The organism is Cytobacillus sp. FSL R7-0696, from assembly GCF_038006865.1.
GTDB classification, from domain to species: domain Bacteria; phylum Bacillota; class Bacilli; order Bacillales; family Cytobacillaceae; genus Cytobacillus; species Cytobacillus kochii.
Window position 1 is genome coordinate 1,672,474 of record NZ_JBBOWA010000001.1, and the last position, 57,671, is coordinate 1,730,144.

The following is a 57,671-nucleotide window of genomic DNA, read 5'->3' on the forward strand; positions in this document are numbered from 1 at the left end:
CTGCCTCCCTCATAAGCAAGGGATAAATATTTATATAATTGCTCTGGTTTAGTACCAGTCTTTAATTGTTCTAATTCATAACCGATATTTTGTGTAAGGCTTTGTTTGGCTTGGTCATTTTTTAATTTTTTTAAGCTTTTACCCAATCCTGACTCTAAAGTATGAATAAGCCGCTCAAAATGTTCACCTTCCATTGGTGTTTCCGTAGCTGGCCCAATTAACACACGCTCAACCTTTGACTTTGAGCGCTGATCTTCTAAAGAAAAGAAACGGATAGAATCAACCTCTGTATCGAATAATTCAATTCTAATAGGGTCTGACTCTGTTAACGGATAAATATCAATAATACCACCACGAACACTAAATTCACCTGGAGAGGACACCATCTCCACTCGACTGTAGCCCATTTGAATAAACTGATTTAATTGTTGTTCGGTTAGCTCATCGCCAACTTTTAACGTCAATTGAAGTTTACTCCACAACTCTTTAGGTGGAAGGACCTTCTTTAACCCTGCCATAGGTACAATCATGACACCATCATTTGCTGACATCATATGGTTGAGTGTTTCAATTCTTTGCCCTTTTAATTCTGGGCTAGATATACTTAATTCGGCTGCAATTAACTCATTTGCAGGATACAGGAATACTTGCTCTTCTCCGAGAAGTTGTGTTAAATCATCATATAATTTTTGCGCTTGCAATAAATTGTGGGTTGTCACAAGTAAGGGACGTTTAGACTGTTCATATACTGCCGCCAGAAAAAGCGTTCTAGCTGAACCCGTTAAACCTGCCACCATTTGTTCATTTAACCCTTCATCTATGCCTGATAATACAGACAAGACCTCATCCTGTTGTGAAAATACTTTTTTAAGCCCTAACATGCAGTAATCCTCCTATTACAAAAAGCAACATCTCTCCCTCAACCTGAGAAAGCTACTACTCCCCTATTTGCTCTTCTTTTTAAATACATTTTTAAAGCACTTTAAGCTCCCTAAACCTCGTATAGGTTAGGAAGCCAAATTTTTCTTACTTACATGTTTATACTCACAAAGCATATAAATCATGCGTGTTTTTTCAAACAATGGTTGTTAACTTTATATATTATTCGATTTTTATAAGAAAAGTCCCTCTATTATCGTACTAAACTTTTTTCCTATCTATCGAAAAGAGTATAAAGAAACAGAAAAATGCTTTGGAAAGTACTCCAAAGCTTTAATGAATAAGAAAGTCTTGCTGATAGTAGTCGGGATTACGCTCTAGTGATTCATGGCAATCCTCACAAATCGCCTTCACGTAAACGTTTCCCGAATTATCATACTGGATCATTTCATGTCTTTCTTCTTCATTTAATTTATGAAAGCCTAATTGCTCTGCTTGAACCGTTTGTTTATCAACAGTCCCTAAAGATACCCCGCAATGGCGGCATGAGTAATGAATAGCCAACAATAACACTTCCCTTTATCCATCAATTGTCATTATTATTGACGGTTTGTTGGAAGGATATGCACAAATCATTATATCATGATTGATTATATACATTCATGACTTGAAGGAAAGGTATATTTAACCATTCTTGACACGCATCAGTACATTTATTAATGACGGCTTTCATTTCGTTCATTTCTTCTTCAGTAAACTTACCAAGTACATAATCCGGGACTTTCATTCCTTGAGGCGGTCGATCTATCCCCACTCGGATGCGGTTGAATTCTTGCGTACCGATATGAGCAATCGTTGATTTAATCCCGTTATGTCCACCAGCACTTCCTTTTTGTCGCAAGCGAATCTTTCCAACCGGTAAATCTAAATCATCATAAATAACTACAATATCCTCTATCTCAATTTGAAAATAATCTATCAATGGTCTAATGGATTCACCTGATAAATTCATATATGTAAGTGGTTTTAATAAAAAAACTTTTTCTCCTTTTACAAATCCAGCACCATACAATCCTTTAAACTTTGATTGATCAAGTGGAATGTCCCACTTTTTAGATAATTCATCGATCACATCAAATCCAATATTATGTCTTGTACGATCATAGGGCTTACCTGGATTACCTAACCCTACAAATAGTTTCACTAAGTACTTTCCCCCTTACCTCAAATAAGGACTGACCCGTTGGTGCTCTGGTCAGTCCCCACCTTAGTTTGGTATTATTCTTTTTCGTTTATAACTTCCGGCTCTTCCACAACTTCCTCTTCTTGAGGTTCTTCTTCCACACGAGGAGGGAGGATAGAAAGAATCGTCTCTTCGGCATCATGTTCAATTTCATACGAGGAGGCACCTTTTAAATCTTCAATAGTGACCACATCGTTTATCTCTAATTTAGAAATATCCACATCAATTGATTGCGGGATATTGCCAGGTGTACCGGTAACGGTAATCTCATGTAGCGCTTGTTGCAAGACGCCACCTTCTTTTACACCTGGTGAGTCACCGACCGTATTTACAGTAACTTCTGCTGTAATTTGTGTAGATTTGTCTACAGATAATAAATCAGCATGTACCACTGTATTTTTTAATGGATCGGCTTGGTATTCTGTTAAGACGACATCGACTTTCTTACCATCAATATCGACTGAGAAGACACCATTTCTACCAACTTCTCTAATCGTCTTAATAAAATCAGCCTCATTAAAGAATATTGGCTTACTCTCCATCTTCGTGCCATAAACAATTGCTGGAACATTACCATCTGCACGAATTTTAGTTAAAAATGAGTGACGAAACTCTTTTCTTTCCTTCGCTTCTAAAACAGTCATTCTAACGTCCCCTTTCATAATTTAAGGCTTATTATTTAAAGATTCCCTAATTAACTGAAAGATAAACATCGCTCGACGTTTGTAAGCAAAATGTCCATTTTTAAACTAAACGTAATGATCCGATAGATGGCATGATGTGTCAGAATTGATTAATCGAACAACACACTTACAGATTGCTCTTCGTGGACACGAATAATTGCTTCTCCGATAAGAGATGCCACAGATAGCTCGACGATTTTCCCTGTTTTCTTCTCTTCATCAAGAACAATAGAGTTCGTCACTACTAGCTCCTTAATTTGTGAGTTTTCAATACGGTCAATAGCCGGTCCCGATAGAACAGGGTGCGTACAGCAAGCATACACTTCTGCAGCTCCATTTTCCACAAGTGCATTTGCAGCTAAAGTGATTGTGCCAGCCGTATCGATAATATCATCAATAAGAATAGCTATTTTCCCCTCAATATTACCAACAATATTCATCACTTCTGCCACATTTGGTCTTGGACGGCGCTTATCAATGATGGCAATTGGCGCTTTTAATTGATCTGCCATCTTACGTGCTCTTGTTACACCACCATGGTCTGGAGAAACGACAACAATATCTCCTTCTACCTTGTTCTTAAAGTATTCAGATAGGATTGGTACACCCATTAAGTGATCGATTGGAATATCAAAGAATCCTTGAATTTGTGGAGCGTGTAAGTCGAGCGTAATCACACGTGTTGCGCCCGCTGTTTCTAATAAATTTGCAGCAAGTTTCGCAGTAATCGGCTCACGTGCACGCGCTTTACGGTCTTGGCGAGCATATCCATAATAAGGCATAACAATATTGATTGTTTTAGCAGATGCTCGTTTTAGGGCATCAATCATTATTAATAATTCCATTAAATGCTCATTTACTGGATTACTAGTTGATTGGATTACATACACATCACAGCCACGAATACTTTCTTCGATATTAATTTGGATTTCACCATCGCTAAAGCGCGTAACCGAACATTTACCTAATTCTACACCGATAAATTTAGCAATTTCACTGGCAAGTCCTTTATTTGAATTTAAAGTGAATACTTTTAAATTGGGATCTAAATACTGGTTTGACATGATGCGCCTCCATAAATTTTTATTTCTTTTGATTTAATTGATCTACATAATTCTCTTTGTTTACTTGACGAGCACGTGCAATAGATAAGGCATTGCCTGGTACATCATCAGTAATCGTAGATCCAGCTGCAATATAAGCACCTTCACCAATTGTAACTGGTGCAACCAAGTTTGAGTTACAACCGACAAATACACCGTCTTCTATCTTTGTTAAATATTTATTCTTTCCATCGTAGTTAACTGTTATGGAACCACAGCCTAAATTAACGTCTTTTCCGACCTCAGCATCACCAATATAACTTAAATGTGAAGCTTTACTACCCTTGCCAAACTTCGCTTTCTTTATTTCTACAAAGTTGCCAATTTTAACTTCATCATCAATTTGCGATTGCGGTCGAATATGGGCAAATGGACCAATCTTTACTGCCGCACCAATTTCACTATCATGTGCCACTGATTGCCTTATGACCGTTTCACTGCCAACTTGACAGTTTTCAATCTGAGTAGAAGGGCCAATCTCACAATCCTCACCAATAATGGTATGCCCCATCAACATAGTGCCAGGGTAAATAATTGTATCTGAACCAATTTCGACATCCACACCGATATAAGTATTTAATGGGTCAACAATTGTTACACCATTTCTCATATGATGTTCGTTGATACGTTTCTTTAAATACATCTCTGCTTGTGATAACGCCACCCGATCATTTACTCCTAAGGTTTCCTCGAAGTCAGGTGTTTGATACGCAGTAACGATTTCACCTTGGGCTTTTAAGATTTCAATGACATCAGGTAAATAATATTCACCTTGGGCATTATCATTAGATACTTGTGATAGCGCTTGGAATAAAGCTTTGTTATCAAAACAATAAGTTCCAGTGTTGATTTCTTCTATCAATCTTTCTTCTTCTGACGCATCCTTATGCTCGACAATTTTCTCTACATGACCATCAGTATTCCTCACTACACGACCATAACCTGTCGGTTGACCAGTATGCGCTGTTAAAATAGTTGCTTTCGCAGATTGTTCTTCATGATGTTTAAATAACGCTTCCATTGTTTCTGCTTTGATTAATGGTGTATCTCCACATATAACTAGCGTGACACCTTCTTTATCCTGCAACAAATCTTTCGCTTGAATAACGGCATGGGCCGTACCAAGCTGTTCTTCCTGCAAACGGTACTCACTCGCTTCTCCCAGCTGTGATTGAACTAGATCTGCTCCATGACCAATGACAGTTACAATATCTTTTATATCAAGTGTAGATACTTGATCAAAGACGTGCTGAACCATTGGTTTTCCACAAACAGGGTGTAGCACTTTATATAGCTTAGATTTCATCCGTGTACCCTGACCAGCAGCTAAAATGACCGCATATCGATTAGACATTTAAAGTCCTCCAATTAACCTTTTTATCCATTAAAAAATATATCCTAAATAGCATATGATTTCAAGGAATGAAAGGAAAGTACATATTTTTGTCAATTAGAATGACTTTTTCACACGTCTACACACACCCATCCATTTGAAATAATTTATACACAAAAAAAGAGCCCATACCTAAGATGTATGGACTCCTAACTGCGTGTCTATTTTTCTACGAAGCACCCGCTTCTTCAAATTCTACTTCCTCTAATTCACCTAAACGATGGTACTCTGCTAATACTGCTTCTTGGATTTTACCGCGAGTCCCGGAATTAATCGGATGAGCAATATCTCTAAACTCTCCATCCGGAGTACGTTTACTTGGCATCGCTACAAATAAGCCGTTATTACCATCAATGACACGAATATCATGAACGACAAATTCCTGATCCAAAGTAATAGATGCAATCGCCCTCATGCGGCCATCCGTATTAACGCGGCGTAATCTTACGTCAGTTACTTCCATTCTGTTCACCACCTTTTCCCAGTAGATAAAATCCTTTACTTACAATTCCACATATAATTGCAAACTCCTTCTTAATTAGAAAAAATATTTCGTAATTTTAGGACAAATGGATGATTTCCATTAAAATTCTTCCAAATACCATTCTCCTTTGACTATTTCGATTTCATGAAATTCACTTTTGTCTCATAAAAAATACACCATCCTTTCAGAATGGTGTATCTCCCACACGAGATTTACTTCACAAGTGCGATAACTTCTATTTCAATTTTTGCTTCTTTTGGCAATTTTGCTACCTCTACACAAGAGCGAGCGGGTTGGTGGTTATTGAAATACTCTCCATAAACTTCATTCACAGTTGCAAAATCGTTCATATCTTGGATGAAGACAGTTGTCTTGATGACTGTTTCAAGTGATGCACCTGCTTCTTGTAATACTGCTTGTAAATTTTTAAATACTTGATGTGTTTGAGCCTTCACATCGCCATCTACCATAACACCTTCTGTAGTTAATGGTATTTGTCCCGAGCTATAAAACATATTATTTACAACAATACCTTGAGAATACGGTCCAATAGCCGCTGGAGCTTCATTCGTTTGAACGATCTTCATAACAATCTTCCTCCCTCTCCCTACTTAATTCCTTTTGAAGTAGTTTCCTTCAGTTACATTAATACGTTTTTCTCTTACATCTACATCTGCTAACTGGACGAGAGATACATACTCATCAACTAAACGTTCATCTGCATTTTCTGATTCTACTAAGACTGCAATTCCAGCTAGTGTAGCTTTAAATTCATCCAGCATACTAATCATGCCATTAATTGTGCCGCCGGCCTTCATAAAATCATCAACAATAAGTACTTTCGAACCTTCTTCTAAACTTCTTTTAGAAAGAACCATCGTCTGAATCCTTTTCGCAGACCCTGATACATAGTTAATGCTGACTGTAGATCCCTCTGTCACTCTACTATCTCTTCTGGCAATGACAACAGGCACATTAAGATAATTAGCGACTGCATAGGCAAGCGCAATTCCTTTTGTCGCAACTGTCATGACCATATCAATATTTTTATTAATATAAGCCGATGCAATTAACTTACCGCATTTTTGTACAATCATAGGGTCGCCTAAAATATCAGTCATATAAAGGTAACCGCCCGGCAAGAGACGATCAGGACTTGCAATTAACTCACATAGTTCAGCAATGATCGGTTTCGCTTCTTCATCTCGTACCTTCACCTGATATCTCACGCCACCCGCTGCCCCTGGAACTGTTTCTAATGTGCCTATTCCGCGAAGCTCAAAAGTGTCTTTTATTATCGCTAAATCTTCGCTAATTGATGATTTAGCTGAACCATATCTTTCTGAGAAAAAGGTTAAGGATACCAATTGTCTTGGATGCTCTAAAAGATAATGTGTCATATCAATTAGACGTTCACTCCGACGAAATTTCATGATTGGCCCTCCTTTTAATTAAAAACCGAATATTATAACGATAATATAACATTATCATACGTCTTTAATCAAGTTTATGCTGTTCTCCAAGGAGTCTAACCGCAAAAACTTGGTCACAAAACCCTCTTAGACCATTATAAATACGGTGCATACGAGAATCATGCTGTGCTAAACCAAATACAGTAGGGCCACTACCACTCATTAGCACTGCATCAGCACCAAATCTCTGCATCTGTTCTTTAATTTGGTTAACCTCTGGATGCATTTTTAACGTCACACTTTCAAGGACATTAGACAAATGTGCGCAAACATCGCTATAAGACTGATCTTCAATGGCCTTAATCATTGCTAAGGTTTGCGGATGTTTAAGTCCCTGTTTATTTAAGCGGCGATACACCTCAGCAGTCGAAACACCGATAAAAGGTTTAGCTAAAATCACCCAACATGTTGGTGGAGCTGGTAAAGCTTGAATAAGCTCTCCTCTACCTGTAGCAAGGGCTGTCCCTCCATAAACGCAAAAAGATACATCTGAGCCGATTTCTGCACCGATTTCCGCTAACTCATCAATTGTTAATCCTAATTGCCACAGCTTGTTTAAGCCTCTTAACGCTGCTGCTGCGTCACTGCTTCCCCCAGCTAATCCCGCAGCAACAGGAATCACTTTTTCAATTGCAATACTAACCCCTTGCTTCACATTAAACCTGTTCTTTAGTAAATGTGCTGCCTGATAAGCTAAGTTCCTATGGTCATCTGGAACAAAGCGATTATGTGAAACAATTTTTATCTCATCTTTATCCAATAACGTTAATTCAAGACGATCTGCCAAATCAATGGTTGTCATAATCATTTCTACTTCATGATAACCATCCTCTCGTTTACCGAGGACATCTAATGATAAATTGATTTTAGCAGGAGCCTTTACTAAAAGTTTCAAACTCTCCACCTACTTTACAAATTTCAGGACGACTCCATTTTTTGTCCTATTTTACCACAAAACAAGAAAAGTAAGACGTATGCAATAATATTATTCAATATTAAGATTAATTTTTTGACATTAGCCTGGGAACAGTCAGCATATTCACGATGAAAAATAAGCAATCGCAAAACGAAATAAACTAAATAAGTACTTTTGTCCGAGCGGTCTTAGTTAATGTACAGGCTTTGTATAAAGATTGTAAGAAACAGATTAAAAAGGTGCTCGTCTTGCAAATGAGATTTTGCGTTTCCGGGGAATCATTTTTGAAACCATCAGAGGTATAGATTCCTGAATCGATTTTATCCGCACCCGGACCAACTTCTGAAGTTTGTATTTTTCGAATGGGTTTCTTTTGCCCTAATCTAACTCGATATCACCTAACTCACCTCTTCTTCGTTCATCTTCCAGATTCCTGTCTCTCGTTCGCCTACGCGTTTGAGATTAAATACTTTCATTCCAGAGAGTTTAAACATAAAAAATACTCCTCCATAGGTAGCCAGATATTTGTCTACTTATAGGGGAGCATTAGCCTGTTTTCGTATTTGTTTCTTTTAAAACACAATGAATTATTTTGTCTGATAGGATGCTAAGGCTTTTTCTATTGCTCTTTTCACCATATTGCCAGCATCTTTAGAAGTAATACCGCCCCAACCTTCTTGTTGAACGGTGTCATAAAAGCCTAATTCTTTAGCGAGTTCTTCTTTCATTCCTTCTGACATGATTCGCCTTCTTCTGCTCATCTTGGAATCACTCCTTATTCATTGCTACTCATAGCTTTCCTCAGAAGTAATTCTTTCATGAAGGTAATTACTAGTAGTTGTTTTAACCTTTCTAAAACACAAAAAAGCAGCAAATTGGCTTGCCGCTTTTGTTGATGTTATATAAGGTTAGCTTAAAGCAACTTGTCCTGATGTGTCTTCATAGAAAGTAATTTGAACCGTTTCTGTTAAAACATCCGCATAGCTGTAAGATACGCGTTCAAATGCATTTTCATCTTGATCTAACTCGATGACAAATACAGATGGATACGTTTCAGCTAAAACGCCAGACCGTTCAATTGTCTTTCTGCGTCCGCCATTAGCCTTGAGCATTAGCCTTTTACCAAGATTTGAATCAAGTGCCTTTTTGATATCCAATAATGTTTTTCCCATTCGGTCCACCTCACTATAGAAAGTATACCACTTTACCACAATTAAGTCAAGTAAAATTATTAATTATATCAATAAACAAAAACAGTTGCAACACATTTCGTTCTACTTTTTTTGCTAATTTTCTACATTCCTAACATTCCCCATCTTTTAGGAAATTATGTAAAATTATTGAGAATCTTATTTTTCCACATAAAAAAGAAGCCCAACCGACATTGGCAAGCCCCTCTAACATACCCTTATTTTATCATTTTCCCAATAGGTAAACTCTCTTTTAAAATGACCCAAACGGATCAATAGATTGTTCTTCCTCTTCCTCATAATGGAACGGCATACCCGTCCTAAGCACACCTTTTGTTTCCACCCCACCTAAGCCTCTTTCACCAGATAATGTATTTCTTAACACGTCCCAAACACGAATATGCTCATTATAAGGTGTAAAACTAATCTTACTTACAATATATACCGGATCTAGCGCATGAATATTTACTCTTGATGGAGAACTAGCAAAATTAGCTCCAGCATGAATCAGGGATTCAAAGTGAGATTGACAAGCTCCAGCAAAGATGACAAGTTGATCTAAATGAGGAACCTTCTTCCTGGCTTCTTTCACCGTTTGCACAAAATGCTTAGAATGGCGGTAAGCCTCTATATCTGCTTTACTACCCTTTGCCTTTGTATATGCGTCATGGCCAGTAATAACTAAAATATCCGGTCGATAATAATCTACTAACTCCCCAATAACACGAGGCATATCCTTTTCACTTAAGTGTAGACCTGTAACTGGAATACCGATTTTCTCATATACCGTTAAACATTTCTTTAGATACCCTGGATCACCATCAAGATGTAATACCTTCCCGGGTAATTGAAAATAATTAGCTGCTTTACTATATCCCTCTGTTACTGTATATTCCCTTTTCTCTTGCAATAGATGAACATCTTGACGGAATAATTCAAGAGATTGCTCTTCAAGTGTGCGGAATTCCTGCATAATCCTTCGCTGATCAGACTGACTCATGATGATAAGATCCTCATAAGGAGCATCTGCAATGAGCCTTATATCTTCTCCATATAATACCGCCATCTTTTTCCCATCATGCTCTCTTATGTCAATAACGCGGAACATAATATCACAATGATAGGAAACCCTCCCAACGATATCCATTAATTTTATAGTCACTGTCGTCACTCCATTTTGGGCCATTTCCCTGAGTCTGTTTCTTTAGTTAAATTATGCGCCAATGCTTGGACCTGTGCTTCTCTATAGCGCCTCTTCACCGTACAAGGAAAAATTGCAAATCCCAAAAACCAAATTAAAAACCGGACTAAACACTTTTAATAAAGTCATTAGTCCGGTTCATATGTGCTAATACCTAGTAGATGCTATGAACTGAAGTGAGGTAGTAATGCGTCAGCCAAACGAGCGAATTCTTCTAACCCTAACGTTTCTCCTCTTCTCGTTGGTTCAACCCCAGCTTGATTTAGTGCCTGTAAAATGAACTCTTTTCTTTCTTTCCCCTTCTCTAACTGACTCGTTAAATTATTGAGGATGGTTTTTCTCCTTTGTGCAAAGCTTGCTCTTGTTACTGTAAAGAAGAAGGCTTCATCTTGAACTTTCACTGCTGGTTGATCTAATTTTGTTAAGCGGATAACAGCAGAATCGACATTCGGTTGAGGAATGAAGACAGACTTAGGAACAATCATAACAGTCTCTGCTTTTGTATAATATTGAATTGCAATCGAAAGGGAGCCATAGCTTTTAGAGCCAGGACTCGCAGAGATACGTTCTGCGACCTCCTTTTGCAACATACATACAATACCTCTAATCGGGAGCTGATCCTCTAATAACTTCATAATGATTGGCGTAGTGACATAGTAAGGTAAATTAGCAACAACCATTAAATCATCGATGTTTGCAAATTCTTGTTGTATCGCCGAAACGATATCAGCCTTTAGTACATCTTCATTAATAACTTTTACATTCGGATATGGCTCAAGTGTATCTGCCAATATTGGTAATAGTCGGTGATCGATTTCAAAAGCTAAAACCTTCTCACTTCTCTTAGCTAATTGCTCAGTTAATGCACCAATACCAGGACCAATTTCAATGGCACCAGACTTGGGTGTTAATTCAGCATGATCCACAATTCGATTTAATATATTCGTGTCTATTAAGAAGTTTTGACCTAAACTCTTTTTAAACGAAAAGCCATGCTTCTCTAAAATTGCTTTCGTTCTTATCGGTGTGGCAATATCCTTATTCATAATCAAGCTCCTTGTCCATTTTAGCTACCGCTGCCAAAAAGTCTTTCTTTGTAATTTGAAACATTGTTAAACGTTTATAAAGTTGCTTGCCATTGGCATAACCTATCTTTAAAATCTTGCCTAGCTCTTCACGGCGCTTCTTTGCGTCACTGCCACCAATTAAGCCTGCGTCCATTAGATCAGCCTGCGTCACTTCAGACACAGCCTCCTCTGTCATGACATAGGCATGGGAGAGCGCCTCTCGTATCACCTCAACAGAAGCATGCTCTACACCTACACCTTTACCATGCTTAGCTATAGCAAATTGTTTATCAATAAAGGCGTGCTTGCATTGTGGGACATGCTTTGTAATCGTATGTCTAATTTTCTCACCAGGAAAATCAGGATCTGTTAAAACAATAACACCTCTCGTTTTTTGCGCCAGTTTTATTTTTTCTAATGTCTCAAAATTTATGGCTGAGCCATTTGTTTCAATTGTATCGGCATCTAATGCCTTTCTAATCGCGACAGTATCGTCCTTACCCTCTACCACGATAATCTCTTTTATTTTCATCTTAACACCTATCCGTTCACTAAAAACTTCCAATTTATACTTATTCAGCAAACTTATTTTAAAAATAATGAATTATTTGCAAAAAAAGTGAAACATTTCTGTAATGTTAATCGTCTAAATATATATAATGATAGTACAGCAAGATAGCATGCATTTTATTATATATGAAACATCCTTCGAAAGAAAATGCAAATAACAGAAAAAGAGCAGAGGATGAATTCCCCTGCTTACAAACACCATCTAATTAAGCACACGTATTTTCACTTGCTTACGTCCCCAACGATAAGCATCAGATTTACTGGAGAAAAATACGTCAATCTTATTCCCTTTAATAGCAGATCCCGTATCGGAAGCTACAGCGTAACCATAACCTTCCACATATACTTTTGTCCCTAAAGGAATAACGCTCGGATCTACCGCTATCACTTTTGCTCCTGGATTAGCTTTTAAATCTAATCCCGTCGCTGTGACACCTGAACAACCATTACAACCTGCAGTATAGGCAGTAGAGCTAACATACATTTCTTTGCCACTAGATTCATTAGTCTCGCCGCGAGATGCCACTTTTGTAACTGGTTGAGATACTTTTGTTCCAACAGCAACTATATGATCTTTTGATTCTTTTACTTTTTCTTCACTAAGTAATTTACGAGAGATTTCTTTTCCATTTTCACGAGTAATTTCAAATTCTTTTTTCAAAAGTCCATCTTGACCTTTTTCGAGAACCTTTTCACTACCCTTTTTCAAGCTGTCGTCTTTTTTAGTTACGACCGCATATTCAATTGGTTCTTCCACTACATCGGTGACCTTTTCAACTCTGATGACTTTTATTACGTCATTTTCTTTGACTGTCTCATCCAACTTTGGTTCAACACGATCTAATTTTCCTAGCTTAATATCTTGTTGCGATAAAAAGTCAGCGACCGTAGTCGAAGTTGACCACACTTCTTCGGTTTTATCATTCGCACCTTCTGCTAATTCAATTTTGAACGCGCGATCAATCTTGATGTCCATCTTACCTGTAATTTTATCACCTAATTTAGGCTTTATGACATCATGTTTACTTAATTCAATATTCTCTTCATCTATCAGCTCTTGCACAGTATCAGCTGTTGTCCATATGACCTCGGAATCTTTTTTGTCGGTAATCTTCACCTGCACTGCAGGATTCCAAACCACTTCCATATTGTCCTTAACGGCTTTATCTACCGAGGGGTACACATAGTCTTCTGAGCGTAATCCTATATCCATTTCGTCAAATATCTCTTGAATGGTTTTTGCGTGTGTATTTATTGTTTGTTCCTCACCATCTAATGTTAGAGCAACGGTTTTCTTTGTCATTTCAAAGATTAAAAAACCGCTAGCTGTAATCGTAACGATTAGACTAGCAAAGATAACTGCCCATTTTTTCTTGCTCAAAGACTTGGATAACAGGTTTTTCATGTAATTTATCACGATGAAAATTGCCTCCTTTTCTCTCGGAGTGATTATATAGACTATCTTGCTGACTGTCAACACTCACTATCTGATTTTTTGGAGGGAAAGATAAAACGGAACATCCCCAAGTATTCCTCTTCCCCTTATAAAGAGTTCAAGAAAAGAGCGTTCACCTTATCATCCACACCCCCTAAAAATACTGAATCAATCGAGCATTTCAGAAGTCAGGCAAACTGATATACCTTCTATTCTCCGAAACACTCTTTTTTCCCTCTTTCCATACAAGAAAAAATTTTTTCTGCACGTACGCTCTATTATGCAGAAAAAGCATTTTTTTGCAAAGTGAGAGATATCGACATGGTTATCCTATGAGGACAGATTCCTGTGTAGAACTTTTTGGTATAAGAAAACATTTGGACAAGCTTCTATTATTTTTGACAATATTTGCTGTCAATTTATAGCGAATAATTTTTTTGCGTTTTCAGTTGTAATTGCCGCAACTTCTTCTACTGGAATGTTTTTAATTTCAGCAATTTGTTCACAGACCAACTTCACATAGCTTGGTTCATTACGTTTGCCACGGAATGGGTGCGGAGCTAAATATGGGCAATCTGTTTCAATCAACAATTTTTCTAATGGAATCTCTGCTGCCACTTCCTTTGGTTTTCTTGCATTTTTAAAAGTAACAGGGCCACCTAATGAAATATAAAAATTCATATCAATGCATTCTTTAGCTGTTTCAGGGCTTCCACTAAAACAATGCATAATCCCACCTACTTCAGCAGCATTTTCTTCTTTTAATATTTCTAGGATATCAGCTGTTGCTTCACGGTTATGAATAATAATCGGTAATTTTACTTTTTTCGCCAATTGTATTTGTTGTCTAAACACATCTTTTTGCACATCTTTTGGTGACTTATCCCAATGGTAATCTAATCCCATTTCTCCGATTGCGACTACTTTTGGATGCTTCGATAATTCTTCTATCCAAATTAAATCTCCTTCAGTCATATCAATCGCATCAACCGGATGCCAACCAATGCTCGCATAAAGGAAATCATATTGTTCAATCAGTTCCATTGCTCTTTCAATTGTCGGTCTATCAAAACCAACGACGACCATTTTTTCAACCCCAGCTTCTCTTGCTCGCTTAATCACTTCTGCCAAATCCTCGTCATATTGTTCCGCATTTAAATGAACATGTGTATCAAATAGCATTCTCATTTCTCCTTTTTTATTACTATTTTAGAAAACTAACAACTATGATATTAAATAAACATCTTCCTTCTATATATAGAGTTAACCTTAATAACTTTATTTAGATATATTATATAAAAATAAAAAAACATAGAAATGCATCATCGTCTTTGTAACGGATCACATTTCTATGTTCTTAAAACCTTCTGCTTCCATTAAACGGATATTATTTGACTCTCGCGCCTATTGGTAATGACTCTGCAATTGTAGCTAATGATAATGCGCCATCTTGACTTCCAGCAAGAATCATTCCCTCAGATAATTCTCCACGCAATTTAACAGGTTTAAGATTGGTTACACAAATGACTTTACGGCCAACTAAATCTTCTGGTTTGTAAAACTTTGCGATACCTGAAACAACTTGACGTTTTTCATAACCTAAATCCAATTGTAATTTTAATAACTTATCCGCTTTTTTGACTGGTTCAGCCTCTATGACTTGAGCAACACGTAAATCCACTTTCATGAAGTCATCAATCGTGATTTCCTCACTATCTGGTTTCGCTTGTACTTGCTTCTCTTCTTTTTCTCCTTGAGGTGCACTACCCTGCATTTTTTGCTTAATATACTCAACCTCTTCACTAATTTCAAGACGAGGGAAAATAGGATCACCCTTTTGTACTTTTATACCTTCGCCAATTTTACCAAATGTCTCAATGCTCTCCCAAGAGATGAGCTCTTCTTTGTTTACATTTAACTGTGTAAAGATTTTCTCTGGTGTTCTAGTTAAGAACGGTTGTAATAGAACGGCGATTCTTCTTAACGATTCTGCTAAGTGGTACATCGTCGTTGCTAATTCCTCTTGTGTATTCTCCTCTTTCGCAAGCATCCATGGCTTTGTTTCATCAATATATTTATTCGTACGACTGACCAATTGCCATACAGCAGACAGCGCTACTGAAAACTCCATGTTTTCCATTGCTTCTTCATATTTCCCAACTGTCTCTTCATTCATTTGTACAAGTGCTTGATCAAATTCACCGTTTGAACCACGATAAGTTGGAATGACGCCGTCAAAGTACTTATTAATCATGGCCACTGTCCGATTCAAGAGGTTTCCTAAATCATTGGCTAAATCAAAATTAATACGCTCGATGAAACCTTCAGGTGTAAATACGCCATCAGCGCCAAATGGCACTTCGCGCAATAAGTAATAACGTAACGCATCTAGACCATAACGATCAATTAATGTGACTGGGTCTACTACATTACCTTTAGATTTAGACATTTTTCCATCTTTCATTAATAACCAACCGTGAGCGAATACTTTCTTAGGTAATGGTAAGTCTAGTGCCATTAACATAATTGGCCAGTAAATAGTATGGAAGCGCACAATTTCTTTTCCGACTAAATGAACATCTGCAGGCCAGTACTTCAAATACTTACTATCATTATCTGAGCCATATCCTAGTGCAGTAATATAGTTTGATAAGGCGTCAATCCATACATAAATGACATGCTTAGGATTACCAGGAACTGGAACACCCCAATCGAATGTTGTACGAGATACAGCTAAATCCTCTAACCCAGGTTTAATGAAGTTATTAATCATTTCATTTTTCCTAGATTCTGGTTGAATAAAAGAAGGGTTGTCTTCGTAATATTGTAGTAAACGATCAGCATATTTACTAACTTTAAAGAAATATGACTCCTCTTTCACACGATGAACCGGTCTCCCACAATCTGGACAGTTACCTTCAACTAATTGTGTTTCAGTAAAATACGATTCACAAGGTGTACAATACCAACCTTCATATTCCCCAAGATAAATATCACCTTGCTCTAATAATTGAGCAAAAATCTTCTCAACTACTTCTTTATGTCTTGTTTCTGTTGTACGAATGAAGTCATCATAAGAAATATCCAACTTTTTCCATAAGTCTTGGATACCGCTAACGATTTCATCCACATAACTTTGGGGAGACACGCCTTTTTCTTCCGCTTTTTCTTGAATTTTTTGGCCATGCTCATCAGTACCCGTCAAATACATTACATCATAACCTCTTAGACGCTTATAACGTGCCATCGCATCACCAGCAACGGTCGTATAAGCATGTCCAATATGTAAATTTCCGCTCGGATAGTAAATTGGAGTGGTTAAATAAAAAGTCTTTAATTTTTCCTCCATGTTTATTTCCTCCTCATCTTAAAAAACCCGCCCTTATGACGAGTCTAATCTCTCATATCTGACCATATATTTATTGTTTCTTCTTTGTATAAAAAAAGAATATATATGAGTCATCTTAGCCTCTATCTTCCTCAAAATATACCTAAAAACTTGAATTTGTGCAACATTTCCGAAGGGAGAAGCCATGGTTTTATTACAACCTCCGTGTTTTTTCTAAAGCCTTACTCAAATTAATCCTTCGACAAAAAAATAGACAAATAGGTGAATTTTGTCGAATTATGTCGTTTTGTCGAAACGAGGTATGTACGTCTACTGGAAATTGGGTGAGTTTTTATCCATGACTTTTCCATCATAAACCTTGATAAATCAATAATCCTTCCCATGTTAATAATTTCCACACAAAAATAAAATAAAGTAATTGACGATTATGGCAATGGTTGGTATTATAATATCAACAATGATTTTTGTCGAATAATGACGAAAAAGATAAATAATTAGATAGATGACTGGGAGGAGCAATTAATATGAAATCTACTGGTATTGTTCGTAAAGTTGATGAATTAGGTCGTGTAGTTATTCCAATTGAACTTAGACGTACTCTTGGTATTGCAGAAAAAGACGCATTAGAAATCTATGTGGATGATGAAAAAATCATCTTAAAAAAATATAAGCCAAACATGACTTGCCAAGTAACTGGTGAAGTATCCGATGATAACATCTCACTAGCTGGTGGAAAATTAATCCTTAGCAAAGATGGCGCGGAGCAATTAATTAAAGAAATCCAAAGCAATTTTGAACTAACTAAATAAACAACAAAGAGACTCCTATTTGCGAGTCTCTATTTTTTTACGCTTCATCAATATGATAAATCTTGTATACCTCTCGTTTACTCATATCACGGTCTAGGGCTGTTTGTTTAATGGCATCCTTACTTTTCAAACCTTTTTCTTCTATATAATAAGTAATTTGCTCTTCAATAGATAACCCTTCCCACCACTTACTTTCTTCTACTGGCTCTTTGCAACCCTCAATAATTAAACAAAATTCCCCGCGAATTTCTGATTGGCCTGCCCATTCTACTGCTTCTCTTATCGACCCTCTAATAAACTCTTCATACTTCTTTGTCAGCTCCCTACTCAAAACAATTGAGCGATCGCCTAAGATATCTAACATGAGCTGTAAGCTTTCCTTCAACCTATGAGGAGATTCATATAAAATGATTGTAGAAGATACTTTTGAAAGCGTCTCTAACTCTGCCTTTTTCTGCTTCTTTTGCCGATTTAAAAAGCCATAAAAGAAAAATGGCTGTGTCGGTAGCCCCGAAGCAATCAATGCTGTAAGTGCAGCATTTGCACCAGGTAATGGGACAACAGTAAGCTTCTCTTCAATGGCACTAGTAACCAGCTCATATCCTGGGTCAGAAATGGTTGGCATACCTGCATCACTCACAAGCGCAATTTTCTCTCCATCTTTCAACTTCGCAATTAATTTAAAGCCGCTACTCTCTTTATTATGCTCATGGTAACTAATAATGGGTGTCTCTATCTCAAAGTAGTTGCATAGTTTTTTTGTATTCCTAGTATCCTCCGCAGCAATCCAATCGGCTTCCTTTAATATTCTCAAGCTGCGATAGCTAATATCCTCTAGATTACCTATGGGTGTTGGCACTAAGTAGAGAATGCCTTTTTCATTCTCCATATGGAAACTCTTCTGTTGTTGCATATTACTCACCAACCTTCTTCTCTTTGGGTATTCATCCATTCAATTTTTTTCTGTCTACTCAATCGCTTAAAACGATATTCCATTTTCTGTGCCTCTGACTTACTAGAAAATATTTGATGAAAAATAAGCGTTAGCGGTGCTCTTCCCCTTGTATATTTAGCGCCTTTTCCAGCATTATGCTTTTCTATCCTTTGCATAAGATTATTTGTATACCCCGCATAGAAGGTGCCGTCTTTGCATTCGAGTACGTAAAAGTAATGGGTTTCAGTCTCCATACAACATCAACCTCATTTCCTTTGTATACTCACCCGACGTCTCATAGATATACAATGGCGGCAATATTTTTAAGTCAGGTTTTCCTTTTTTAATGCCTTCCACTAGAAGCACATTCGCTTCTTTCCCTTGCTCAGGATAAACGATTTGTATTCTTTTTGGTTCTATCTCATACTTTCTCATTAATGTCACAAGATCTAACAACCTACCTGGGCGATGAACAAAAGAAACTTTCCCTCCGTGCTTAACTAGTTGACTTGCTGACTGAATTGTATCTTCTAATGTACAGAGAATCTCATGTCGAGCAATCGCATAATGTTCATTTTCATTTTTGTGTTTATTGGTATCGACTGGAAAATAAGGTGGATTGCAAGTCACCACATCATACTTAGCATACCCTAATTGCCGAGCAATGCCTTTAACATCTCCCTTTACCACCTTAACTTGATTCTCTAGTTGATTATATTGAATACTTCTATTCGCCATATCGACAAGACGATCTTGTATTTCCACTCCTGTAATCATTCCTTTTGTTCTTGCACTTAAAAACAAAGGTATCACACCATTACCACTACATAAATCTATGATATTTCCTTTTTGTATCGGTAAGTAAGTGAATCGAGCCAATAAAACAGCATCAACCGAAAATGAAAATACGGAAGGACTTTGAATAATTCTCAATCCCTCTGCTAACAAATGATCTAACCTTTCATCACCCTTTAACATAACCATTTCTCTTCCTCCATTACTAAAAAAGCACACTTCGTATCTATCTATCGGTTGAAGCCTCTAAAGCCAAGGACTTCTTTGCATATCTTTAAAAAAACCTTCCTTGTTTAGAAGGAAGGTATCGATTATTTTTTATTTAAAAATGATAAACAGAACAAGCAATCCCCATCTTTTCTAGGACTACCAAAATGAAGATTACAAATATGGAAACCTTCTTGATATAGTCTAGCAAGGTTGTCATAGCCTTCCCCTATATCAAAGAGTTTTTCTTTCTCTGTTTCTTCCTTCTGCTGCTCATTTTTCTTTTCTCGGTCAGATGTTATCTTTAATCTTCTACGTAAATGTTCATTTTCCAACTTCAATGCATTATTCTCTTCTAATACCTCAGCAAGATGCTGTTTCAACTCACCAAGCTGTATATATAATTGACCGATTTGCGATTCCATATTATCTACAGAGTCAAAGATTTCTTTTTTATCCAAGCATTCCACCTCATTAATCTGTGGATTGAACTGACACGGCATTCTCATTAATTTCGTCTAATGTAAATTCTAGCACTCTTTCCTGTTCCTTTAGGTTAACTTGTAGAATTCTTTCAAGTATATTTAACCCTACTACCCTTCCAGAACCTTCCGGTGTCTTTACCCATTCCCCTACATCTGGGAGCTCTTTTTTAGCTGCTTCATACTCGTCATTTTCATATTTCAAACAGCACATTAAGCGACCACATAGTCCAGATATCTTCGTTGGGTTCAAAGATAAATTTTGATCCTTAGCCATTTTGATCGAAACTGGGTCAAAATCACCTAAAAAAGTGGAACAACAAAGCATTCTGCCACAAGGACCTATGCCACCAAGCATCTTTGCCTCATCACGAACGCCAATTTGACGAAGTTCGATTCTTGTCCGAAAAATGGCCGCTAAATCCTTTACTAGTTCACGGAAATCCACTCTACCATCAGCAGTAAAGTAAAAGATGACCTTATTGCGGTCAAAAGTATATTCAACATCCACCAATTTCATATCTAATTGATGCGTAGTTACTTTCTCTAAACAAACTTGATAAGCTTCTTTAGCCGCTTGTCTATTCTCTTCTACAATCATACGATCCTTTTGATCAGCAATACGTAGAACTTTTTTTAAAGGTAGGACTACATCATGTTCTCCAACCTTTTTAGGAGCAATGACAACTTTACCGTATTCTACTCCTCTTACAGTCTCGACAATGACAAAGTCATCCTTTTGTATTTGAAGATCACCGGGATCAAAATAATATATTTTGCCCGCTTTTTTAAAGCGAACACCTACTACATCATACAAATGAAGATCCCTCCTGCATCTTTAACACTAACTGTTCCATTAACAGCTGCGCATTCATGTTTGCTTGCAGCTTCCTTTTTGCATCTAAAACTGCAGACATTTGCTCTGTTAACTTTCTATTAGATGTATGAAGCGCGTGTTGTTCTAGCCAGCTTAGCTCATGCGTATAGGCGAGCCTATCACTCTTATCAAGCTGTATATATAACAAATCTTTTAATAAAAGAAGTAATAAGTCTAAACCTAAATCCTGATGTTCTTTCTCCTTAAAATGTGGAAACCACTCTTCTTGGAGAGTGACCATCGCTTGTAACGGATTTTTTTTAAGTACTTCGTATAATTTTAACACTATTTTTTGCGCTTGTACAAACCAATCATCATTACTATATGCTAAAGCCCCATCCAAATTATGGGTAATTTGCGCGAGTAATGGTGCATACTTTTCTTTCACACCATAATCTACGAATTGTTGTACTAAAAATTTTGCAGCGATTGGCTGAAATGAGATCGTTTGACACCTTGATAATATGGTAGGTAACATTCGTTGAGATTGTTCAGTCAATAGAATTGCTGTTGTATCCATATGCGGTTCTTCGAGAAATTTCAGCAAACTATTAGCTGCGTTTGTTGTCATTCGATCAGCATGAACGATAATATATACTTTTCTACTGGATTCGACGCCCCGTTTTGAAAACTCTTCTTGTAATGACCGAATCTGCTGCTTCTTTATCGATTGACCATCTGGCTCAACAAGATGTACATCCGGATGGTTAAAGTGATTAATCCTTTTGCAGTTATTACATGTTTCACATGGAACATAGTCATTAATTGGAGCATTGCAAAAAAGACTCTTTGCTAGAAGCATACCCGTATCTTTTTTTCCTGTTCCTTTCAGTCCTTCAAAAAGGTAAGCGTGGGCAAGGCGTTCCTTACTTAAACTATTTTTAAGCATCTTCAACACGACTGGCTGTAATTCTTCTATTTGATCCCATGTTTTTGTCATGCTGATCACTCACTTACGTATATAAATTTATTAATAATCCTTTGATTTCTCCGATTTTACTAAGAATATCAATGGCACTTTTCTCTTGTAAAAGTAGGTCATCGGCTAGTTGAGCAAGCTTTTCATCAATCGTTTCTACAATTTTCAACGACCTACTTTGTCCTAGTTGATTCCAACTATGGGATTGCTTAATATCCAACCCATGCTCAACAGTCTCTTTCACAAAACGCTTAACAAGCATTTTGTATTTTGCTAAATCTTTAAAGCTCCTGGACTTAGCTACCCTCTGTCCAGCTGATTCTATATCACCTAAAAGCATTTGCATTTGTGTCATCTGCATTTTTTGACCACTTTTTTGCACAAGATCGTTAAAACGCACTTGCGATCCAATAGGATGCTTACTGTTGTCTTGCCTTCTATTATCTATATTAAGACGTAAATCTTGATTAATCTTCATTTATGCCTCCAAATAGGTTTAGAAGTGATGGAATTGTTCTACTGGAAGAACAAATACAGTCGCTCCACCTACTTCTACTTCAACAGGGTAAGGAATATATGAATCGGCATTACCACCCATTGGTGAAACCGGCGCAACAAGTTGCTCTCTCGATTGGCAATTATCCTTAATGACCTGTAAGCATTTGTCTACTCGAATATCTTCCGTACCAATTAAAAAGGTTGTGTTACCCGACTTTAAAAATCCCCCTGTACTGGCTAATTTGGTTGCACGAAAATTATGATCTACTAATGCTTTAGATAACTTATTACTATCTTGATCTTGTATGACTGCTAATACGAGCTTCATCATACCACCCTCCTATATCTTTACTTTCTTCTATTATATCAGTTATTCTATGCACAAACAGAGATATACTGACCGAATTTTTCGCCAAGTAGCTTAATCCTTATTTTGAAGTGCTTTTCTAACAATGTCCATCGTTTGCTCAAATACTTTTTCAACAGAGGCATCGGCATTTACAGTTTGAATGCGATTAGAAGATTGCTTCCGAACAATTTCATACCCTTCATATACCTTTTGATGAAACTGTAAATCTTCTAAATCTAAACGATTTACTTCCCTGCCCTTATTTTGATTAATTCTCTGTAACCCTCGTTCTGGTGCGATATCGAAGTACAAAGTCAATTGAGGCATGGCATTTTCAATGGCAAACTGATTGATGGACCAAACTTCCTCAATGCCAATCCCTCTTGCAAATCCTTGATATGCAATAGAGCTATCAACAAATCGATCACATAGTACAATCTTACCCATTTCAAGGGCTGGTAAGACCTTTTCAACTAAATGTTGTCTTCTTGCCGCGGCATAAAGTAACGCCTCTGTTCTTGCATCCATTTTTGTATTCTTCGGATCCAGTATAACAGCCCGGACCTGTTCTGCAATAGCAATTCCACCAGGCTCTCTCGTATGTACTACGTTATATCCTTCTGCTTCTAATTGTTTCTTAACCATTTCTGTAATCGTCGTTTTTCCTGCCCCGTCTGGACCTTCAATTGATATAAAGTAACCTTTAGTCATCCTTGTCCCTCGCTGTCTTATATATTTCTATGTATGATTGTTCTAAGTTTTTCTTGTTTTGAATTCGTGCACCTTTATTTAAATAACCTTGCAAACTAGTGATATGCTCTTTTGTAATTCTTTCACCTTTATATATTAAAGGAATACCAGGCGGGTATGGTGTCACCATTCGTGCGCTAATTTCACCAATCGCACTTGCAAAAGGAACGGTAACAATCATTGCTCCCTCTGGTACCTCTACTAATTCTGAATGCGATGGAATGGGATTCACCTTCACCTCTTTTTCTGCATTGGGAATGTCAGTACTAACTTCTTGCAATGCATCGATAATTTTATTAAAACGATCCTCATCGTCACACCTTAATAATGGAAGTACAAATAAAACATTTAACGGATCAGCTAGCTCTGTATAAATACCTCGTTTCTCTAGCAGCTCTTGTAGTTGATAACCACTCATATGTTTAAACTGTAATGCCAGTTTTAATGGATCATCTGTTGGCATAATAGCTAGTCCAGAAATATAACTTAATTTCTTCTTCAATTCTTTTATCCGTTGGACTAAATGTTTACCATCTTCTTCTGTATATTGACTGACAAAAAATCTAGCCATATCTAATGAAGCCATAATAACATAAGATGGGCTACTGGATTGCAACATACTTAAATATTCCTGTATGCTGTCTTCATCCACCCGATCACCTTGAATATGAAGAAAGGCCCCCATTGTCAAAGCTGGCAATGTTTTATGGGCAGATTGTATAACTACATCTGCTCCTAATTGTAAACTTGAGGGTGGGAAAAATCTTGTACTCGCTATAAAATGAGCACCGTGTGCTTCATCAACTAAAACTAATACTTTTTTTTCACGGCATAGTGCAATAATATCTTCTAATGGATACACTGTACCATAATAACTCGGATATGTAAGAATAACAGCTTTAATGTCTCCATACTTACTTAATGCTTCTTCAATATGAGTATAGGAAACACCTTCACTAATGCCCCATTCCTGGTTAAACTCAGGCAGAATAAAAATGGGTTCAGCTCCAATAAGCCTAAGGCCATTTAAAATAGACTTATGACTATTCCGTTGAACAAGCACACGGTCTCCCCTTTTTAATGTGCCACAAATCATCGCTAAATTACCTACAGTAGAACCATTTATAAGAAAAAAACTTCTTTTAGCCCCGTATAAAGTAGCAAGCAAGGATTGAGCTTCTTTGATTACATCTTCAGCAGAATGAAGATCATCAAGCCCGCTGATTTCTGTCAAATCCAATTGTAAAAGTTGTCGAAAATAATCATCAACCTCATTCAATCCAGAGAGCAGACTACCCCCTTTATGACCAGGTACATGATAATTCTCAGGCTTTCTTTTTATATGCTGTATTAATTTTTCAACTAACGGCATTTGTTTCTGATCCATTGAACGCAAATCCTTTTTATTAGTTTAAATAAATTTACTGTATAGACATACACCTATTGGTGATTACAAACATAAACTGTTAACAACTCACTTATGAGAGTAAAATTCTAAATATTGTATATATTTTATCATCATTGGCTATGATTGAATGTACGGAGGTGACATTGTGAAAACGTTTAATGAAAAAACATGTGTAATCTGTGAACAATCACAATCTACTGGTATCCACTTATATACTTCTTTTATTTGTATACAGTGTGAGGAACAAATCGTGAATACCGAAACAGATGATCCTCATTATAATTATTATGTCCAACAATTAAAAAGAGTCACTACACCTGAAATTTTATCTTAATTTCCCTTTTGCTTCTATACTTATCTTATGATCTTCTCTATTATTTTAACAAATATTAGGGAGTTTTTTTATTTTGGAAAACTATCTACAGTGTAGCTTTCATTATACGGAGCACTATGCATAAATCAACTTCTTCAAGAATCTGTAGCTACAATTGTTGAAAGATAAAGAGATCGTAAAAGTCCGAATTACATTCTTGCTCTTTTCTTTACTCACATGTGATGAACTAACGAAAGTTCATTTAATGACTCTCTAAACAAGCCAACAGTTTTCTGACTAAGATAAGGTTTCCTAATCATTGCTATCATTGCTGATTTTCCAAATCTTTTATATCACTTTGCCTTACTACAAGGAACAATTATCGTCGTGGTATTGATACAAAACACCATAGTCATTTTTTGATTTACTATTAAACCCTCAAACTCAACAATTTAATATTATTATTTTCTCACTGTTATTTTTTAGGAGCATATATTTACTAACTCATATACACACAAAAAAGAGCACATACAAATGATGTGCTCTTTTATCTTGCCCGGCAACGTCCTACTCTCACAAGGGGACAGCCCCTAACTACCATCGGCGCTGAGAAGCTTAACTTCCGTGTTCGGTATGGGAACGGGTGTGACCTTCTCGCTATCGCCACCGGACTATGAAATTGTAAGGGAATCGTTCCCTCAAAACTAGGTAATGTTGAAGAAGATATTTATTGAGTAATCGCCTGTTTGGTTAAGTCCTCGATCGATTAGTATTAGTCAGCTGCATGTGTCGCCACACTTCCACCTCTAACCTATCAACCTGATCATCTTTCAGGGATCTTACTAGCTTGCGCTATGGGAAATCTCATCTCGAGGGGGGCTTCATGCTTAGATGCTTTCAGCACTTATCCCTTCCGCACATAGCTACCCAGCGATGCCTTTGGCAAGACAACTGGTACACCAGCGGTGCGTCCATCCCGGTCCTCTCGTACTAAGGACAGCTCCTCTCAAATTTCCTGCGCCCACGACGGATAGGGACCGAACTGTCTCACGACGTTCTGAACCCAGCTCGCGTACCGCTTTAATGGGCGAACAGCCCAACCCTTGGGACCGACTACAGCCCCAGGATGCGATGAGCCGACATCGAGGTGCCAAACCTCCCCGTCGATGTGGACTCTTGGGGGAGATAAGCCTGTTATCCCCGGGGTAGCTTTTATCCGTTGAGCGATGGCCCTTCCATGCGGAACCACCGGATCACTAAGCCCGACTTTCGTCCCTGCTCGACTTGTAGGTCTCGCAGTCAAGCTCCCTTGTGCCTTTACACTCTACGAATGATTTCCAACCATTCTGAGGGAACCTTTGGGCGCCTCCGTTACTCTTTAGGAGGCGACCGCCCCAGTCAAACTGCCCACCTGACACTGTCTCCCATCCCGATAAGGGATGTGGGTTAGAATTTCAATACAGCCAGGGTAGTATCCCACCGACGCCTCCACCGAAGCTAGCGCTCCGGCTTCTAAGGCTCCTACCTATCCTGTACAAGCTGTACCAAAATTCAATATCAGGCTACAGTAAAGCTCCACGGGGTCTTTCCGTCCTGTCGCGGGTAACCTGCATCTTCACAGGTACTATAATTTCACCGAGTCTCTCGTTGAGACAGTGCCCAGATCGTTACGCCTTTCGTGCGGGTCGGAACTTACCCGACAAGGAATTTCGCTACCTTAGGACCGTTATAGTTACGGCCGCCGTTTACTGGGGCTTCGATTCAAAGCTTCGCGTGAGCTAACCTCTCCTCTTAACCTTCCAGCACCGGGCAGGCGTCAGCCCCTATACTTCGCCTTGCGGCTTCGCAGAGACCTGTGTTTTTGCTAAACAGTCGCCTGGGCCTATTCACTGCGGCTCATCAAGGCTTTAACACCCTAATGAGCACCCCTTCTCCCGAAGTTACGGGGTCATTTTGCCGAGTTCCTTAACGAGAGTTCTCTCGCTCACCTTAGGATTCTCTCCTCGCCTACCTGTGTCGGTTTGCGGTACGGGCACCTTATTCCTCGCTAGAGGCTTTTCTTGGCAGTGTGGAATCAAGAACTTCGGTACTAAATTTCCCTCGCTATCACAGCTCAAGGTATGTGACCATGGGATTTGCCTCATGGTCCCTCTAACTGCTTAGACGCACATCCAATCGTGCGCTTACCCTATCCTCCTGCGTCCCCCCATCACTCAAACAGAATACGGTGGTACAGGAATATCAACCTGTTGTCCATCGCCTACGCTTTTCAGCCTCGGCTTAGGTCCCGACTAACCCTGAGCGGACGAGCCTTCCTCAGGAAACCTTAGGCATTCGGTGGATGGGATTCTCACCCATCTTTCGCTACTCATACCGGCATTCTCACTTCTAAGCGCTCCACCAGTCCTTACGGTCTAGCTTCAACGCCCTTAGAACGCTCTCCTACCACTGAACATCAACGATGTTCAATCCACAGCTTCGGTGATACGTTTAGCCCCGGTACATTTTCGGCGCGGAGTCACTCGACCAGTGAGCTATTACGCACTCTTTAAATGGTGGCTGCTTCTAAGCCAACATCCTGGTTGTCTAAGCAACTCCACATCCTTTTCCACTTAACGTATACTTTGGGACCTTAGCTGGTGGTCTGGGCTGTTTCCCTCTTGACTACGGATCTTATCACTCGCAGTCTGACTCCCATGGATAAATCTTTGGCATTCGGAGTTTGTCTGAATTCGGTAACCCGATGAGGGCCCCTAGTCCAAACAGTGCTCTACCTCCAAGATTCTTACGCATGAGGCTAGCCCTAAAGCTATTTCGGAGAGAACCAGCTATCTCCAAGTTCGATTGGAATTTCTCCGCTACCCACACCTCATCCCCGCACTTTTCAACGTACGTGGGTTCGGGCCTCCATCCAGTGTTACCTGGACTTCACCCTGGACATGGGTAGATCACCTGGTTTCGGGTCTACGACCACATACTCATTCGCCCTATTCAGACTCGCTTTCGCTACGGCTCCGTCTGTCCAACTTAACCTCGCATGTAATCGTAACTCGCCGGTTCATTCTACAAAAGGCACGCTATCACCCATTAACGGGCTCTAACTACTTGTAGGCACACGGTTTCAGGATCTCTTTCACTCCCCTTCCGGGGTGCTTTTCACCTTTCCCTCACGGTACTGGTTCACTATCGGTCACTAGGGAGTATTTAGCCTTGGGAGATGGTCCTCCCTGCTTCCGACGGGATTTCTCGTGTCCCGCCGTACTCAGGATCCACTCTGGAGGGAACGAAGTTTCAACTACAGGGCTTTTACCTCCTATGGCGGGCCTTTCCAGACCTCTTCGTCTATCTCGTTCCTTTGTAACTCCGTATAGAATGTCCTACAACCCCAAGAGGCAAGCCTCTTGGTTTGGGCTAATCCCGTTTCGCTCGCCGCTACTCAGGGAATCGCGTTTGCTTTCTCTTCCTCCGGGTACTTAGATGTTTCAGTTCCCCGGGTCTGCCTTCCATACCCTATGTATTCAGGTATGGATCCTATCCCATAACGGATAGGGGGTTTCCCCATTCGGAAATCTCCGGATCAAAGCTTACTTACAGCTCCCCGAAGCATATCGGTGTTAGTCCCGTCCTTCATCGGCTCCTAGTGCCAAGGCATTCACCGTGCGCCCTTATTAACTTAACCATATGTTTGGGTTGCTTTCGCTTCCCTCACGGTTGTGTTTTTTAAAAAAGTTTAGTATCTCTACTCTATTATATAGAGAGAAAATAACTAAGGTGGCGATTACTCGGTAATCTTCTTCATTACATTATCTAGTTTTCAAAGAACGATTGAATTGAGAGATTATACTCTCAAAACTGAACGAACAGTCTAACATCAAGTAAATTCCGTATATTCCTTAGAAAGGAGGTGATCCAGCCGCACCTTCCGATACGGCTACCTTGTTACGACTTCACCCCAATCATCTGTCCCACCTTAGGCGGCTGGCTCCAAAAGGTTACCCCACCGACTTCGGGTGTTACAAACTCTCGTGGTGTGACGGGCGGTGTGTACAAGGCCCGGGAACGTATTCACCGCGGCATGCTGATCCGCGATTACTAGCGATTCCGGCTTCATGTAGGCGAGTTGCAGCCTACAATCCGAACTGAGAATGGTTTTATGGGATTGGCTAAACCTCGCGGTCTTGCAGCCCTTTGTACCATCCATTGTAGCACGTGTGTAGCCCAGGTCATAAGGGGCATGATGATTTGACGTCATCCCCACCTTCCTCCGGTTTGTCACCGGCAGTCACCTTAGAGTGCCCAACTGAATGCTGGCAACTAAGATCAAGGGTTGCGCTCGTTGCGGGACTTAACCCAACATCTCACGACACGAGCTGACGACAACCATGCACCACCTGTCACTCTGTCCCCCGAAGGGGAAAGTCCTATCTCTAGGATTGTCAGAGGATGTCAAGACCTGGTAAGGTTCTTCGCGTTGCTTCGAATTAAACCACATGCTCCACCGCTTGTGCGGGCCCCCGTCAATTCCTTTGAGTTTCAACCTTGCGGTCGTACTCCCCAGGCGGAGTGCTTAATGCGTTTGCTGCAGCACTAAAGGGCGGAAACCCTCTAACACTTAGCACTCATCGTTTACGGCGTGGACTACCAGGGTATCTAATCCTGTTTGCTCCCCACGCTTTCGCGCCTCAGCGTCAGTTACAGACCAGAAAGTCGCCTTCGCCACTGGTGTTCCTCCAAATCTCTACGCATTTCACCGCTACACTTGGAATTCCACTTTCCTCTTCTGCACTCAAGTTCCCCAGTTTCCAATGACCCTCCACGGTTGAGCCGTGGGCTTTCACATCAGACTTAAGGAACCGCCTGCGCGCGCTTTACGCCCAATAATTCCGGACAACGCTTGCCACCTACGTATTACCGCGGCTGCTGGCACGTAGTTAGCCGTGGCTTTCTGGTTAGGTACCGTCAAGGTACCGGCAGTTACTCCGGTACTTGTTCTTCCCTAACAACAGAGTTTTACGATCCGAAAACCTTCATCACTCACGCGGCGTTGCTCCGTCAGACTTTCGTCCATTGCGGAAGATTCCCTACTGCTGCCTCCCGTAGGAGTCTGGGCCGTGTCTCAGTCCCAGTGTGGCCGATCACCCTCTCAGGTCGGCTACGCATCGTCGCCTTGGTGAGCCGTTACCTCACCAACTAGCTAATGCGCCGCGGGCCCATCTGTAAGTGATAGCAGAACCATCTTTCAATCTAATTATATGTATAAATAGATATTATCCGGTATTAGCCCCGGTTTCCCGGAGTTATCCCAGTCTTACAGGCAGGTTGCCCACGTGTTACTCACCCGTCCGCCGCTAATCTTTGGGAGCAAGCTCCCTCAGATTCGCTCGACTTGCATGTATTAGGCACGCCGCCAGCGTTCGTCCTGAGCCAGGATCAAACTCTCCAATAAAGTGTTTGATTAGCTCATTTGCACCTATGGTGCTTTGTTGCTGATAAATCAGCTTTTTTTAGAATTACGCTTGACGTTTTATGTTCGTTCAGTTTTCAAAGAACAATCTCATTCGCTTCAGAAGCGACTTTATTAATATATCATCCTACGCATTATATGTCAATGCTTTTTTAAAAGTTTTTTTCTTTAAAGTTTTAAAGGATGTTGTGTCGTTGTGACGACTCTTAATATAGTATCAGCATTATATTAATATGTCAACAATATTTTAAAAGAAAAAATCAGTTACTAGAAATACGTAACTGATTACCTATCCCATTATACTTTGACTCTTATATGACATACATTTCGATTGCCACTAGCGCGCATATACCCGGCACACCTAATATCCCACTAATGGCTACAGTAGCTATATTAATAGGCAAATGAATGCCAAATTGATTTCCTACTGTATTTAGTACAAATAATAAGAGTGCACCAATGATTATTTTTATAAGGCCTTGTCCAATCCACTTAATTGGTCGAAAAGAGGCACCCGCTACTAATAGAAAGAGAATGAGAATACCTAACCCTGAGATAATCCAAACTGGCTCCAAATAAAAAACCCCCTCTATTTAAGGAAACTTGTACAACCAATGTATGAACAAGCACCTAAAAAAAGACCTTGAGGAGGTATAAAAATTAATATCGAACACTAACGTTTCTTTTTTTTGCTTCCTTGAACAGATAAAAGTATTTTGCCTCAGCAAGCTTAGCTTCACTAATTGCTTCCGCTGAAGGATCAAAACTTTTTTCAATTAAAGATTTTTGATTCTTCCATTCATCTTTTAATTCTTTTAACTGATCTAATAACTTCTCATCATATTCCTTACGAAGCCATCCTTTTTTACGAAAGAACATCGCATACACCTCTCACTATACTTCTCTTCTTCCCTCTAAAGCTTTTGAAAGTGTTACTTCATCAGCATATTCAAGGTCTCCTCCTACTGGTAATCCGTGAGCTATGCGGCTCGCCTTAATACCAGAAGGTTTAATGAGACGAGAAATATACATTGCTGTTGCCTCGCCCTCAATATTAGGATTGGTTGCCAAGATGACTTCTTGGACGGTTTCATCCTGTAATCGTTTTAACAAATCGGGAATATTAATATCTTCTGGGCCGATCCCATCCATTGGTGAAATAGCACCGTGCAAAACATGGTACAAACCATTAAATTCCTTCATTTTTTCCATGGCAATAACGTCTTTAGGGTCTTGCACAACACATATGACTGATCGATCTCTTCTTTGGTCTTCACATATATAACAAGGATCCTGATCTGTTATATGGCCACACACAGAACAATAAGATAGATTTCTCTTCGCATTCACTAATGCCTTAGCAAAATCTAGTACAGTGTCTTCTTTCATACTTAATACAAAAAAGGCCAACCGAGCGGCTGTTTTCGGTCCGATTCCTGGAAGCTTCATAAAACTATCAATCAGTTTTGATATCGGTTCAGGATAATGCATAGCTGTCTCCCCCTCTTTCATCAAAGACGAGAGCATTTGACCGAGAGACGTTTAACAACAAACTCTTTCTCATATAACTCTTCTCTTTGACTCTTAGTCTGATAGTGAATGCTTTAAAAAACGCCGCTCAGGAAAACCAGCGGCGCTTCTTTTCGTTTATCCGTATTAAAACATCCCAGGCAAGTTCATACCTTTTGTGAATTGCCCCATTGTATTATTTGTTAATTCATCACATTTTTTAATTGCATCATTTGTTGCTGCTAAAACTAAATCTTGAAGCATTTCGATATCTTCAGGATCAACAACTTCCTCTTTAATATTTACTTCTAAAACTTCTTTATGACCAGAAACAATGACAGTTACCATGCCACCGCCAGCTGTTCCTTCAATTCTTTCTTCCCCTAATTCTTCTTGCGCTTGCGCCATTTTCTTTTGCATTTTTTGCATTTGCTTCATCATATTTTGCATATTACCCATACCACGCATAATTTCTTACCTCCTAATATTTATTTAATCTTTAATTTCAATAAGATCTTCCCCAAATAATTTCATTGCCTCAGATACAACAGGATCTTCTTCCTCATTTCCCATATCCTCTGCCGTATCATCTCCATTCGCCTTTTGATACTGAAGAAATGATTGGCGAATGGACTGCCATTGTTCATCTGGTAAACCTAAGACCTGAAACCTCTTTCCGCTTAGTTCAAACAAAGATTGCGTTAGAGTTTCAATAAATTTATGATTCTCCATCGCCATTTGACAATGAATTTCATATTTGAATTTTATAATAAAAACTTGATCAGATGCAGCAACAGGCTCTGCCTCGTTTAATAATGCTGCTTGTGAGCGCATTTGATTGTGTACGAGGCGTTCTAACATTTCACCCCAATGACTTTTAACCATCATTAAGTCCTGTTTTGTTGCCTGCTTCAACACCTCATTTATTCGGCCTACAGGCGCTTGATATCCTTTTTTAGAAACACGCTGTGGCTTTTTTGCTTGAGGTGCTACTGATTCCTCTGATACTTTAACACCTTGCGCTTTTATTTGTGATAACTCTTTTTCTAATTGATCAATCCGTGTAATTAATGGTTGAACATCTTCTGCACTTTGCCCTTTAATTTGTTCTTGCTGACAAAGTTTCACAATTGCTACTTCTAAAAAAATTCTTGGATGATTCGTCCAGCGCATCTCTTGCTGGGTTTTATTTAAGTGTTCGATCAAATGATAAATTTGTTCTTGTGACACCTTTTCTGCTAACTCTATGAATGTTTCTTCTAAAAGAACTCTTTCCATCGATTCTTCAAGATTAGGTGCTGCTTTATATAATAGCATATCTCTATAATAAAGAATAAAATCTTCTACAAATCGTGCAGGATCTTTCCCTTGAAAAAGAAGTTCGCCTAATATTTCTAAGCCGTTAGCTGCATCATGATCAACGATAGCTGTTGCTAACTGATTAAGAAAACCTTGGGAAACAGCACCTGTAACAGCTAGAGCATCATCAACTGTTACACTCTCATCACTAAATGAAATTGCTTGATCCAATAAACTCAAGGCATCACGCATACCACCCTCAGCAGCTCTGGCTATAATTTGTAGTGCTTGGGTATCACAATGAACACCACTTTCATCTATAATCATTTGCATACGATTCACAATCGAAGTCGCAGTAATTCTTTTAAAATCAAAGCGCTGACATCTAGAAATGATTGTTAGTGGAATCTTATGCGGCTCTGTCGTTGCTAATATAAAAATAACATGCTGGGGTGGTTCTTCTAATGTTTTTAAGAGCGCATTGAATGCTCCCATTGACAACATATGCACCTCATCAACAATATAAACTTTATACTTAACCGCACTTGGTGCATATTTCACTTTATCTCTTATATCTCTAATCTCTTCTACACCATTATTAGATGCGGCATCAATCTCAATGACATCAGGTATGGAGCCATCAGTAATCCCTTTGCACGCATCACATTCATTACATGGCTCATTAATTGGTGCTCTTTCACAGTTTACGGCCTTAGCTAAAATTTTCGCCGCACTCGTTTTACCGGTTCCTCTTGGTCCAGTAAAAAGATAAGCATGCGAAATTTTTTCCTGAAGCAGGGCGTTTTGCAATGTTTTTGTTACATGCTCTTGCCCTACTACATCAAGAAATGTTTGTGGGCGCCATACACGATACAATGCTTGATAACTCAATTGGCACGCCCCCTTCTTTTAGTGTCGTATTTATTATAACGTATCTATTTTCTATTTTACAAAAAAGGATAGGAAAAAAACAAAAAACTCATTCTTGAAGAATGAGTTTTATAATTATATGTATATAACTGCCGTGCACCTATCTTCGACTGACGCCCATAAGCGTTACTTTAGCAGTTAGCTCAGCTCAGGCAACCCTGCGGCACATGAGAGAGTCCACTTAATGCTGCTTCCTTCCGGACCTGACATGGTTCATGGGTTCCCATTGCGCAGGACCCAAGCGTCAACACCACTTACTAAAGGCAGACCCTACAGGACATCAGCCTCAGAATAGGAATTCAGTCTCGCTAGAGCGGATTGCGAGTACAGGACACCGCTACCTTCCCACCTAGCACGGCAAAATTGATACCAATATTTAAGTTGCGTCATTTCGACGCATATTCAGTATACTGTTTTTAAATTAAAATTGCAATGCCTAACATTCCTCTTGCTTCTTTTGTTCTTTTAAAAGCTTCTTTTCAGCCTTTTTTCTAGCTCGTAATTGTGAAAAAAACGTGGATAACAGTTCCCCACATGCTTCACCCATTACTCCAGCAACCACCTCACATTGATGATTAAACCTTGAATCATCTAACAAATTCATTAATGTCCCGCAACATCCACCTTTTGGATCAGTCGCTCCGTAAACCACCCGTTTCACTCGTGAAAGAACAATAGAACCCGCGCACATCGGACAAGGCTCGAGTGTAACATAAAGGGTTGTGTCCTCTAATCGCCATGTACCGAGCTTCTCACATGCTTCTTCTATCGCAAGTAATTCTGCATGCGCAGTCGCTTTTTGTGCTGTTTCCCGTAAATTATACCCACGGGCAATTATTTGTCCATCTAATACAATGACAGCACCAATTGGAACCTCATTAATCTCTCTTGCCTTTTCTGCCTCTTTTATCGCTTCTAACATAAATTGTTCATCTATACTCATTTACTTCATTCCTTTAAATACCATAGCGTTTCTTTCAGTGTAATTCTCTTTGCTTTTACAAACAATAAAAAAAAGTAAAAGCCTACCTTTTATCTCAACAGGTAACGTTTGAAATCCTTATATCTTTTCTAATTAAAAGGGGTTGATTTTCATTGAATTTAATAACCGAGAAGCAAACGGCATTAATTATTATTGACATGATTAATGATTTTCAATTTAAACATGGCGAAGTACTGGCTAAAAAAGCTTTAAAAATGACCACAAGCATTAATCTTATTAGAAACCAATTTCACCAACACAAGTTACCGGTAATTTATATCAATGACCATTATCAGCTCTGGAAAGCTGATATTGAAAAGATAATGGCCTACTGCAACAATCCCATAAGTTCACCAATTATCCAAACAATAAAACCATCAAGTGACGATTACTTTCTAATCAAACCGAAACATTCTGCATTCTACGGTACTGCACTTAATACACTCTTAAATCAATTAGCCATCGATAAGCTAATAATGGTTGGTTTGGCAGGAAACATTTGTGTGCTTTTCTCTGCAAACGATGCTTATATGAGAGAGTATAAATTACATATACCCGCTAACTGTATTGCTTCTAATGATGACCACGATAACGAAAACGCCTTAATTATGATGAAAGATGTGTTGAAAGCAAATATCGACCCTTTGCCATGAATGTATCATGTATTGCCCACTCCCTTCATAAGTTATTTATAGTGTAATTAAATCATTAAATTTTGAATGCCTGTATTTGATCTATACTGAAACATTTAGGGAGGGTTTTACTTGCAAATACATGTGGTAAGACAGAATGATTCGTTAAGTGGTATAGCGATGGCCTATAGCACAACCATACAAGATTTAATCGATGCTAATGAATTACAGAATCCTAATCAACTTGTGGTCGGTCAAACGCTTGTTATTCCAATCATTGGTAGCTTTTATTGGGTACAGCCTGGCGATACACTCTATTTAATTGCACAACGATACGGCCTCACGGTGGAAGAGCTTGTAAATATCAATCAAATCTCACAAACAAACCCATTAAGGGTTGGTCTACGCTTATACATTCCCGAGCGTCCAAAAACATCTGCCGAAATAAACGCCTATGTTGAGCCTAGAGGAGACACCGTCTCGGAAAACTTAATAGAAGCTTCAAGAAGTGCAGCACCCCATCTTACTTATTTAGCACCATTTAACTTTCAAGCGCTAAGAGATGGTTCGTTGCAAGAGCCGCCTTTAGATGAATTACCTGCTATTGCTGAACAAAATCAAAATGTCCTCATGATGGTCATATCTAATCAAGAAAACGCACAATTTAGTGATGAGCTAGCAAGCATACTACTCAACGATCAAGACATTCAAAACACATTCCTCAACAATATTGTTGCAACAGCAAAAAAATACAACTTCAAAGATATCCATTTTGATTTTGAATTCATTCGACCAGAAGATAAAGAAGCTTATAACCAATTCCTAATAAAAGCACGTGATCGCTTCCACCAAGAAGGCTGGCTCATATCAACTGCCCTTGCTCCTAAAACTAGCGCAGATCAAAAAGGGAAATGGTATGAAGGACACGATTATAAAGCACATGGCGAAATTGTCGACTTTGTCATCATCATGACATATGAATGGGGATATAGTGGAGGACCTGCTATGGCCGTTTCACCTATCGGACCCGTGAGAGATGTCCTTGAATATGCAATAACAGAAATCCCGCCTGAGAAAATTATGATGGGGCAAAATTTATACGGCTATGATTGGACGCTTCCTTTTGTTCAAGGAACGATCGCACGTGCTATTAGTCCACAACAAGCTATACAAATTGCCCTAGAAAATAATGTGGCCATTCAATATGATCAAGAAGCACAAGCACCCTTCTTTTTATACACAGACAACGAAGGAAAAAGACATGAGGTTTGGTTTGAAGATGCCCGATCCATTCAAGCGAAATTTGATTTATTGAAAGAGTTAAAGCTAAGAGGAGTAAGCTACTGGAAACTTGGTCTAGACTTTCCACAAAACTGGCTCCTCATTGATGAAAATTTTAATGTCGTAAAACGGTAAATCTATTTTAATCTCCTGTCTATTTTTTCATTCTTCATAGAGGTCTGACCTGTGTTAAAATGGAAGTTATGTTAGCTTAGGGGGAGACAAATAGATGAATCAAGTACCTTTTATTACAGTGGAAGGGCCGATTGGCGTAGGCAAGACCACGCTAGCCACAGCCCTTTCCACCCATTTTAACTACCATCTATTAAAGGAAATCGTCGATGAAAATCCATTTCTCGGAAAGTTTTATGAGAATATCGATGAGTGGAGTTTTCAAACCGAAATGTTTTTCTTATGTAATCGATATAAACAGCTGAAGGATATAAAAGACCGTTATATTTTGAATGATATGCCTGTCGTAGCTGATTATCATATTTTTAAAAACTTGATTTTTGCTAGTAAATCTCTTGAAGCACCTGAATATGAAAAATATGAGCAAATCTATCATATTTTAACGGATGATATGCCGAGACCAAATATCATTATTTATTTGCGGGCAAGCTTAGATACTTTACTAAAAAGAATTGAAAAGCGTGGACGCGAAATAGAAAAAAATATAAGTCCTCTCTATCTTGAACAATTATCCATTGATTACGATCTTAAAATGCAGGCATTTGAAAAACAACATCCGGATATCCCTATCCTTCACCTTGATGGTGATCAATTGGACTTTGTTCATAATAAGAATGACCTGCAATACATTATTGATATGGTAACAACGAGTATACAAACAAGGAGCACAAAAGCATGAATAGAAATAACTACGGCATACCAAATAACGCAATTATCACTGTAGCAGGAACGGTTGGTGTCGGAAAATCAACAATGACCAATTATTTAGCAGAAGCACTTAACTTCCGCACTTCTTTTGAAAAAGTGGACACAAATCCTTATTTAGACAAGTTTTATGCCGACTTTGAAAGATGGAGCTTTCATTTACAGATTTATTTTCTTGCTGAAAGATTTAAAGAACAAAAACGGATGTTCGAATATGGTGGAGGATTCATTCAAGATCGATCTATTTATGAAGATACCGGCATTTTTGCTAAAATGCATTATGAAAAAGGAACAATGTCACCAGTTGATTATGAAACCTATACAAGCCTTTTCGAGGCGATGGTTATGACACCCTATTTCCCACACCCTGATATTTTAATTTATTTAGAGGGCTCCCTAGAAGATATACTGGCGCGCATTAAAGAACGAGGGCGTCCAATGGAACAACAAACCTCCATTGACTATTGGAAAGAGATGCACGAGCGCTACGAAACCTGGATTGATCAATTTAGTGCATGTCCTATTTTACGGTTAAATATTAATGAATATGACCTTGTCTCTAATCCATCAGACATCGATCAAGTACTCGAAAAAGTCGGCCACACATTAAAACAAACAATATAAAATATTTGCCTGTACTTAAATGGTACAGGCTGATTTTTGCTTAAAAATAAAAAAAGCCGCTACTATAAAGTAGCGACTCCATATCTCCAATTAATTATGCGCATGTTAAAAGTTATAATGGCGGAGGAAGAGGGATTCGAACCCCCGCGGGCTTTAACACCCCTGTCGGTTTTCAAGACCGATCCCTTCAGCCGGACTTGGGTATTCCTCCGTTTCGACAAGAAATAATATATCATCTATTGAAATAGAAGTCAATAGATTTTTTGCATAAATTCTCAAACAAGCATGTGAGAATTTTAAAAATAGGATCTGTCCTTAAAAAACAGACCCTATCACCTTACTTATTTTGCTGGATTTATCACTTCTTTATTCCCCATATAAGGACGAAGTACTTCTGGAATAACCACACTACCATCAGCTTGTTGATAATTTTCTAATATCGCAGCGACTGTACGTCCCACTGCTAACCCAGAGCCATTTAATGTATGAACATTCTCCGGCTTGCCTTTAGTATCACGACGGAAGCGGATATTTGCACGTCTTGCTTGGAAAGCTTCAAAGTTACTACAAGAAGAAATTTCTCGATAATTATCGTAGCTAGGCATCCATACTTCAATATCGTACTTCTTCGCAGCTGTGAATCCTAAATCAGCAGTGCACATACTCATGACGCGATAAGGTAAACCAAGCAGTTGTAAAACCTTCTCTGCATTTTTCGTTAATTTCTCCAACTCGTTATAAGAGTCTTCTGGTTTAACAAACTTCACAAGCTCAACCTTATTAAACTGATGCTGACGAATAAGACCTCTCGTATCACGGCCAGCTGATCCAGCTTCAGAACGGAAGCACGCACTAAATGCGGCATAATTAATTGGTAATTGCTCAGCACTTAAAATTTCATCGCGATGCATATTCGTGATTGGTACCTCTGCCGTTGGAATAAGGAAATAATCCTCACTCTCAATTAGAAAAGCATCCTCTTCAAATTTTGGTAATTGTCCTGTACCGGTCATACTTGCACGATTAACCATATATGGTGGTAGCACTTCTTCGTATCCATGTTCTTCTGTATGGAGATCCAACATAAAGTTATACAATGCGCGCTCTAATCTAGCACCTAACCCTTTATAAAATACAAAACGACTGCCAGTTACTTTTCCTGCCCGTTCAAAATCTAAAATACCAAGCTCAGTCGCTATATCCCAATGCGGTTTAAATTCAAAATCAAATCCCTTTACTTCTCCCCATTGCCAAGCTAAGACATTGTCATCCTCTGTCTCACCAACGGGTACACTTTCATGTGGGATGTTTGGAATACTGAGTAAGATAAGCTCTAATTCAGCTTCTACTTCGCGTAACTCATGGTCTAAATCCTTAATTTGGTCGCCAACCTGCCTCATTTCAGCAATTAATTGGTCCGCATCTTTTTTCTCTCGTTTCAAAACAGCCACTTGCTGTGATACTTCATTTCTTTTGCTTTTGAGCTCTTCCGTTTTTACAAGTAATTCTCGGCGTTTTACATCCAAATCCTCAAACTTCTCAAGATCGGAAATATCTTCCCCACGGTGTTTTTCTAGTTTTTCCTTTACTTCAGCAAAATTAGCTCTTAAATATTTGATATCTAACATAGCCTTTCCCTCCATATTCAAATTTGTGAAAACAAAAAACTCCCGTCCCCTATAAAGGGACGAGAGTTACCCGCGTTGCCACCCTAGTTAAAAGTATAGTCCATACTTTTCACTTTAAATCTTTAACGAGGTTTACCCGAGAGCTTTTACTTACAAAAAGTGCGTTCCAAGCTCTACGCAAAGGATGGATTCTCAAGTGCTTTTGTCTGGTTTGCACCAACCACCAGCTCTCTATGGCAAAAGTGTACTTGATACTACTTCCTTCTTTATGCTTTCTTTTATTCAACTTATTAGTAATACATAATTTACTATAATTATAAGCCAAATGCAACTACATTATTCAAGAAAACCAACCTTTAACAGTAGATGCAACACTATCCCAAACATCTCCAAAGAATCCACCAACACCACGCATAGATAAAACGAACCAGTTCGCTTTTTCAACCGATTCAGAAGCGATGACATCAACTCTTGTTTGGTTAGCATTTAAAAATTCAATCGCATTACCATCTTTATCTTCAACCGTTAAATAACCAACAACATCACCTTTTTTTACAGGAGCTGTTAATTGACCTTGATCATTTAATAAATCTTCATTGATCACAAGCTTTGGTTGATAATTCTCTTCTTCACCATTTTTAACAGTTAATGTAATAGCCTCTTTTGATTCAATCGTTACTGCATTTTCTTTCCCTTTTTCAACGGCAAGCTTTTCTTTATCTTTCACTTGATAGCCAGCAGGAACGATCTCTTTTTTATCAAAATTAGAGAACGCGTAATCAAACATTTTCTTTGTTTCGTCGAATCTAGCTTGATTATAGCCAGAATCGCCGCCACCCTTTGCATTCATAACAACTGTTACATATCTTTTTCCATCACGTTCAGCTGTTCCTGTAAAAGAAGAACCAGCAAAATCAGTTGTTCCTGTCTTTAACCCATCTACACCTTCATAGCCGTAGACCAGTTCAGGTAACATCCAGTTCCAATTTTCCATATCAATTTTATCTTCAGTGCCTTCTCTAAATGTTTTTCTAGGAATGCTCGCTGTTTCTAAAACTTGAGGAAAATCCGTGAGGAGCGTTGTCGCTAGTTTAGCTGTTGCTCTAGCAGACATCACATTTTCTTCATCTTCATTACCTGTCGAATGGTAACCTTTTAAATCCTTGTTATTTAAACCAGAAGAATTGACGAATTTATAATCTTCTAACCCTAATTCCTCTGCTTTTTCATTCATCATTTGCACAAAGTTCTTTTCAGAACCTGCAATTGTCTCAGCAATGGCAATTGTTGCTCCATTTGCGGAATAAATAGTCATTGCTTCAAATAATTCCTTAATGCTGTATGTCCCATCTCTTCTAAGAGGAACATTCGAAAGCGCTGTGTCATGAGACACTTTCCAAACGTACTCACTTACAGCATACTCTTGATCCCATGATACTCGACCTTCATCAATAGCTTCTAATAAAAGATACTCGGTCATCATTTTTGACATACTTGCAATACCAAGCACCTTATCAATGTTTTTCCCGTATAAAACCCTACCTGTTTCTGCATCTACTAGAATAGCTGCATCTGCATTAATATTAAGTATATCTTCTTTTGCACTTGCTTTATGTACATTTGGAAGAATGCCTAACACCATAATCAACACCAAGAAACTTGCAACAACTTTACGATATCCTTTTCTTCTCAATTCCAAAGCCCTCCAACTTTTTTTTCAGCTTTTGTTATTTTATCATAAGATGTCCTTCATGGATACAAACAACCTTTTCCTAATCTTGGCGTTTTCATGAACATCCCTTTTCTTTCTCTATTCCTTAGGTCAATCCGCCTGAGAAAACACTGTGCATTTTGCTAACAATGACGAAAGTCTGATCTCTTTCCAAGCAAAAAAGTAAGAGGACCTGCCCTCTTACTTTCTTAAAAAAATTATAATGAATAATTTGGTGCTTCTTTCGTAATTTGGATATCATGTGGGTGACTTTCTTTAAGACCAGCACCTGTCATACGGATAAACTGTGCATTTTCTCTTAAGAATTCTAAATTTGCTGCCCCGCAGTAACCCATACCAGAGCGAACGCCACCAACTAACTGATAAATTGTATCTGCTAATGAACCTTTAAATGGAATACGTCCTTCAATGCCTTCTGGAACGAATTTCTTATTATCTTCTTGGAAGTAACGATCTTTTGATCCTTTTTCCATAGAAGTAACGGATCCCATCCCACGATAGACTTTAAATTGACGTCCTTGGAAAATTTCTGTTTCACCTGGACTTTCAGATACACCAGCTAACATACTTCCTAGCATAACTGCATGTCCACCAGAAGCTAATGCTTTCACGATATCTCCTGAATATTTAATCCCACCATCAGCGATAATCGCTTTACCATGTTTACGTGCTTCTGTTGCACAATCATATACCGCTGTAATTTGTGGCACGCCAACACCTGCTACCACACGAGTTGTACAAATAGATCCAGGTCCAATACCTACCTTTACAACATCAGCTCCAGCTTCAAACAATGCACGTGTACCTTCAGCAGTAGCTACATTACCTGCTACAACCGTCAGGTCAGGGTATTTGTCTTTAATTTCTTTTACTGTATTAATAACACCCGCTGAGTGGCCGTGAGCCGTATCGACTACTACTACATCAACTTGAGCTTTAACAAGTAACTCTAATCTTTTCAATGTATCTTTTGTTATACCGATTGCTGCACCAGCAAGTAAACGGCCTTGTGCATCTTTCGCTGAGTTAGGGAACTCAATGACTTTTTCAATATCTTTAATAGTGATAAGTCCTTTTAAAACACCATTATCATCAACAAGAGGTAATTTCTCAATTTTATACTTTTGCAGAATTTTTTCTGCTTCTTGTAGCGTTGTACCAACTGAAGCAGTTACTAGGTTTTCTTTCGTCATTACATCAGAGATCTTAATAGAGAAATCTTGAATGAAACGAAGGTCACGGTTTGTAATAATACCAACAAGTTTTTGTTCGTCAAGATTATTTACAATTGGAACACCTGATATACGATATTTGCCCATTAAATGTTCAGCATCATACACTTGTTGTTCGGGAGTAAGGAAAAACGGATCAGAAATAACGCCACTCTCAGAGCGTTTTACTTTATCAACTAAATCTGCCTGTTGCTCAATGGACATGTTTTTGTGAATAATACCTAATCCACCCTGGCGTGCCATTGCAATAGCCATTTCAGCTTCAGTTACTGTATCCATACCAGCACTGATAATTGGAACATTCAACTTTACCTTTTCAGACAGTCTCACCGACAAATCGACATCTTTCGGCAATACCTCAGATTTAGCAGGGACAAGCAGTACATCATCAAAAGTTAAACCTTCTTTTTCAAATTTAGTTTCCCACATTTTTTTGACCTCCTGAACATGAAAATATTATTAGTAGGTTATCAATTGGACAAAATACTGTCAAGGACACTGCTATAAGTTGGATTTTTCAGATTATTTGGAGGTTGTATATTTTGAAACATTCTTACCACAATTGGCAATCATATTTACCCTTTTTTTCAACAGAAACAACCAAAGCATTTTTAGAAAAAAGTTATCAAAACGAAGGAATTGAACAAGCATCACAAAAGAGTTTTGAAAATACTTATCCGTTTATATATTACATTGAACACGGTAAGGTTTACTATGAACAAGCCGCCGCTGCCCCGTTAATCATTAAACCTATTCTCTATTTCTACGGCCTAGTTCATCTAATAAAAGCTTGTATTTTAACTATTGACCCTCTTTATCCAGATACGACCTCCGTACTGGCTCATGGAGTTTCGACAAGAAAAAAGAAAAAGCAGCAATACCTCTTTTTAAAAGATGAAGTGAAACTACAAAAGAGTGGCTTATTTCCATATATGGCAGAAAAAATGTTCCATATGAAACATCTAGAAGGGGACAAATTTTATATGGTTGATTTATTGAGACAAATCCCAGAGATGGAAATAATGTTTCAATCTATCCAAAAAGAACAAACATTTATTGATATAAAAAAAGAAAAAGATGACTTCTTTGTCCCAATAACCATTCTTAATCATTATCATATGACTGAATCGAGATTTTCTACTTTTCTTTCCGAAAAACTTCAAGTGGATGGAACAGATATTCTCTATACGAAGGAACATATAAAATTCCCTCAAAACAAAGAGATCAATCGATATTTCAAATATAATATTGTAAATAAAAATTATTCATTACCTATCGAAAGAAGTCCATTAAATGATTATCCAGAATTATTTTCCCATTACTTAGTACTCTATAATTTAAGCATGATTGCCAGATATGAAACAGAATGGTGGAATGAATGCATTAAGTTAATGACAAATAATGATTATCCATTTATCCATCAGTTCCTCGATTTGACAGAACAGAAAAGCCCATTTCTCATTTATAATTTTCTTGATTCAAGAAATTTTCATTGCCAAGGAAATAAAAAGAGATAATAGAAGATTTACATTGGAAATAAAAAACACAAAAAAATAATAATCACAAAAAAGAGCACATACAAATGATGTGCTCTTTTATCTTGCCCGGCAACGTCCTACTCTCACAAGGGGACAGCCCCTAACTACCATCGGCGCTGAGAAGCTTAACTTCCGTGTTCGGTATGGGAACGGGTGTGACCTTCTCGCTATCGCCACCGGACTATGAAATTGTAAGGGAATCGTTCCCTCAAAACTAGGTAATGTTGAAGAAGATATTTATTGAGTAATCGCCTGTTTGGTTAAGTCCTCGATCGATTAGTATTAGTCAGCTGCATGTGTCGCCACACTTCCACCTCTAACCTATCAACCTGATCATCTTTCAGGGATCTTACTAGCTTGCGCTATGGGAAATCTCATCTCGAGGGGGGCTTCATGCTTAGATGCTTTCAGCACTTATCCCTTCCGCACATAGCTACCCAGCGATGCCTTTGGCAAGACAACTGGTACACCAGCGGTGCGTCCATCCCGGTCCTCTCGTACTAAGGACAGCTCCTCTCAAATTTCCTGCGCCCACGACGGATAGGGACCGAACTGTCTCACGACGTTCTGAACCCAGCTCGCGTACCGCTTTAATGGGCGAACAGCCCAACCCTTGGGACCGACTACAGCCCCAGGATGCGATGAGCCGACATCGAGGTGCCAAACCTCCCCGTCGATGTGGACTCTTGGGGGAGATAAGCCTGTTATCCCCGGGGTAGCTTTTATCCGTTGAGCGATGGCCCTTCCATGCGGAACCACCGGATCACTAAGCCCGACTTTCGTCCCTGCTCGACTTGTAGGTCTCGCAGTCAAGCTCCCTTGTGCCTTTACACTCTACGAATGATTTCCAACCATTCTGAGGGAACCTTTGGGCGCCTCCGTTACTCTTTAGGAGGCGACCGCCCCAGTCAAACTGCCCACCTGACACTGTCTCCCATCCCGATAAGGGATGTGGGTTAGAATTTCAATACAGCCAGGGTAGTATCCCACCGACGCCTCCACCGAAGCTAGCGCTCCGGCTTCTAAGGCTCCTACCTATCCTGTACAAGCTGTACCAAAATTCAATATCAGGCTACAGTAAAGCTCCACGGGGTCTTTCCGTCCTGTCGCGGGTAACCTGCATCTTCACAGGTACTATAATTTCACCGAGTCTCTCGTTGAGACAGTGCCCAGATCGTTACGCCTTTCGTGCGGGTCGGAACTTACCCGACAAGGAATTTCGCTACCTTAGGACCGTTATAGTTACGGCCGCCGTTTACTGGGGCTTCGATTCAAAGCTTCGCGTGAGCTAACCTCTCCTCTTAACCTTCCAGCACCGGGCAGGCGTCAGCCCCTATACTTCGCCTTGCGGCTTCGCAGAGACCTGTGTTTTTGCTAAACAGTCGCCTGGGCCTATTCACTGCGGCTCATCAAGGCTTTAACACCCTAATGAGCACCCCTTCTCCCGAAGTTACGGGGTCATTTTGCCGAGTTCCTTAACGAGAGTTCTCTCGCTCACCTTAGGATTCTCTCCTCGCCTACCTGTGTCGGTTTGCGGTACGGGCACCTTATTCCTCGCTAGAGGCTTTTCTTGGCAGTGTGGAATCAAGAACTTCGGTACTAAATTTCCCTCGCTATCACAGCTCAAGGTATGTGACCATGGGATTTGCCTCATGGTCCCTCTAACTGCTTAGACGCACATCCAATCGTGCGCTTACCCTATCCTCCTGCGTCCCCCCATCACTCAAACAGAATACGGTGGTACAGGAATATCAACCTGTTGTCCATCGCCTACGCTTTTCAGCCTCGGCTTAGGTCCCGACTAACCCTGAGCGGACGAGCCTTCCTCAGGAAACCTTAGGCATTCGGTGGATGGGATTCTCACCCATCTTTCGCTACTCATACCGGCATTCTCACTTCTAAGCGCTCCACCAGTCCTTACGGTCTAGCTTCAACGCCCTTAGAACGCTCTCCTACCACTGAACATCAACGATGTTCAATCCACAGCTTCGGTGATACGTTTAGCCCCGGTACATTTTCGGCGCGGAGTCACTCGACCAGTGAGCTATTACGCACTCTTTAAATGGTGGCTGCTTCTAAGCCAACATCCTGGTTGTCTAAGCAACTCCACATCCTTTTCCACTTAACGTATACTTTGGGACCTTAGCTGGTGGTCTGGGCTGTTTCCCTCTTGACTACGGATCTTATCACTCGCAGTCTGACTCCCATGGATAAATCTTTGGCATTCGGAGTTTGTCTGAATTCGGTAACCCGATGAGGGCCCCTAGTCCAAACAGTGCTCTACCTCCAAGATTCTTACGCATGAGGCTAGCCCTAAAGCTATTTCGGAGAGAACCAGCTATCTCCAAGTTCGATTGGAATTTCTCCGCTACCCACACCTCATCCCCGCACTTTTCAACGTACGTGGGTTCGGGCCTCCATCCAGTGTTACCTGGACTTCACCCTGGACATGGGTAGATCACCTGGTTTCGGGTCTACGACCACATACTCATTCGCCCTATTCAGACTCGCTTTCGCTACGGCTCCGTCTGTCCAACTTAACCTCGCATGTAATCGTAACTCGCCGGTTCATTCTACAAAAGGCACGCTATCACCCATTAACGGGCTCTAACTACTTGTAGGCACACGGTTTCAGGATCTCTTTCACTCCCCTTCCGGGGTGCTTTTCACCTTTCCCTCACGGTACTGGTTCACTATCGGTCACTAGGGAGTATTTAGCCTTGGGAGATGGTCCTCCCTGCTTCCGACGGGATTTCTCGTGTCCCGCCGTACTCAGGATCCACTCTGGAGGGAACGAAGTTTCAACTACAGGGCTTTTACCTCCTATGGCGGGCCTTTCCAGACCTCTTCGTCTATCTCGTTCCTTTGTAACTCCGTATAGAATGTCCTACAACCCCAAGAGGCAAGCCTCTTGGTTTGGGCTAATCCCGTTTCGCTCGCCGCTACTCAGGGAATCGCGTTTGCTTTCTCTTCCTCCGGGTACTTAGATGTTTCAGTTCCCCGGGTCTGCCTTCCATACCCTATGTATTCAGGTATGGATCCTATCCCATAACGGATAGGGGGTTTCCCCATTCGGAAATCTCCGGATCAAAGCTTACTTACAGCTCCCCGAAGCATATCGGTGTTAGTCCCGTCCTTCATCGGCTCCTAGTGCCAAGGCATTCACCGTGCGCCCTTATTAACTTAACCATATGTTTGGGTTGCTTTCGCTTCCCTCACGGTTGTGTTTTTTAAAAAAGTTTAGTATCTCTACTCTATTATATAGAGAGAAAATAACTAAGGTGGCGATTACTCGGTAATCTTCTTCATTACATTATCTAGTTTTCAAAGAACGATTTGTTGGTGGAGCCTAGCGGGATCGAACCGCTGACCTCCTGCGTGCAAAGCAGGCGCTCTCCCAGCTGAGCTAAGGCCCCGTATAAAAGTTAAAATGGTGGGCCTAAATGGACTCGAACCATCGACCTCACGCTTATCAGGCGTGCGCTCTAACCAGCTGAGCTATAGGCCCACATAACTTCACGGTAAAGTATTTAATCATATCAAAGAGATTGCACTCTCAAAACTGAACGAACAGTCTAACATCAAGTTAATTCCGTATATTCCTTAGAAAGGAGGTGATCCAGCCGCACCTTCCGATACGGCTACCTTGTTACGACTTCACCCCAATCATCTGTCCCACCTTAGGCGGCTGGCTCCAAAAGGTTACCCCACCGACTTCGGGTGTTACAAACTCTCGTGGTGTGACGGGCGGTGTGTACAAGGCCCGGGAACGTATTCACCGCGGCATGCTGATCCGCGATTACTAGCGATTCCGGCTTCATGTAGGCGAGTTGCAGCCTACAATCCGAACTGAGAATGGTTTTATGGGATTGGCTAAACCTCGCGGTCTTGCAGCCCTTTGTACCATCCATTGTAGCACGTGTGTAGCCCAGGTCATAAGGGGCATGATGATTTGACGTCATCCCCACCTTCCTCCGGTTTGTCACCGGCAGTCACCTTAGAGTGCCCAACTGAATGCTGGCAACTAAGATCAAGGGTTGCGCTCGTTGCGGGACTTAACCCAACATCTCACGACACGAGCTGACGACAACCATGCACCACCTGTCACTCTGTCCCCCGAAGGGGAAAGTCCTATCTCTAGGATTGTCAGAGGATGTCAAGACCTGGTAAGGTTCTTCGCGTTGCTTCGAATTAAACCACATGCTCCACCGCTTGTGCGGGCCCCCGTCAATTCCTTTGAGTTTCAACCTTGCGGTCGTACTCCCCAGGCGGAGTGCTTAATGCGTTTGCTGCAGCACTAAAGGGCGGAAACCCTCTAACACTTAGCACTCATCGTTTACGGCGTGGACTACCAGGGTATCTAATCCTGTTTGCTCCCCACGCTTTCGCGCCTCAGCGTCAGTTACAGACCAGAAAGTCGCCTTCGCCACTGGTGTTCCTCCAAATCTCTACGCATTTCACCGCTACACTTGGAATTCCACTTTCCTCTTCTGCACTCAAGTTCCCCAGTTTCCAATGACCCTCCACGGTTGAGCCGTGGGCTTTCACATCAGACTTAAAGAACCGCCTGCGCGCGCTTTACGCCCAATAATTCCGGACAACGCTTGCCACCTACGTATTACCGCGGCTGCTGGCACGTAGTTAGCCGTGGCTTTCTGGTTAGGTACCGTCAAGGTACCGGCAGTTACTCCGATACTTGTTCTTCCCTAACAACAGAGTTTTACGATCCGAAAACCTTCATCACTCACGCGGCGTTGCTCCGTCAGACTTTCGTCCATTGCGGAAGATTCCCTACTGCTGCCTCCCGTAGGAGTCTGGGCCGTGTCTCAGTCCCAGTGTGGCCGATCACCCTCTCAGGTCGGCTACGCATCGTCGCCTTGGTGAGCCGTTACCTCACCAACTAGCTAATGCGCCGCGGGCCCATCTGTAAGTGATAGCAGAACCATCTTTCAATCTAATTATATGTATAAATAGATATTATCCGGTATTAGCCCCGGTTTCCCGGAGTTATCCCAGTCTTACAGGCAGGTTGCCCACGTGTTACTCACCCGTCCGCCGCTAATCTTTGGGAGCAAGCTCCCTCAGATTCGCTCGACTTGCATGTATTAGGCACGCCGCCAGCGTTCGTCCTGAGCCAGGATCAAACTCTCCAATAAAGTGTTTGATTAGCTCATTTGCACCTATGGTGCTTTGTTGCTGATAAATCAGCTTTTTTAGAATTACGCTTGACGTTTTACGTTCGTTCAGTTTTCAAAGAACAATCTCGTTCGCTTCAGAAGCGACTTTATTAATATAACATATCGTGTCATCTGAGTCAACATCTTTTTTTGATGTCAATCAATCTTTCATGTCGTCCTCTTGCTGACTTGAATAAGTATATCAGCAGTAACCACTATTTGCAAGCATTATTCAACAATTATTTTTATAAAATAATTTATTGACCATTTCATTCATAGTTAACACCAAGAAATACCTCCATTGATACTCCTAAAAGAATCTATAAAACCCTATTAGTATAGTCTGTAGTAGTTTGCTAAAGGTAGTCATTAAAATGATCTCATCCTAATAAAAAAGCCGAACACAATTCAATTTTGAAATTTGAATTGTGTCGGCACTCATTTGATTTAAACAATTTGTTTATTCTCTTTCATCTTCACTGTCGATAGATGCTTCAGGCAATTCCTCTGCAGTTTCAAGTGGCTTTGCTCGCTCTTCTCCATCTTTTTCTTCTTCCTTTTCAACTTTTGCTACAGTAGAGACGAATTCATTCACACTTTCATCGATTCGAATAAGTCTTACACCTTGCGTGTTTCTTCCCATAGTTGAAATATCTTCTACTCCCATACGGATAATGACACCGCCAGTGGTAATCAACATGATGTCTTCCTCACCACGTACAGCTTTCATCGTAACGAGATCCCCAGTTTTTTCAGTAATATTGGCCGTTTTAATTCCTTTACCACCACGACCCTGAATACGATAATCATCAGCTGGTGTTTGTTTACCATAACCTTTTTTCGTAACTACTAGAATGTTGTCCCCTTCTTCTAGAACTTCCATTCCAACCACTTCATCTTCTTCACTCAGAGTGATTCCTTTTACACCAGTAGCTGTACGTCCCATAGAACGGACCGCATCTTCAGGGAAACGAATAAGGAGACCATTTTTTGTACCGATGATAATTTCTTTATCTCCATTTGTAAGACGTACAGAGATTAATTCATCTTCTTCTTTTAAACCTAAAGCGATCAAACCGTTTGTACGGATATGAGCAAATGAAGATAACGGTGAACGTTTAGAAATGCCTCGTTTTGTTGTGAAGAACAAGAACCAATCATCCACAAAATCCTCTATTGGAATAACAGCATTAATCCATTCATCCTTTTCAATACCTAACAAGTTAATGATAGGAATCCCCTTCGCTGTTCTACTAAATTCAGGAATTTCATACCCTTTAGCTTGATACACTTTTCCTTTATTCGTAAAGAAAAGGAGATGATCATGCGTTGAGGTAGTCAATAGGTGTTCAACAAAATCATCTTCATTTGTTCCCATTCCTTGTATCCCTTTTCCACCTCGTTTTTGGGCACGATAAGTAGATACCGGTAATCGCTTAATATAGCCTTTATGTGTAAGGGTAATAACAATGTTCTCTTGAGGAATCAAATCTTCATCTTCTAGATGCTCAAGACCACCGGAAACAATTTCTGTACGGCGTTCATCATTAAAACGGTCTTTTAGTTCTGTAAGTTCTTCGCGAATAATGTCTAATACTTTTTCATCACTTGCTAAAATTGCTTTTAAATCTGCAATTAATTGAATAAGACTAGCATATTCTTCTTCGATTTTCTCACGCTCTAAACCAGTTAAACGCTGTAAACGCATATCCAAAATCGCTTGCGCTTGCTTCTCCGAAAGATCAAATTGTGTCATTAAACCTTCTTTGGCAATATCTGTAGTTCTTGACGCTCTGATTAATTTAATGACTTCATCTAAATGATCTAAGGCAATTCGTAAACCTTCTAAAATATGCGCTCTTGCTTCCGCTTTCCGCAATTCGAATTCTGTTCTTCTTCTTATAACAACAACTTGATGGGCTAAATAATATTCTAAGCACTGTTTTAAATTCAATACTTTAGGTTGTCCATCCACTAAAGCAAGTAAATTAATACCGAAGCTTGTCTGTAGTGCCGTATGTTTATATAAATTATTTAAAAGCACATTTGCGTTGGCATCTTTACGGACTTCAATAACTATTCGTAAACCATCTCTGTCAGATTCGTCACGTAAATCTGTAATACCATCAATCTTCTTATCACGTACAAGGTCAGCAATTTTTTCAATCAATCTTGCTTTATTCACTTGGTATGGGATTTCATTAACAATGATAACTTCTTTCCCATTTGATTTCTGTTCGATTTCAACCTTTGCTCTAAGTGTAATAGAGCCTCTTCCTGTTTCATAAGCTTTCCGAATTCCACTACGGCCTAAAATAAGTCCTGCAGTCGGAAAGTCTGGTCCAGGAATGATTTCCATTAACTCTGGAATCGTAATTTCCGGATTTCTACTTAATGTAAGAACACCATCAATGACTTCGCCTAATTGATGAGGAGGGATATTGGTAGCCATTCCTACAGCAATACCTGATGTACCATTTACAAGTAGATTAGGGAACCGGGCAGGAAGCACGACCGGTTCCTTTTCCTCTCCATCATAGTTGTCTTGATAATCGATGGTATCTTTATTAATATCTCTTAACAATTCCATTGATATTTTTGACATACGGGCCTCTGTATAACGCATGGCAGCAGCAGAGTCGCCATCAATTGATCCAAAGTTACCGTGTCCATCAACAAGCATATATCTATAGTTAAAGTCTTGTGCCATTCTTACCATTGTTTCATATACTGCTGAATCACCATGTGGGTGGTATTTCCCGATAACATCTCCAACAATACGGGCAGACTTTTTAAACGGTTTATCTGAGTGCATGCCAAGATCATGCATTGCATAAAGTATTCTTCTGTGCACAGGCTTTAGCCCGTCACGTACATCAGGTAGGGCTCGGGAAACGATAACACTCATTGCATAATCCAAGAATGACGTTCTCATTTCCTCACTTATATTAATTTCTTTAATTTGGGACTTAGGCGTATCAGCCATCTATAGGTACCTCCCTATCGCACAAAGCTTATTGCTTAGGCTACATTTTATTGACAATATCTATGTAAAAGCAGGATAGAACCAACTCTATCCTGACTTTCATTAAATATCTAAATTCTTCACATACTGCGCATTTTCTTCGATAAAGTTACGGCGTGGTTCTACTTTATCTCCCATAAGGATTTCAAACGTTTCATCTGCTTCAATCGCATCTTCTAAGCTTACTTGTAAGAGCGTACGCGTTTCCGGATTCATTGTCGTTTCCCATAATTGATCTGGGTTCATCTCACCTAAACCTTTGTAACGTTGGACATTTGGTTTTGGCGTAGCCGGAAGCTCTTTCATAATCTCGTCTAATTGGCGATCGTTATAAGCATATGAGATTTTCTTCCCTTGTTGAACTTTATACAAAGGTGGCTGCGCAATATATATATAGCCCGCATCTAAGATTTGTCTCATATAACGATAAAAGAATGTTAGTAATAGTGTTCGAATATGCGCCCCATCTACATCGGCATCTGTCATAATAACGATTTTATGATATCTTGCTTTCGTAATATCAAAATCTTCACCGATTCCTGTTCCAGACGCAGTAATCATTGCTCGTACTTCATTATTAGATAATATTCGATCTAACCGTGCTTTTTCTACGTTTAGGATTTTTCCTCGAAGTGGTAGAATTGCTTGGAAATGCCTGTCTCGTCCTTGCTTAGCTGAACCACCCGCTGAATCACCCTCAACGATATATAGTTCCGAAATAGACGCATCTTTTGAAGAACAATCAGCAAGCTTACCTGGAAGACTAGAAACTTCTAAAGCACTCTTTCTTCTTGTTAGTTCTCTCGCCTTTTTAGCTGCTGCTCGAGCTCTTGAAGCCATCATACCTTTATCGACGATTTTTCTTGCAACAGATGGATTTTCCAATAAGAATTTTTCAAAGGCTTCCGAAAAAGCCGTATCTGTTGCTGCTCTTGCTTCTGAATTGCCTAATTTCGTCTTCGTTTGTCCTTCAAACTGAGGGTCAGGATGTTTAATTGAAACAATCGCTGTTAAACCTTCTCTGACGTCTTCACCTGTAAGGTTGGCATCATTATCTTTAAACACGCCATTCTTACGAGCATAATCATTAATCACCCTCGTCAGCGCTGTTTTAAATCCAGATTCATGTGTTCCACCTTCATACGTATGAATATTATTGGCGAAAGAATAGATATTACTTGTATAGCTATCGTTGTACTGCATTGATATTTCAACAGAAATACCATCTTTTTCGCCTTCAATATAAATGGGCTCTTCATGAAGTACTTCTTTATTTTTATTTAAATGCTCTACATAAGACCTAATACCACCTTCATAGTGGAATTCTTTGGTCTTATTCTCTTCACGTTCATCTGAAAGAGTAAGCTTTAATCCTTTATTTAAAAAAGCTAATTCGCGGACCCTCGTTGCTAATGTATCAAAATCATATTCTAATGTTTCTGTGAAAATCTCACCATCTGGCTTAAAAATTGTGGTTGTGCCAGTTACTTCTGATTCACCGATTACTTTTAAGTCTGCGCTCGGTACACCACGTTGATATTTCTGATAGTAGATTTGCCCGTCACGATGAACATAGACTTCTAACTGAGTAGAAAGAGCATTAACAACAGATGCACCAACACCATGAAGACCACCAGAAACTTTGTAGCCTCCGCCACCAAATTTTCCTCCGGCATGTAAAACAGTCATAATGACTTCTACAGCAGGTCTTCCCATTTTTTCTTGTATCCCAACAGGAATCCCACGTCCATTATCAACGACCTTAATACTATTATCCTCGAGAATACTTATATTAATTTCATCACAATATCCAGCAAGTGCCTCGTCAATACTATTATCGACAATTTCCCATACCAAATGATGTAATCCTTTTCCACTCGTTGATCCGATATACATACCTGGACGTTTTCTAACTGCTTCAAGACCTTCTAATACTTGTATCTGGTTCTCATCATAGGATTGTTGCCCCATTGCTTCCTGATCCATTGACACATCGATCACCTACACTTTCCATTTTGCATATCATTCTTTTTCACTCTATTAGCTCATCATCGACATTAAACAATCAATTTCCTCGTCCTCTTTTTTAAAGTAGACGAAGCAAGAGGAGAGTAATATATATGATCGGTTGTAATCACAACTGATTTGTACACACCTTTAGCCAAATTGGTAGAAGAAGCGTCATCACGCTGCAAAAACTCTTCTGCATTTATAGAAGAGCCGACACTTTCTTTATCAATAATGGCTACCAAATCTTTTGCACGTATTAATACATCCTCGCCAATATGAATATACAAGGCCTCACCTCATTGAATTTTTTTAAGGCTGCCCGCCTTCACTTCATACGCAGCTGCTTCTTTTAAAGTCTGATGATCTATTCCATCGACACTAGTGGTCGTTACAAATGTTTGTACTTTTCCCTGTATCGTATTAAGCAAATGCGATTGCCGGTAATCATCCAATTCCGATAGTACATCATCTAATAAAAGAATAGGGTATTCTCCAATTTCAGCGTGAATCAGTTCGATCTCAGCAAGTTTCACTGATAATGCTGTGGTTCTTTGTTGACCTTGAGAACCAAAGGTTTGCACATCTCGTCCATTCACTTGAAATAACAAATCATCTCTATGAGGGCCGAACAATGTAACGCCTCTTTCAATTTCTCTTGTTTTTGTTTTTTCATACTTTTCTAGGTATATATTCTTCATTTTCGACAAATCTTGTTCTTCTGATACATCAACAGAAGGCTTATACTGAATTTTTAACGTTTCAAGTCCCCTAGAAATACCTTCATGGATCGGCATTGCCCACTTTTCTAGCAAATAGATGAACTCGAATCTCTTGGCGATTATTTTAACAGCCATCTCAATAAATTGTTCAGTTAAAATATCAAGCATAGCCTGATCAGTCTGTTTACGTGACTGTAGCAACTTTAAATAATGATTTCGTTGTTGGAGTATTTTCTGAAACTGATTAATGTCATGAAGATAAACGGCGGATACTTGTCCAATTTCCATATCAATAAAACGACGCCTTACTTGAGGGCTCCCTTTTACTAAATGGAGATCTTCAGGCGCGAACATCACAACATTCATATTACCGACATATTGGCTAAGCTTTTGTTGTTCAATATGGTTACACTTTGCTTTTTTACCCTTTTTAGATATCACAAGCTGCATGGGTAGAGAACCATGCTTATTTACTACTCTACCTTCTATCTTAGCATACTCCTGATCCCAACGAATAAGATCTTTATCATTTGAGGTGCGATGAGACTTAGCCATGGCTAAAACATAAATAGATTCCATCACGTTTGTCTTACCTTGTGCATTCTCACCTAAAATGACATTGACCTTATTATCAAACTGTACCGACAGTTCATTGTAATTGCGATAATCCTTTATTTGTAATTGCTCTATATACATAGGCGGTTACATCCTTAATTGTTCGAAATTGTAAATGTGCCATGATCAGGTATTTCGATTACATCGCCTGCTCTTAGCTTTCTCCCACGACGCTGATCTTGTTCCCCATTAACAAATACAACATATTCACCTAAAAACCATTTTGCCATTCCCCCTGACTGAATTAAATCAGCTACTTTGAGAAATTGCCCTAAAGTAATATATTCCGTTTCAATTTGTATTTTGTTCATCATTGCACTCTTTCTAGTTATTTGACATCGTACTTCTCTATTTTTTAGTATCTAATAGTTTATTTTACTAAATTATTGTGTGATACACAAAGTAAATCTTTTATTAAGTATCGAAGTCATTTATTGCGAAAATTCTGGAAGCAGGTTCAAAGAAGAATGAGATGAGTCTAAATAAAAAAATCCGAACACACACTCTTCTTTGAATGATTGTTCGGATTTCTATTTACCTAAAGCTTTAGTATGTTCTAACTGGCAAAATCAATTGCAAGATTGAATCATCATTAAGTGGTGTGATAATAAATGGTCTCATTGCACCCGTAAAGCTAATTTTTATTTCTGTACCCTCTAATGTTTTTAAAGCATCCATCATAAATTTCGCACTAAACGAAATTTTAAGGTCTTCTCCTTCTTTCGAAATGCTCGGAAGCTCCTCAATAACTTTACCGATTTCTGGAGAATTAGAAGAGATCTCAATGACTTGATCATCAACAGTAGAAAGTTTAACGACATTATTTTTACCTTCTCGTGCAAGTAAAGAAGCACGATCAATGGCTTGTAAAAATGCTTTCGTAGTAACAACGACATCCGTCTTACTTTCATTTGGAATCAATCGTGATGTATCTGGGTAATTTCCTTCTAGTAATCTAGAGAAGAATAATAAATTTTTCGCTTTAAATAAAACTTGGTTCTCTGTAATAACAATTTGAATTGTATCGTTATGATCGTCGAGAATTTTGCTT

General features: G+C 39.4%; 50 protein-coding genes, 3 tRNA genes, 6 rRNA genes, 1 other RNA gene and 1 other annotated feature (2 of these 61 only partly in view). Of the genes, 7 read left to right on the forward strand and 53 right to left on the reverse strand.

Features of this window, described 5'->3' with window-relative positions:
• The 18 genes from mfd to metG all read right to left on the reverse strand — a co-directional run.
• Positions 1-881 carry the 5' end (the start) of a transcription-repair coupling factor gene (gene mfd / locus MKX29_RS08830; RefSeq protein WP_281203201.1) on the reverse strand. 2,656 nt of this gene lie to the left of the window's left edge, so 881 of the gene's 3,537 nt are visible here — the first part of the coding sequence; its start codon is at positions 879-881; its stop codon lies beyond the left edge, outside the window.
• A gap of 331 nt (positions 882-1,212) precedes the next feature.
• Entirely contained in the window at positions 1,213-1,443 is a 231-nt protein-coding gene (locus tag MKX29_RS08835; protein WP_095371280.1) for an anti-sigma-F factor Fin family protein, read from the reverse strand.
• A gap of 76 nt (positions 1,444-1,519) precedes the next feature.
• Positions 1,520-2,083: an aminoacyl-tRNA hydrolase gene (gene pth / locus MKX29_RS08840; RefSeq protein WP_341105101.1), complete on the reverse strand. Its 564-nt coding sequence runs from the start codon at positions 2,081-2,083 to the stop codon at positions 1,520-1,522.
• Between the two features lie 74 nt (positions 2,084-2,157).
• Entirely contained in the window at positions 2,158-2,766 is a 609-nt protein-coding gene (locus MKX29_RS08845) for a 50S ribosomal protein L25/general stress protein Ctc (protein WP_224939126.1), read from the reverse strand.
• Positions 2,767-2,915: 149 nt separating this feature from the next.
• Positions 2,916-3,869 (reverse strand): ribose-phosphate diphosphokinase, encoded by a 954-nt coding sequence (locus MKX29_RS08850; RefSeq protein ID WP_095371283.1) that lies wholly within the window; start codon positions 3,867-3,869, stop codon positions 2,916-2,918.
• Positions 3,870-3,888: 19 nt separating this feature from the next.
• Positions 3,889-5,262, reverse strand: coding sequence for a bifunctional UDP-N-acetylglucosamine diphosphorylase/glucosamine-1-phosphate N-acetyltransferase GlmU (glmU, locus tag MKX29_RS08855; protein WP_251163600.1), 1,374 nt, complete (start codon positions 5,260-5,262; stop codon positions 3,889-3,891).
• Between the two features lie 208 nt (positions 5,263-5,470).
• The gene (spoVG, locus tag MKX29_RS08860) at positions 5,471-5,764 is read right to left on the reverse strand and encodes a septation regulator SpoVG (RefSeq protein ID WP_095371285.1); all 294 of its coding nucleotides are present in this window, start codon (positions 5,762-5,764) and stop codon (positions 5,471-5,473) included.
• A 233-nt stretch (positions 5,765-5,997) separates the two neighbouring features.
• Positions 5,998-6,372: a RidA family protein gene (locus tag MKX29_RS08865; protein WP_224939124.1), complete on the reverse strand. Its 375-nt coding sequence runs from the start codon at positions 6,370-6,372 to the stop codon at positions 5,998-6,000.
• Positions 6,373-6,396: 24 nt separating this feature from the next.
• Complete coding sequence (purR, locus tag MKX29_RS08870; RefSeq protein ID WP_095371287.1) at positions 6,397-7,218, reverse strand: pur operon repressor; 822 nt, start codon at positions 7,216-7,218, stop codon at positions 6,397-6,399.
• A gap of 64 nt (positions 7,219-7,282) precedes the next feature.
• A complete protein-coding gene (ispE, locus tag MKX29_RS08875) occupies positions 7,283-8,161 on the reverse strand; it encodes a 4-(cytidine 5'-diphospho)-2-C-methyl-D-erythritol kinase (protein WP_440214451.1) in 879 nt (292 codons plus the stop codon).
• A gap of 599 nt (positions 8,162-8,760) precedes the next feature.
• Positions 8,761-8,934, reverse strand: a complete 174-nt coding sequence (locus tag MKX29_RS08880; protein WP_251163598.1) for a small, acid-soluble spore protein, alpha/beta type — start codon at positions 8,932-8,934, stop codon at positions 8,761-8,763.
• A 147-nt stretch (positions 8,935-9,081) separates the two neighbouring features.
• Positions 9,082-9,345 carry a biofilm formation stimulator Veg gene (gene veg, locus MKX29_RS08885; protein WP_095371290.1) on the reverse strand — a complete coding sequence of 88 codons (264 nt, stop codon included), beginning with the start codon at positions 9,343-9,345 and terminating at the stop codon, positions 9,082-9,084.
• A gap of 271 nt (positions 9,346-9,616) precedes the next feature.
• Entirely contained in the window at positions 9,617-10,525 is a 909-nt protein-coding gene (gene yabG / locus MKX29_RS08890; protein WP_251163597.1) for a sporulation peptidase YabG, read from the reverse strand.
• A 203-nt stretch (positions 10,526-10,728) separates the two neighbouring features.
• On the reverse strand, positions 10,729-11,610 hold the full coding sequence (gene rsmA / locus MKX29_RS08895) for a 16S rRNA (adenine(1518)-N(6)/adenine(1519)-N(6))-dimethyltransferase RsmA (RefSeq protein ID WP_224939120.1): 882 nt from the start codon (positions 11,608-11,610) through the stop codon (positions 10,729-10,731).
• On the reverse strand, positions 11,603-12,163 hold the full coding sequence (gene rnmV / locus MKX29_RS08900) for a ribonuclease M5 (protein WP_341053498.1): 561 nt from the start codon (positions 12,161-12,163) through the stop codon (positions 11,603-11,605). Before rnmV ends, rsmA begins: the two co-directional genes overlap by 8 nt.
• 240 nt (positions 12,164-12,403) lie before the next feature.
• On the reverse strand, positions 12,404-13,606 hold the full coding sequence (locus tag MKX29_RS08905; RefSeq protein ID WP_341108237.1) for a ubiquitin-like domain-containing protein: 1,203 nt from the start codon (positions 13,604-13,606) through the stop codon (positions 12,404-12,406).
• 444 nt (positions 13,607-14,050) lie between these two features.
• Positions 14,051-14,818 (reverse strand): TatD family hydrolase, encoded by a 768-nt coding sequence (locus MKX29_RS08910; protein ID WP_341105106.1) that lies wholly within the window; start codon positions 14,816-14,818, stop codon positions 14,051-14,053.
• 205 nt (positions 14,819-15,023) lie between these two features.
• The gene (gene metG / locus MKX29_RS08915) at positions 15,024-16,985 is read right to left on the reverse strand and encodes a methionine--tRNA ligase (RefSeq protein WP_341105108.1); all 1,962 of its coding nucleotides are present in this window, start codon (positions 16,983-16,985) and stop codon (positions 15,024-15,026) included.
• Positions 16,986-17,503: 518 nt separating this feature from the next.
• On the opposite strand from metG, the gene MKX29_RS08920 reads away from it, so the two are divergent.
• A complete protein-coding gene (locus MKX29_RS08920) occupies positions 17,504-17,794 on the forward strand; it encodes an AbrB/MazE/SpoVT family DNA-binding domain-containing protein (RefSeq protein WP_180317054.1) in 291 nt (96 codons plus the stop codon).
• 37 nt (positions 17,795-17,831) lie between these two features.
• On the opposite strand, the gene rsmI is transcribed toward MKX29_RS08920, so the two are convergent.
• From rsmI to MKX29_RS08970, 10 genes are all read right to left on the reverse strand, one after another.
• Positions 17,832-18,707 carry a 16S rRNA (cytidine(1402)-2'-O)-methyltransferase gene (gene rsmI, locus MKX29_RS08925; protein ID WP_251163615.1) on the reverse strand — a complete coding sequence of 292 codons (876 nt, stop codon included), beginning with the start codon at positions 18,705-18,707 and terminating at the stop codon, positions 17,832-17,834.
• A 5-nt stretch (positions 18,708-18,712) separates the two neighbouring features.
• Positions 18,713-18,982, reverse strand: coding sequence for a GIY-YIG nuclease family protein (locus MKX29_RS08930; protein ID WP_341105110.1), 270 nt, complete (start codon positions 18,980-18,982; stop codon positions 18,713-18,715).
• Entirely contained in the window at positions 18,972-19,712 is a 741-nt protein-coding gene (locus tag MKX29_RS08935; protein WP_224939116.1) for a tRNA1(Val) (adenine(37)-N6)-methyltransferase, read from the reverse strand. Before MKX29_RS08935 ends, MKX29_RS08930 begins: the two co-directional genes overlap by 11 nt.
• A 122-nt stretch (positions 19,713-19,834) precedes the next feature.
• The gene (yabA, locus tag MKX29_RS08940; RefSeq protein ID WP_095371302.1) at positions 19,835-20,191 is read right to left on the reverse strand and encodes a DNA replication initiation control protein YabA; all 357 of its coding nucleotides are present in this window, start codon (positions 20,189-20,191) and stop codon (positions 19,835-19,837) included.
• 13 nt (positions 20,192-20,204) lie between these two features.
• A complete protein-coding gene (locus tag MKX29_RS08945) occupies positions 20,205-21,029 on the reverse strand; it encodes a PSP1 domain-containing protein (RefSeq protein WP_095371303.1) in 825 nt (274 codons plus the stop codon).
• Positions 21,022-22,029 carry a DNA polymerase III subunit delta' gene (gene holB / locus MKX29_RS08950; protein WP_251163593.1) on the reverse strand — a complete coding sequence of 336 codons (1,008 nt, stop codon included), beginning with the start codon at positions 22,027-22,029 and terminating at the stop codon, positions 21,022-21,024. Before holB ends, MKX29_RS08945 begins: the two co-directional genes overlap by 8 nt.
• A 13-nt stretch (positions 22,030-22,042) precedes the next feature.
• Complete coding sequence (locus MKX29_RS08955) at positions 22,043-22,486, reverse strand: YaaR family protein (RefSeq protein ID WP_341105114.1); 444 nt, start codon at positions 22,484-22,486, stop codon at positions 22,043-22,045.
• 18 nt (positions 22,487-22,504) lie between these two features.
• Entirely contained in the window at positions 22,505-22,834 is a 330-nt protein-coding gene (locus tag MKX29_RS08960) for a cyclic-di-AMP receptor (RefSeq protein ID WP_095371306.1), read from the reverse strand.
• Between the two features lie 93 nt (positions 22,835-22,927).
• On the reverse strand, positions 22,928-23,566 hold the full coding sequence (tmk, locus tag MKX29_RS08965) for a dTMP kinase (protein ID WP_224939113.1): 639 nt from the start codon (positions 23,564-23,566) through the stop codon (positions 22,928-22,930).
• Complete coding sequence (locus MKX29_RS08970; RefSeq protein WP_341105116.1) at positions 23,559-24,992, reverse strand: aminotransferase class I/II-fold pyridoxal phosphate-dependent enzyme; 1,434 nt, start codon at positions 24,990-24,992, stop codon at positions 23,559-23,561. Before MKX29_RS08970 ends, tmk begins: the two co-directional genes overlap by 8 nt.
• A gap of 166 nt (positions 24,993-25,158) precedes the next feature.
• On the opposite strand from MKX29_RS08970, the gene MKX29_RS08975 reads away from it, so the two are divergent.
• Positions 25,159-25,347: a sigma factor G inhibitor Gin gene (locus tag MKX29_RS08975; protein WP_224939111.1), complete on the forward strand. Its 189-nt coding sequence runs from the start codon at positions 25,159-25,161 to the stop codon at positions 25,345-25,347.
• 533 nt (positions 25,348-25,880) lie between these two features.
• Here the strand turns inward: MKX29_RS08975 and rrf (MKX29_RS08980) are convergent.
• The 10 genes from rrf (MKX29_RS08980) to tadA all read right to left on the reverse strand — a co-directional run bounded on the left by rrf (MKX29_RS08980) (position 25,881) and on the right by tadA (position 35,471).
• Positions 25,881-25,997: ribosomal RNA gene (gene rrf / locus MKX29_RS08980) — 5S ribosomal RNA — on the reverse strand.
• A 75-nt stretch (positions 25,998-26,072) separates the two neighbouring features.
• Positions 26,073-29,005 (reverse strand): 23S ribosomal RNA (locus tag MKX29_RS08985).
• A 218-nt stretch (positions 29,006-29,223) separates the two neighbouring features.
• Positions 29,224-30,772, reverse strand: a 16S ribosomal RNA gene (locus tag MKX29_RS08990).
• The 16S, 23S and 5S rRNA genes sit together here, the layout of an rRNA operon.
• A 329-nt stretch (positions 30,773-31,101) precedes the next feature.
• The gene (locus MKX29_RS08995; protein ID WP_224939296.1) at positions 31,102-31,365 is read right to left on the reverse strand and encodes a pro-sigmaK processing inhibitor BofA family protein; all 264 of its coding nucleotides are present in this window, start codon (positions 31,363-31,365) and stop codon (positions 31,102-31,104) included.
• An 85-nt stretch (positions 31,366-31,450) separates the two neighbouring features.
• On the reverse strand, positions 31,451-31,669 hold the full coding sequence (locus MKX29_RS09000) for a YaaL family protein (protein WP_095371311.1): 219 nt from the start codon (positions 31,667-31,669) through the stop codon (positions 31,451-31,453).
• A 15-nt stretch (positions 31,670-31,684) separates the two neighbouring features.
• On the reverse strand, positions 31,685-32,281 hold the full coding sequence (recR, locus tag MKX29_RS09005; RefSeq protein WP_224939297.1) for a recombination mediator RecR: 597 nt from the start codon (positions 32,279-32,281) through the stop codon (positions 31,685-31,687).
• A gap of 165 nt (positions 32,282-32,446) precedes the next feature.
• On the reverse strand, positions 32,447-32,770 hold the full coding sequence (locus MKX29_RS09010; RefSeq protein WP_373370968.1) for a YbaB/EbfC family nucleoid-associated protein: 324 nt from the start codon (positions 32,768-32,770) through the stop codon (positions 32,447-32,449).
• A gap of 21 nt (positions 32,771-32,791) precedes the next feature.
• Positions 32,792-34,489 carry a DNA polymerase III subunit gamma/tau gene (gene dnaX / locus MKX29_RS09015; protein ID WP_251163654.1) on the reverse strand — a complete coding sequence of 566 codons (1,698 nt, stop codon included), beginning with the start codon at positions 34,487-34,489 and terminating at the stop codon, positions 32,792-32,794.
• Between the two features lie 131 nt (positions 34,490-34,620).
• An RNA gene (gene ffs / locus MKX29_RS09020) (signal recognition particle sRNA large type) lies at positions 34,621-34,886 on the reverse strand.
• 78 nt (positions 34,887-34,964) lie between these two features.
• Positions 34,965-35,471: a tRNA adenosine(34) deaminase TadA gene (gene tadA, locus MKX29_RS09025; RefSeq protein ID WP_251163653.1), complete on the reverse strand. Its 507-nt coding sequence runs from the start codon at positions 35,469-35,471 to the stop codon at positions 34,965-34,967.
• A gap of 161 nt (positions 35,472-35,632) precedes the next feature.
• Between tadA and MKX29_RS09030 the strand changes: the two genes are divergently transcribed.
• The 4 genes from MKX29_RS09030 (at position 35,633) to MKX29_RS09045 (ending at position 38,944) form a co-directional block, all read left to right on the forward strand.
• Complete coding sequence (locus tag MKX29_RS09030; protein ID WP_224939306.1) at positions 35,633-36,163, forward strand: isochorismatase family cysteine hydrolase; 531 nt, start codon at positions 35,633-35,635, stop codon at positions 36,161-36,163.
• 111 nt (positions 36,164-36,274) lie between these two features.
• Positions 36,275-37,558 (forward strand): glycoside hydrolase family 18 protein, encoded by a 1,284-nt coding sequence (locus tag MKX29_RS09035; RefSeq protein WP_224939300.1) that lies wholly within the window; start codon positions 36,275-36,277, stop codon positions 37,556-37,558.
• 94 nt (positions 37,559-37,652) lie between these two features.
• Entirely contained in the window at positions 37,653-38,294 is a 642-nt protein-coding gene (locus MKX29_RS09040) for a deoxynucleoside kinase (RefSeq protein WP_251163652.1), read from the forward strand.
• Positions 38,291-38,944, forward strand: a complete 654-nt coding sequence (locus tag MKX29_RS09045) for a deoxynucleoside kinase (RefSeq protein WP_095371318.1) — start codon at positions 38,291-38,293, stop codon at positions 38,942-38,944. The genes MKX29_RS09040 and MKX29_RS09045 overlap by 4 nt, the downstream gene beginning before the upstream one ends.
• A gap of 118 nt (positions 38,945-39,062) precedes the next feature.
• Here MKX29_RS09045 and MKX29_RS09050 read toward each other — a convergent pair.
• From MKX29_RS09050 to guaB, 4 genes are all read right to left on the reverse strand, one after another.
• Positions 39,063-39,155, reverse strand: a tRNA-Ser gene (locus MKX29_RS09050).
• A gap of 130 nt (positions 39,156-39,285) precedes the next feature.
• The gene (gene serS, locus MKX29_RS09055) at positions 39,286-40,572 is read right to left on the reverse strand and encodes a serine--tRNA ligase (protein WP_095371319.1); all 1,287 of its coding nucleotides are present in this window, start codon (positions 40,570-40,572) and stop codon (positions 39,286-39,288) included.
• A 52-nt stretch (positions 40,573-40,624) separates the two neighbouring features.
• Positions 40,625-40,850 (reverse strand) — a binding site (T-box leader).
• 62 nt (positions 40,851-40,912) lie between these two features.
• A complete protein-coding gene (locus MKX29_RS09060) occupies positions 40,913-42,214 on the reverse strand; it encodes a D-alanyl-D-alanine carboxypeptidase family protein (protein WP_251163655.1) in 1,302 nt (433 codons plus the stop codon).
• Between the two features lie 287 nt (positions 42,215-42,501).
• Positions 42,502-43,965, reverse strand: coding sequence for an IMP dehydrogenase (gene guaB / locus MKX29_RS09065; RefSeq protein WP_341105121.1), 1,464 nt, complete (start codon positions 43,963-43,965; stop codon positions 42,502-42,504).
• Positions 43,966-44,078: 113 nt separating this feature from the next.
• Here guaB and MKX29_RS09070 point away from each other — a divergent pair, with 113 nt between their 5' ends.
• Positions 44,079-45,053 (forward strand): YaaC family protein, encoded by a 975-nt coding sequence (locus MKX29_RS09070; protein WP_341105123.1) that lies wholly within the window; start codon positions 44,079-44,081, stop codon positions 45,051-45,053.
• 85 nt (positions 45,054-45,138) lie between these two features.
• Here MKX29_RS09070 and rrf (MKX29_RS09075) read toward each other — a convergent pair.
• The 11 genes from rrf (MKX29_RS09075) to dnaN form a co-directional block, all read right to left on the reverse strand.
• Positions 45,139-45,255: ribosomal RNA gene (gene rrf, locus MKX29_RS09075) — 5S ribosomal RNA — on the reverse strand.
• Between the two features lie 75 nt (positions 45,256-45,330).
• Positions 45,331-48,263, reverse strand: a 23S ribosomal RNA gene (locus tag MKX29_RS09080).
• A 151-nt stretch (positions 48,264-48,414) separates the two neighbouring features.
• Positions 48,415-48,490, reverse strand: a tRNA-Ala gene (locus tag MKX29_RS09085).
• A gap of 15 nt (positions 48,491-48,505) precedes the next feature.
• Positions 48,506-48,582 (reverse strand) — tRNA-Ile (locus MKX29_RS09090).
• 99 nt (positions 48,583-48,681) lie between these two features.
• Positions 48,682-50,230, reverse strand: a 16S ribosomal RNA gene (locus MKX29_RS09095).
• A 481-nt stretch (positions 50,231-50,711) separates the two neighbouring features.
• Positions 50,712-53,237 carry a DNA gyrase subunit A gene (gene gyrA / locus MKX29_RS09100; RefSeq protein WP_224939337.1) on the reverse strand — a complete coding sequence of 842 codons (2,526 nt, stop codon included), beginning with the start codon at positions 53,235-53,237 and terminating at the stop codon, positions 50,712-50,714.
• Between the two features lie 102 nt (positions 53,238-53,339).
• Positions 53,340-55,262 carry a DNA topoisomerase (ATP-hydrolyzing) subunit B gene (gene gyrB, locus MKX29_RS09105; protein ID WP_281203007.1) on the reverse strand — a complete coding sequence of 641 codons (1,923 nt, stop codon included), beginning with the start codon at positions 55,260-55,262 and terminating at the stop codon, positions 53,340-53,342.
• A gap of 71 nt (positions 55,263-55,333) precedes the next feature.
• On the reverse strand, positions 55,334-55,573 hold the full coding sequence (remB, locus tag MKX29_RS09110; protein WP_224939338.1) for an extracellular matrix regulator RemB: 240 nt from the start codon (positions 55,571-55,573) through the stop codon (positions 55,334-55,336).
• A 9-nt stretch (positions 55,574-55,582) separates the two neighbouring features.
• Complete coding sequence (gene recF / locus MKX29_RS09115) at positions 55,583-56,701, reverse strand: DNA replication/repair protein RecF (RefSeq protein WP_095371326.1); 1,119 nt, start codon at positions 56,699-56,701, stop codon at positions 55,583-55,585.
• 14 nt (positions 56,702-56,715) lie between these two features.
• Complete coding sequence (gene yaaA / locus MKX29_RS09120) at positions 56,716-56,934, reverse strand: S4 domain-containing protein YaaA (RefSeq protein WP_095371327.1); 219 nt, start codon at positions 56,932-56,934, stop codon at positions 56,716-56,718.
• A gap of 232 nt (positions 56,935-57,166) precedes the next feature.
• A protein-coding gene (dnaN, locus tag MKX29_RS09125; RefSeq protein ID WP_095371328.1) for a DNA polymerase III subunit beta crosses the window boundary here: on the reverse strand, positions 57,167-57,671 show its end. The gene runs 632 nt beyond the window's last position; only the last 505 of its 1,137 coding nucleotides appear in the window; its start codon lies beyond the right edge, outside the window; it ends in the stop codon at positions 57,167-57,169.

Bases quoted from the DNA above. Each gene is read 5' to 3' on its own strand.
- MKX29_RS08845 (WP_224939126.1), bottom strand. From the start codon at position 2,766: ATGACTGTTTTAGAAGCGAAGGAAAGAAAAGAGTTTCGTCACTCATTT.
- MKX29_RS08850 (WP_095371283.1), bottom strand. From the start codon at position 3,869: ATGTCAAACCAGTATTTAGATCCCAATTTAAAAGTATTCACTTTAAAT.
- glmU (WP_251163600.1), bottom strand. From the start codon at position 5,262: ATGTCTAATCGATATGCGGTCATTTTAGCTGCTGGTCAGGGTACACGG.
- spoVG (WP_095371285.1), bottom strand. From the start codon at position 5,764: ATGGAAGTAACTGACGTAAGATTACGCCGCGTTAATACGGATGGCCGC.
- MKX29_RS08865 (WP_224939124.1), bottom strand. From the start codon at position 6,372: ATGAAGATCGTTCAAACGAATGAAGCTCCAGCGGCTATTGGACCGTAT.
- purR (WP_095371287.1), bottom strand. From the start codon at position 7,218: ATGAAATTTCGTCGGAGTGAACGTCTAATTGATATGACACATTATCTT.
- MKX29_RS08880 (WP_251163598.1), bottom strand. From the start codon at position 8,934: ATGAGCAGAAGAAGGCGAATCATGTCAGAAGGAATGAAAGAAGAACTC.
- veg (WP_095371290.1), bottom strand. From the start codon at position 9,345: ATGGGAAAAACATTATTGGATATCAAAAAGGCACTTGATTCAAATCTT.
- rsmA (WP_224939120.1), bottom strand. From the start codon at position 11,610: ATGAATAAGGATATTGCCACACCGATAAGAACGAAAGCAATTTTAGAG.
- rnmV (WP_341053498.1), bottom strand. From the start codon at position 12,163: ATGAAAATAAAAGAGATTATCGTGGTAGAGGGTAAGGACGATACTGTC.
- MKX29_RS08905 (WP_341108237.1), bottom strand. From the start codon at position 13,606: ATGAAAAACCTGTTATCCAAGTCTTTGAGCAAGAAAAAATGGGCAGTT.
- MKX29_RS08910 (WP_341105106.1), bottom strand. From the start codon at position 14,818: ATGCTATTTGATACACATGTTCATTTAAATGCGGAACAATATGACGAG.
- metG (WP_341105108.1), bottom strand. From the start codon at position 16,985: ATGGAGGAAAAATTAAAGACTTTTTATTTAACCACTCCAATTTACTAT.
- rsmI (WP_251163615.1), bottom strand. From the start codon at position 18,707: ATGCAACAACAGAAGAGTTTCCATATGGAGAATGAAAAAGGCATTCTC.
- MKX29_RS08930 (WP_341105110.1), bottom strand. From the start codon at position 18,982: ATGGAGACTGAAACCCATTACTTTTACGTACTCGAATGCAAAGACGGC.
- MKX29_RS08935 (WP_224939116.1), bottom strand. From the start codon at position 19,712: ATGGTTATGTTAAAGGGTGATGAAAGGTTAGATCATTTGTTAGCAGAG.
- holB (WP_251163593.1), bottom strand. From the start codon at position 22,029: ATGACAAAAACATGGGATCAAATAGAAGAATTACAGCCAGTCGTGTTG.
- MKX29_RS08955 (WP_341105114.1), bottom strand. From the start codon at position 22,486: ATGAAGATTAATCAAGATTTACGTCTTAATATAGATAATAGAAGGCAA.
- MKX29_RS08960 (WP_095371306.1), bottom strand. From the start codon at position 22,834: ATGAAGCTCGTATTAGCAGTCATACAAGATCAAGATAGTAATAAGTTA.
- tmk (WP_224939113.1), bottom strand. From the start codon at position 23,566: ATGACTAAAGGTTACTTTATATCAATTGAAGGTCCAGACGGGGCAGGA.
- MKX29_RS08970 (WP_341105116.1), bottom strand. From the start codon at position 24,992: ATGGATCAGAAACAAATGCCGTTAGTTGAAAAATTAATACAGCATATA.
- MKX29_RS09000 (WP_095371311.1), bottom strand. From the start codon at position 31,669: ATGTTCTTTCGTAAAAAAGGATGGCTTCGTAAGGAATATGATGAGAAG.
- recR (WP_224939297.1), bottom strand. From the start codon at position 32,281: ATGCATTATCCTGAACCGATATCAAAACTGATTGATAGTTTTATGAAG.
- tadA (WP_251163653.1), bottom strand. From the start codon at position 35,471: ATGAGTATAGATGAACAATTTATGTTAGAAGCGATAAAAGAGGCAGAA.
- MKX29_RS09040 (WP_251163652.1), top strand. From the start codon at position 37,653: ATGAATCAAGTACCTTTTATTACAGTGGAAGGGCCGATTGGCGTAGGC.
- MKX29_RS09045 (WP_095371318.1), top strand. From the start codon at position 38,291: ATGAATAGAAATAACTACGGCATACCAAATAACGCAATTATCACTGTA.
- serS (WP_095371319.1), bottom strand. From the start codon at position 40,572: ATGTTAGATATCAAATATTTAAGAGCTAATTTTGCTGAAGTAAAGGAA.
- MKX29_RS09060 (WP_251163655.1), bottom strand. From the start codon at position 42,214: ATGGTGTTAGGCATTCTTCCAAATGTACATAAAGCAAGTGCAAAAGAA.
- guaB (WP_341105121.1), bottom strand. From the start codon at position 43,965: ATGTGGGAAACTAAATTTGAAAAAGAAGGTTTAACTTTTGATGATGTA.
- gyrA (WP_224939337.1), bottom strand. From the start codon at position 53,237: ATGGCTGATACGCCTAAGTCCCAAATTAAAGAAATTAATATAAGTGAG.
- gyrB (WP_281203007.1), bottom strand. From the start codon at position 55,262: ATGGATCAGGAAGCAATGGGGCAACAATCCTATGATGAGAACCAGATA.
- recF (WP_095371326.1), bottom strand. From the start codon at position 56,701: ATGTATATAGAGCAATTACAAATAAAGGATTATCGCAATTACAATGAA.
- yaaA (WP_095371327.1), bottom strand. From the start codon at position 56,934: ATGATGAACAAAATACAAATTGAAACGGAATATATTACTTTAGGGCAA.